General features: G+C 63.5%; 38 protein-coding genes (1 of these 38 only partly in view). 21 read left to right on the top strand and 17 right to left on the bottom strand.

Features of this window, described 5'->3' with window-relative positions; translation table 11 throughout:
• Positions 1-165: 165 nt before the first annotated feature.
• The 3 genes from AC1VNY_RS20780 to AC1VNY_RS20770 are packed head-to-tail and all read right to left on the bottom strand — an operon-like array spanning position 166 to position 4,219.
• Positions 166-2,391 (bottom strand): xanthine dehydrogenase family protein molybdopterin-binding subunit, encoded by a 2,226-nt coding sequence (locus AC1VNY_RS20780; RefSeq protein ID WP_482406586.1) that lies wholly within the window; start codon positions 2,389-2,391, stop codon positions 166-168.
• Positions 2,388-2,879: a (2Fe-2S)-binding protein gene (locus tag AC1VNY_RS20775; RefSeq protein WP_028341523.1), complete on the bottom strand. Its 492-nt coding sequence runs from the start codon at positions 2,877-2,879 to the stop codon at positions 2,388-2,390. Before AC1VNY_RS20775 ends, AC1VNY_RS20780 begins: the two co-directional genes overlap by 4 nt.
• On the bottom strand, positions 2,876-4,219 hold the full coding sequence (locus tag AC1VNY_RS20770; protein WP_482406585.1) for a cytochrome c: 1,344 nt from the start codon (positions 4,217-4,219) through the stop codon (positions 2,876-2,878). The genes AC1VNY_RS20775 and AC1VNY_RS20770 overlap by 4 nt, the downstream gene beginning before the upstream one ends.
• A 133-nt stretch (positions 4,220-4,352) precedes the next feature.
• On the opposite strand from AC1VNY_RS20770, the gene recQ reads away from it, so the two are divergent.
• The 3 genes from recQ to AC1VNY_RS20755 all read left to right on the top strand — a co-directional run bounded on the left by recQ (position 4,353) and on the right by AC1VNY_RS20755 (position 9,258).
• Entirely contained in the window at positions 4,353-6,221 is a 1,869-nt protein-coding gene (gene recQ, locus AC1VNY_RS20765) for a DNA helicase RecQ (protein WP_482406584.1), read from the top strand.
• A 266-nt stretch (positions 6,222-6,487) separates the two neighbouring features.
• Positions 6,488-8,236, top strand: coding sequence for a flavin-containing monooxygenase (locus tag AC1VNY_RS20760; RefSeq protein ID WP_482406583.1), 1,749 nt, complete (start codon positions 6,488-6,490; stop codon positions 8,234-8,236).
• Positions 8,237-8,316: 80 nt separating this feature from the next.
• The gene (locus AC1VNY_RS20755) at positions 8,317-9,258 is read left to right on the top strand and encodes a metallophosphoesterase (protein ID WP_482406582.1); all 942 of its coding nucleotides are present in this window, start codon (positions 8,317-8,319) and stop codon (positions 9,256-9,258) included.
• 163 nt (positions 9,259-9,421) lie between these two features.
• Here AC1VNY_RS20755 and AC1VNY_RS20750 read toward each other — a convergent pair whose 3' ends face one another.
• Positions 9,422-10,681, bottom strand: a complete 1,260-nt coding sequence (locus AC1VNY_RS20750) for a S1C family serine protease (protein WP_482406581.1) — start codon at positions 10,679-10,681, stop codon at positions 9,422-9,424.
• A 350-nt stretch (positions 10,682-11,031) separates the two neighbouring features.
• Between AC1VNY_RS20750 and AC1VNY_RS20745 the strand changes: the two genes are divergently transcribed.
• Complete coding sequence (locus AC1VNY_RS20745; protein WP_259245081.1) at positions 11,032-11,163, top strand: hypothetical protein; 132 nt, start codon at positions 11,032-11,034, stop codon at positions 11,161-11,163.
• A 1,551-nt stretch (positions 11,164-12,714) separates the two neighbouring features.
• Positions 12,715-13,026 carry a hypothetical protein gene (locus AC1VNY_RS20740; protein ID WP_411781747.1) on the top strand — a complete coding sequence of 104 codons (312 nt, stop codon included), beginning with the start codon at positions 12,715-12,717 and terminating at the stop codon, positions 13,024-13,026.
• 922 nt (positions 13,027-13,948) lie between these two features.
• Here the strand turns inward: AC1VNY_RS20740 and AC1VNY_RS20735 are convergent.
• Both AC1VNY_RS20735 and AC1VNY_RS20730 read right to left on the bottom strand, forming a co-directional pair.
• Positions 13,949-14,191: a hypothetical protein gene (locus tag AC1VNY_RS20735; protein ID WP_482406589.1), complete on the bottom strand. Its 243-nt coding sequence runs from the start codon at positions 14,189-14,191 to the stop codon at positions 13,949-13,951.
• A gap of 807 nt (positions 14,192-14,998) precedes the next feature.
• Entirely contained in the window at positions 14,999-16,012 is a 1,014-nt protein-coding gene (locus AC1VNY_RS20730; protein WP_028341533.1) for a 1-aminocyclopropane-1-carboxylate deaminase, read from the bottom strand.
• 161 nt (positions 16,013-16,173) lie between these two features.
• Here AC1VNY_RS20730 and AC1VNY_RS20725 point away from each other — a divergent pair, with 161 nt between their 5' ends.
• Both AC1VNY_RS20725 and AC1VNY_RS20720 read left to right on the top strand, forming a co-directional pair.
• The gene (locus tag AC1VNY_RS20725) at positions 16,174-16,638 is read left to right on the top strand and encodes an Lrp/AsnC family transcriptional regulator (protein ID WP_482406580.1); all 465 of its coding nucleotides are present in this window, start codon (positions 16,174-16,176) and stop codon (positions 16,636-16,638) included.
• 172 nt (positions 16,639-16,810) lie between these two features.
• Positions 16,811-17,983, top strand: coding sequence for an Ig-like domain-containing protein (locus AC1VNY_RS20720; protein ID WP_482406579.1), 1,173 nt, complete (start codon positions 16,811-16,813; stop codon positions 17,981-17,983).
• A 33-nt stretch (positions 17,984-18,016) separates the two neighbouring features.
• Here the strand turns inward: AC1VNY_RS20720 and AC1VNY_RS20715 are convergent, their stop codons facing one another.
• Positions 18,017-18,397 (bottom strand): c-type cytochrome, encoded by a 381-nt coding sequence (locus AC1VNY_RS20715; protein ID WP_482406578.1) that lies wholly within the window; start codon positions 18,395-18,397, stop codon positions 18,017-18,019.
• Here AC1VNY_RS20715 and AC1VNY_RS20710 point away from each other — a divergent pair.
• Positions 18,381-19,352 (top strand): NAD-dependent protein deacetylase, encoded by a 972-nt coding sequence (locus AC1VNY_RS20710; protein ID WP_482406577.1) that lies wholly within the window; start codon positions 18,381-18,383, stop codon positions 19,350-19,352. The two genes, AC1VNY_RS20715 and AC1VNY_RS20710, sit on opposite strands and share 17 nt — an antisense overlap.
• Before the next feature lie 24 nt (positions 19,353-19,376).
• Here AC1VNY_RS20710 and AC1VNY_RS20705 read toward each other — a convergent pair whose 3' ends face one another.
• The 8 genes from AC1VNY_RS20705 to dctA form a co-directional block, all read right to left on the bottom strand.
• On the bottom strand, positions 19,377-19,673 hold the full coding sequence (locus AC1VNY_RS20705; RefSeq protein ID WP_016842303.1) for a hypothetical protein: 297 nt from the start codon (positions 19,671-19,673) through the stop codon (positions 19,377-19,379).
• The gene (minE, locus tag AC1VNY_RS20700; RefSeq protein ID WP_026192121.1) at positions 19,670-19,948 is read right to left on the bottom strand and encodes a cell division topological specificity factor MinE; all 279 of its coding nucleotides are present in this window, start codon (positions 19,946-19,948) and stop codon (positions 19,670-19,672) included. The genes AC1VNY_RS20705 and minE overlap by 4 nt, the downstream gene beginning before the upstream one ends.
• Entirely contained in the window at positions 19,948-20,763 is an 816-nt protein-coding gene (gene minD / locus AC1VNY_RS20695) for a septum site-determining protein MinD (RefSeq protein ID WP_016842305.1), read from the bottom strand. The genes minE and minD overlap by 1 nt, the downstream gene beginning before the upstream one ends.
• 21 nt (positions 20,764-20,784) lie before the next feature.
• Complete coding sequence (gene minC, locus AC1VNY_RS20690; RefSeq protein ID WP_482406576.1) at positions 20,785-21,501, bottom strand: septum site-determining protein MinC; 717 nt, start codon at positions 21,499-21,501, stop codon at positions 20,785-20,787.
• Between the two features lie 205 nt (positions 21,502-21,706).
• Positions 21,707-21,970 (bottom strand): hypothetical protein, encoded by a 264-nt coding sequence (locus AC1VNY_RS20685; RefSeq protein ID WP_482406575.1) that lies wholly within the window; start codon positions 21,968-21,970, stop codon positions 21,707-21,709.
• Between the two features lie 18 nt (positions 21,971-21,988).
• On the bottom strand, positions 21,989-22,966 hold the full coding sequence (locus AC1VNY_RS20680; protein WP_482406588.1) for a tripartite tricarboxylate transporter substrate-binding protein: 978 nt from the start codon (positions 22,964-22,966) through the stop codon (positions 21,989-21,991).
• A gap of 89 nt (positions 22,967-23,055) precedes the next feature.
• On the bottom strand, positions 23,056-23,985 hold the full coding sequence (locus AC1VNY_RS20675) for a LysR substrate-binding domain-containing protein (protein ID WP_411781756.1): 930 nt from the start codon (positions 23,983-23,985) through the stop codon (positions 23,056-23,058).
• Between the two features lie 24 nt (positions 23,986-24,009).
• A complete protein-coding gene (dctA, locus tag AC1VNY_RS20670) occupies positions 24,010-25,326 on the bottom strand; it encodes a C4-dicarboxylate transporter DctA (protein WP_482406574.1) in 1,317 nt (438 codons plus the stop codon).
• Between the two features lie 314 nt (positions 25,327-25,640).
• On the opposite strand from dctA, the gene AC1VNY_RS20665 reads away from it, so the two are divergent.
• The 4 genes from AC1VNY_RS20665 (at position 25,641) to AC1VNY_RS20650 (ending at position 28,576) form a co-directional block, all read left to right on the top strand.
• Positions 25,641-26,783, top strand: a complete 1,143-nt coding sequence (locus AC1VNY_RS20665; RefSeq protein ID WP_482406573.1) for an FAD-dependent monooxygenase — start codon at positions 25,641-25,643, stop codon at positions 26,781-26,783.
• 22 nt (positions 26,784-26,805) lie between these two features.
• Positions 26,806-27,204 carry a carboxymuconolactone decarboxylase family protein gene (locus AC1VNY_RS20660; RefSeq protein WP_028341542.1) on the top strand — a complete coding sequence of 133 codons (399 nt, stop codon included), beginning with the start codon at positions 26,806-26,808 and terminating at the stop codon, positions 27,202-27,204.
• Positions 27,194-28,045: an alpha/beta fold hydrolase gene (locus AC1VNY_RS20655; RefSeq protein ID WP_482406572.1), complete on the top strand. Its 852-nt coding sequence runs from the start codon at positions 27,194-27,196 to the stop codon at positions 28,043-28,045. The genes AC1VNY_RS20660 and AC1VNY_RS20655 overlap by 11 nt, the downstream gene beginning before the upstream one ends.
• A 120-nt stretch (positions 28,046-28,165) precedes the next feature.
• Positions 28,166-28,576, top strand: a complete 411-nt coding sequence (locus AC1VNY_RS20650) for a hypothetical protein (protein WP_482406571.1) — start codon at positions 28,166-28,168, stop codon at positions 28,574-28,576.
• 209 nt (positions 28,577-28,785) lie between these two features.
• Here the strand turns inward: AC1VNY_RS20650 and AC1VNY_RS20645 are convergent, their stop codons facing one another.
• Positions 28,786-29,052, bottom strand: coding sequence for a hypothetical protein (locus AC1VNY_RS20645; protein WP_482406570.1), 267 nt, complete (start codon positions 29,050-29,052; stop codon positions 28,786-28,788).
• Positions 29,053-29,567: 515 nt separating this feature from the next.
• Between AC1VNY_RS20645 and AC1VNY_RS20640 the strand changes: the two genes are divergently transcribed.
• Positions 29,568-29,804 (top strand): DUF6894 family protein, encoded by a 237-nt coding sequence (locus AC1VNY_RS20640; protein ID WP_461192761.1) that lies wholly within the window; start codon positions 29,568-29,570, stop codon positions 29,802-29,804.
• Positions 29,805-30,432: 628 nt separating this feature from the next.
• Positions 30,433-30,843, top strand: a complete 411-nt coding sequence (locus tag AC1VNY_RS20635; protein WP_482406569.1) for a VanZ family protein — start codon at positions 30,433-30,435, stop codon at positions 30,841-30,843.
• A 48-nt stretch (positions 30,844-30,891) separates the two neighbouring features.
• Here the strand turns inward: AC1VNY_RS20635 and AC1VNY_RS20630 are convergent, their stop codons facing one another.
• Positions 30,892-31,548, bottom strand: coding sequence for a LuxR C-terminal-related transcriptional regulator (locus tag AC1VNY_RS20630; protein WP_482406568.1), 657 nt, complete (start codon positions 31,546-31,548; stop codon positions 30,892-30,894).
• A 462-nt stretch (positions 31,549-32,010) separates the two neighbouring features.
• On the opposite strand from AC1VNY_RS20630, the gene AC1VNY_RS20625 reads away from it, so the two are divergent.
• The 7 genes from AC1VNY_RS20625 to AC1VNY_RS20595 form a co-directional block, all read left to right on the top strand.
• Positions 32,011-32,931, top strand: coding sequence for a LuxR C-terminal-related transcriptional regulator (locus tag AC1VNY_RS20625; RefSeq protein WP_482406567.1), 921 nt, complete (start codon positions 32,011-32,013; stop codon positions 32,929-32,931).
• A 95-nt stretch (positions 32,932-33,026) separates the two neighbouring features.
• Positions 33,027-34,037, top strand: a complete 1,011-nt coding sequence (gene galE, locus AC1VNY_RS20620) for a UDP-glucose 4-epimerase GalE (RefSeq protein ID WP_482406566.1) — start codon at positions 33,027-33,029, stop codon at positions 34,035-34,037.
• Between the two features lie 369 nt (positions 34,038-34,406).
• On the top strand, positions 34,407-37,022 hold the full coding sequence (locus AC1VNY_RS20615; protein WP_482406565.1) for an AMP-binding protein: 2,616 nt from the start codon (positions 34,407-34,409) through the stop codon (positions 37,020-37,022).
• Positions 37,023-37,415: 393 nt separating this feature from the next.
• Entirely contained in the window at positions 37,416-38,579 is a 1,164-nt protein-coding gene (locus AC1VNY_RS20610) for a GNAT family N-acetyltransferase (protein ID WP_482406564.1), read from the top strand.
• A 321-nt stretch (positions 38,580-38,900) separates the two neighbouring features.
• Positions 38,901-39,743 carry a 4'-phosphopantetheinyl transferase family protein gene (locus tag AC1VNY_RS20605; RefSeq protein WP_482406563.1) on the top strand — a complete coding sequence of 281 codons (843 nt, stop codon included), beginning with the start codon at positions 38,901-38,903 and terminating at the stop codon, positions 39,741-39,743.
• A 47-nt stretch (positions 39,744-39,790) separates the two neighbouring features.
• Positions 39,791-40,831: a thioesterase domain-containing protein gene (locus AC1VNY_RS20600; RefSeq protein WP_482406562.1), complete on the top strand. Its 1,041-nt coding sequence runs from the start codon at positions 39,791-39,793 to the stop codon at positions 40,829-40,831.
• 41 nt (positions 40,832-40,872) lie between these two features.
• On the top strand, positions 40,873-41,549 hold the beginning of the coding sequence (locus AC1VNY_RS20595; RefSeq protein WP_482406561.1) for a non-ribosomal peptide synthetase. It continues 1,339 nt past the right edge of the window; 677 of the gene's 2,016 nt are visible here — the first part of the coding sequence; its start codon is at positions 40,873-40,875; the stop codon falls past the right edge of the window.

Raw genomic sequence — 41,549 nt, 5'->3', positions numbered from 1 at the left:
GGGTTGGGGAGGGGGTATCACCGCGAGTCACATCGAGGAAAGAGCCCCCACCCGCATCGCATCTTCGATGCGATGCGACCTAAGAGCGAGCTTCGCTCGTCTCGACCCCGCAAGCGGGAGAGGTGCAACGAGTTTGCGGTGAGATCAATCCAAATCAGTTTCATTTCACGTATCGATCGCGTCCTTGATCCGCTTGCGGCTGAGCGGCAGGTCGCGCAGCCGCTTGCCGGTTGCATGCGCGATGGCATTGGCGAGCGAGGCGGCGGCCGGCCCCTGCCCGGTCTCGCCGCTGCCGAGGAACGGCTGGCCGGGGCGGTTGATGATGTGGACGGCGATACTGTCGGGCACCGCATTGAAGCGCAGGATCGGGTAGGTCTGCCAGTCGATGCTGGTGATCCTTGTCTCATCGAAGGTGACGCTTTCATAGAGCGTCCAGCTCGTCGACTGCACGATCGCGCCCTCGATCTGGTTGGTGATGCCGTCCGGATTGACGACCTGGCCGGCGTCGACGGCGGCGACCGCGCGCACCAGCCGGGCCCGCCCGGTTTCGCGATCGACCTCGACCTCGGATGCGATGGCGCAATAGGCGGCAAGATTCTTGTAGCGCGCGAACGCGAAGCCGTAGCCGCGATTTCGCGGCGGCTGCTGCCCGCGCGTCCAGCCGAATTCCTCCGCGGCCTTCTCGACCACCGCGCGGCCGCGCTGGTCGTCGAGATGCCTGAGGCGAAACTCGACCGGATCGGCACCGGCGAGAGCGGCCAGTTCATCCATGAAGCTCTCGGTCGAGAACACGTTGTGATAGCCGCCGAGCGCGCGCATCGCGGAGATCCGCAGCGGCATCGCGGGGATGAAATGATGCATCACATGCGCGTTCGGAAAATTGTAGATCGGGATCGCGTTGCGATCGCCGCCACCTTCCGGCAGCGGCAACGGCTTTGGTGCGGGCACCGCGAATGATCGCGTCATGTGCTGGGCCGCAAGCAGCGCGCCGGCGCCGCCCGGCCGCATCGAATGGGTGTTGCTCCACACCGCAAAATTCCAGTCGGCGATCTTGCCGTCGGCCGTCAGCGACGCGCTCAATTTCGTCACCATCGCCGGACCATACGGCTCCCAGCCGTGCTCCTGCTCGCGCATCCACTGCACCCGAATTGGGCGGCCTGGCAGCGCCCGGGCGATCAGCGCGGCGTCGGCCGCGGCATCGTCGGCGCCGTTGTGGCCATAGCAGCCGGAGCCTTCGACATGGATCAGGCGGACGCTGGCGGGCGTCATACCGAGCATCTCGGCGATCGCCTGCCGGTCGGGATAGACGCCCTGCGTGTGCGTCCACACCGTCATCGCGCCATCGATGAATTGCGCGACCGCGCAGGACGGCCCGATCGAACCGTGCGACTGGTAAGGCCGCGTGTAGGTCGCTTCGAGCGACCGCGCGCCGCTCACCGTGGGATCGCTACGCTGGAAGATCGCGAAATCCTGTGAAGGCAGCGCAGTCAGCACCTTGGCCAGATCGTGCTGGTTCGGCAGCTTCGCGCTCTCCCGCCACTTCGCCGCGGCGGCCAGCGCGTGCATGGCCTTGACCGTCGAAAATTCCTTCTCCGCCACCACGGCCAGGAAGTTGCCGTCGCGCACGATTTGAATCACGCCGGGCATTTTCTCGATCGCGGCCGTGTCGCATTCCACGAGCTGCGCGCCGTAGCTCGGCGGGCGCACCACGCGCGCATGCACCATGCCGGGAAGCCGCATGTCCTGCACATAGGCGGCGCCGCCCGTGACCTTGGCGGGAATGTCGACGCGCGGCACCGGCTGGCCCATCACCTTGAAGCTCGCCGGATCCTTCAGGCTCGATGTCGGTTGCGCCTGGACGTGCAACATGTCCGCGGCAACAAGCTCGCCATAGCCCAGACGCCGGCCATCTGGAGCGACGACGGCGGCATTCTCGGTTCGCAAGCCGTCCGGCGGCAAGTCGAAGCGCTTTGCCGCCTCGGCCACCAGCAACATGCGCGCCTGCGCTGCGGCATGCAGGATCGCCGTGCCGCTGTCCTGCATCGAATGGCTGCCGGACGTGTAACCCTCGTTCGCCGTGAGTTTGGTGTCGGCGGTGATCACCTTCAGCGCATCGAAGGGAATATCGAGCTGCTCGGCCGCGATCTGCTGGAACGCGGTGCGGAATCCCTGGCCGAGTTCGGCCTTGCCCGTAAAGGCTGTGACCTGGCCATTGGCATCGATACGGATCCAGGAATCCAGATTGGGCGATTTCGCCAGGCTGCCCGGCAACTCCGGGCTCTGCGCAGCCTTCTGCTCCTGCGCCACCGCATGGCGCAGCGAGAAGCTGACGATCAGCGCGCCGCCACCGGCCAGCACGCTGCGGCGATCGAGAACCACCGGCGCGGTCATCGGACGCTCCTGTCGTTTGCGGCGTCGGCCGTATCCATCAACCTGGCGGCGCGGTGCACTGCGCGCAGGATGCGCATATGGGTGCCGCAGCGGCAGAGATTCGGCTCCAGCTCGGCGCGGATCTGCGCATCCGACGGCTTCGGGTTGCGCATCAGCAGTGCCTGCGCGCGCATCATCATCCCGGCGATGCAGTAGCCGCACTGCGCCGCCTGCTCCTCCATGAAGGCGCGCTGGATCGGCGCCGGCGCGGCCACGGTGCCGAGCCCTTCGAGCGTCGTCACCTGCTTGCCCTCGACCAGGACCAGCGGCGTGACGCAAGACAGCACCGCCTTGCCGTCGACGATCACCGTGCAGGAGCCGCATTGCCCGAGACCGCAGCCGAACTTGGCGGCATTGAGCGCCAGATCATTGCGCAGCACATAAAGCAGCGGCGTATCCGGTTCCGCATCGACCTGATGATCCCGGCCATTGACCTTCAATGTCATCATGGCTTGCCTCGCTGTCTGGATTCCGATGGCGTGTCGCGCGCCGCAAGCGACGCGGCCCGCACAGCCCGCGCATCGCGCGCCGCCTTGTCGAGATTGGCCCACGCCGGCCGCTTGCCGAATCGGGCGCGCAGATAGGCCGTGAGCGCGACCATCTGCGCATCATCGATGCTGGCCGCGAAGCCCGGCATGATCGGGCTGCGCTCGCCTTCGACGGCGCCAACGCCCGACAACACGATATTGAGGAGGTTGCGCGGGTCGGGGCTTGCGATCGCCGTGCTGAGCGCGAGATTAACGCCGCCATAGGGCAGCGCGCGGTTGCCCTCATGGCAGGCGGCGCACGCCGCGGAATAGATCGCCGCGCCGGCCGCATGGGCCTGTGCCGCATCATCCGAAGACGATTGCGCCACGACGTCGGCTGGCCGTTTGCGATCCGGCGCCGGCGCGCCCGAGATATCGGCCATGTACACCGCGATGGCCCGCACGTCGCTGTCGGGCACCGTCGCCAGATTGCCGACCACTTCAGCCATCGGCCCGCGCGCGGTGCCATGATCGGCCTGCCAGCCGTGACGCAGATAGGCGTAGAGCGCGTCGGCGGTCCACGGCACCGGGGCGTGCGAGGTGTCGTTCAGCGCGTAGGCGTGCCAATTGTCGACCTCGCCGCCGGAGAACTGCGCATTGACGCGCTCGGCGCCAAGCGCGTTGCGCGGCGTATGGCAGGCGCCGCAATGCGCGAGCCCCTCCACCAGATAGGCGCCGCGGTTCCAATCCGCGCCCTTCGCCGGGTCCTGAGGGACATCGCCGCTGCGCAGATACAGCAGCTTCCACCCTGCGATCAGCGGTCGATAGTTGAGCGGAAACGACAGCTGATTCGCCGGTGGCGACGCGTGGACCGGCTGTCGCGTCATCAGGAACGCATAAAGCGCCCGGTCGTCCGCATCCGAGACGTTGGTGAAATGGTCATAGGGAAAGGTCGGGTAGAGATGCTGGCCATCGCGCGCCACGCCCGAGCGCATCGCGCGGACGAACGCCTCCTCCGGCCAGCGCCCGATGCCGGTTTCGGCATCCGGCGTGATGTTGGATGAGAAGACGATGCCGAACGGCGTTGGAACCGGGAGCCCGCCGGCATAAGTCGCGCCGCCCTGCACGGTATGGCAGGTGTTGCAGTTGCCGATCGCGGCGAGTTCGCGGCCGCGTTTGACCACATCGGGGTCGAAGGTATCGGCCCGCGGCGGCGCAATGGCGGCAATTTGCGGCCACCAGGCGACCGCGATGCCCACTGCCGCGCCCGCGACCAGCACGATCGCGGCAATGCCTGTGATGATCCGCAGCTGACCAGTCATGCTGAATTGAGTTTGTTGTTGGGACGTGTATTAACACCTTTCGTTCCGGTATCGTTCGGCCAGAAGACCTCGATCACCGCCTGTTGACCCCAAGGAAATCCTGGGAAATCCCGAAGGGATCGCGCAAGGGATCATGACCGCCCAGCCAGCCCTCGATCGCGCCTCCGCCCCGTCTCGCGATGCGCTGTCCGTGCTCAGTTCCGTGTTCGGCCTGTCGGGCTTCCGCGGCGCGCAGGAAAAGATCATCCGCCACGTCACCGATGGCGGCAACTGCCTGGTGCTGATGCCGACCGGCGGCGGCAAGTCGCTGTGCTACCAATTGCCGTCGCTGCTGCGCGACGGCTGCGGCATCGTGGTATCGCCTTTGATCGCGCTGATGCGCGACCAGGTCGCGGGCCTCACTGAAGCCGGCGTCAACGCCGCGGTGCTGAATTCGACGCTGTCCTATGAGGAAGCCTCCGAGGTCGAGCGGCGGCTGCTCGCCGGCGATCTCGACCTGCTTTATGTGGCGCCCGAGCGGCTGCTGACGCCGCGCTGCCTCAATCTGCTCGGCCAGGCGCAGATCGCGCTGTTTGCGATCGACGAGGCGCATTGCGTCTCGCAATGGGGCCATGACTTCCGCCCGGAATATATCGGCCTGTCGGCACTCGCCGAGCGCTTCCCGAAAGTGCCGCGCATCGCGCTGACCGCGACCGCAGACGCGGTGACCCGAAGGGAGATCGCCGAGCGACTGCAGCTGACCGACGCACCGCAATACGTCGCGAGCTTCGACCGGCCCAATATCCGCTACGAGATCGTCGACAAGCAGAATGCGACCACGCAGCTGAAGAACTTCATCAAGGAGCGGCATGCCGGCGACGCCGGCGTGGTCTATTGCCTGTCCCGCGCCAAGGTCGAGGATGTCGCGGCGGCGCTCAGCGAGGCCGGCATTGCGGCGCTGCCCTATCATGCCGGTCTCGATGCCGGCGTGCGCGCCCGGCATCAGGACCGCTTCCTCAACGAGGACGGGCTCGTGATCGTCGCCACGATCGCCTTCGGCATGGGGATCGACAAGCCCGACGTGCGCTTCGTCGCGCATCTCGATTTGCCAAAGAGCATCGAAGCCTACTACCAGGAGACCGGGCGTGCCGGCCGCGACGGCAAGCCGTCGGCGGCATGGATGGCCTACGGCCTGTCCGACATCGTGCAGCAACGCCGCATGATCGATGAATCGACCGGCTCCGACGCCTTCAAGCGCGTCTCGGTCGGCAAGCTCGACGCCCTGGTTGCGCTGGCTGAAACGGTGCATTGCCGCCGGCAGCGCCTGCTCGGGTATTTCGGCGAGACCCGCGCGGAGGAAAGCTGCGGCAATTGCGACAACTGCCTGACGCCCCCGCGCGTCCGCGACGGCAAGGTGCTTGCACAAAAGCTGCTGTCCTGCGTCTACCGCACCGGACAACGTTTCGGCGCCATGCACCTGATCGACGTGCTGGTCGGGCGGCTGACCGAACGGGTCAAGCAGTTCAACCACGACCAGCTGTCGGTGTTCGGCATCGGCCGCGAGCTCAACGAGAAGCAATGGCGCGCGGTGCTGCGCCAGCTGGTGGCGATGGGCCATCTGCGCGCCGACAGCGATGCGTTCGGCGCGCTTGTTCTGACCGACAGCGCCCGCGGCGTGCTGAAGGGCGAGACCGCGGTGATGTTGCGCGAGCAGCCGGAAGGCGCGCGCAACCGCGCAGTCCGCGGCAAGTCGCGCCGCGGCGAGCTTGTGCCCGCGGCCGACAGCCCGGGTGGCGTCGCAAATCCCGCCCTGCATGCGGCGCTACGCGCCTGGCGCTCGGACGTCGCGCGCCAGCGCGGCGTGCCGGCCTATGTCGTTCTGCACGATTCCACCATCGACGGCATCGCCGCGATGCGGCCGGACACGCTGGGCGAGCTGCGCAACATCGCAGGGATCGGCGACAAGAAGCTCGAGCACTACGGCGACGAGCTGATCCGCATCGTGAAATCCACCGACGGCTGAGCGGCACGCCGGATCTCAAACCGGTCCAAGCGCGCTTGTTTGACTGCGATCACACGCTGCCCGGGGAGCAGCGCATCTCTATGCAATCCCTGGCTGCGTCGACCGAGCCTGCTCCGGATACCGTAACCCTTCGCCTCGCGGCATAGGAGCCATACCCGACGGGGCAACGCCTGCGCTTGCGGTCCGCGCTGCCCTCGCCCTAATCTTTGCTCACTGCGTCCAACGAGGCGCGGACACGGCATAACGATATAGGGAAGAGACGGCCCATGGCTCAGGAGAGCACCGCGCGCAAGGCTGCGCGCCCTGCCGAAACCGGAACGTTCGATGCCGTGGTGATCGGCGCCGGGTTCGCCGGCATGTACATGCTGCATCGGCTGCGCGGACTCGGCTTCACCGCGCGGGTCTATGAAGCCGGCGGCGGCGTCGGCGGCACCTGGTACTGGAATCGCTATCCCGGCGCGCGTTGCGACGTCGAGAGCCTGCAATATTCCTTCTCGTTCTCCGAGGAACTCGATCAGGACTGGAGCTGGTCGGAGAAGTATTCTCCGCAGCCCGAAATTCTCGCCTACGCCAATCACGTCGCCGATCGCTTCGATCTGCGCAGCCAGATCGTGTTCGACACCCGCGTCACCGCGGCGACCTTCGACGAGCAGGCAGGCACATGGCTGATCGAGACCGACCGCGGCGACAGGGTCACCGCAAAGTTCTGCATCATGGCGGTCGGCTGCCTGTCGGCGCCGAACCGGCCGGCTTTCCCAGGCATGGCGGATTTCAGCGGGCCGATCTATCACACCGGCGAATGGCCGCATGAGGGCGTCGACTTCACCGGCCTGCGCGTCGGCGTGATCGGCACCGGCTCGTCGGCGATCCAGTCGATCCCGATCATCGCGCAGCAGGCCTCCGAGCTCACCGTGTTCCAGCGCACCGCGACGTGGTCGGTGCCAGCGTGGAACGAGCGGCTGTCGGCGGAATATCTGAGGGAAGCCAAGGCGCATTATCCCGAGCTGCGCGCCAAGGCCCGTGCGCGCCCGACCGGCTTCTATTTCCAGTTCAACGCCCAGCCCGCCTTGCAGGCGAGCGAGCGGGAGCGCGAGCGGCAATACGAAGAAGCCTGGCAGCGCGGCGGCCTGCCCTTCCTCGGCGCCTTCGGCGATCTCCTGTTCGAGAAGGCCGCCAACGACACCATCGCCGATTTCGCGCGCGAGAAGATCCGCGGCATCGTCAAGGATCCCGCCACCGCCGAGCTGCTGTGCCCGCGAAACGTGTTCGGCTGCAAGCGGCTCTGCGTCGACACCAATTATTTCGAGACCTACAATCTGCCGCATGTGAAGCTGGTCGACGTGTCGACGACGCCGATCGATCGCTTCACGACCGAAGGCATTATCGTCGACGGCACCGAATACAAGTTCGATGCGATCGTCTCCGCCACCGGCTTTGCAGCCATGACCGGCTCGTTCGACAAGATCGCGATCACCGGCCGCGGCGGGCAGACGCTGGCCGAGAAATGGCGGGCGGGCCCGCGCGCCTATCTCGGCCTTGCCTCCGAGGGCTTTCCGAACCTGTTCATGATCACCGGGCCCGGCAGCCCCTCGGTGCTCGCCAGCATGATCCAGGCGATCGAGCAGCATGTCGACTGGCTGGCGGATTGCATCAGTCATATGCGCGACATCGGCGCCGGCACGATCGAGGCGGTCCGCGACGACGAGGACGCCTGGGTCGCTCATGTCAACGATGTCTCCACGGTCTCGCTGCGCTCGACCTGCAGCTCCTGGTATGTCGGCGCCAACATCCCGGGCCGTCCCCGCGTGTTCATGCCCTACATCGGCGGCTTCCCGATCTATGTGCAGAAGTGCAATGAGGTGATGAACTCGGGTTACGACGGCTTCGTGCTGCGGGGCGGGCACAACGGCAATGCACCGCCGCAGGTGCGCTTCACCGAGCGCTGGCAAGTGCCGCTCGACATCGAGGTGATCTCGCCGGCCGCGGTCGCCGCGAAGCGGGTTCCCGTGGTCTGAGCCACCACGGTATCCTCCGCCGGATTGCGCATGATAGTGTCGCGTCGGCCCGCGCTTCAAACCGCGGGCCGACGGGGAACATGGCCGACACGGCATTGCAGGGATTGATCGAGCGGATCGGCGCCGACCATGTGGTGCGCCGGCTTGGGATCGAGGCCGCGCACGAGAAGCAGCTGTTCGGCCAGGGCACGCTGGTGTTCAACGTCGAGAACTGGAAGCTGGCGCCGCGGATCATCGAGACCGCGCTCAGGGTGACCGGCCTCCACGGCCGCGCGCGGCGCAACGCCGATAGGGTCGAGGTACGGCGCAATCTGGTGACGTCGGCGCGGCTGCCGGCGGCCTTCGACGGCTTCACCATCCTGCATCTCAGCGATCTCCACGCCGACATCAGCCAAGACGCGATGCGGCATCTGGCTGACATCGTGCGCGATATCGCCTGCGATATCTGCGTTCTCACCGGCGACTACCGCGGCAAGACGTACGGGCCGTTTGAAACGAGCCTCGCGCTGATGCGGGATCTGTGCGCGCGGCTCAAGCTGCCGCGGTACGGCATCCTCGGCAATCATGACAGCATCCGCATGACGCCGGCGCTGGAGGCGATGGGGATCAGGATGCTGTTCAATGAGCAGGAGCCGATCACGCGCGATGGCGCGGCGATCCACCTCGCCGGGATCGACGACGCGCATTTCTATCGCACCGACGATATTGCAAAGGCTGCCGCGGCGATCCCGCGCGATGCGTTCTCGATCCTGCTGGCGCATACGCCGGAATCCTATCGCCCGGCGGCGGCGGCCGGCTTCGACCTGATGCTGAGCGGCCATACCCATGGCGGCCAGCTCTGCCTGCCCGGCGGCATCGCGATCAAGCTGGAGGCGCGGCTGCCGCGCCGGATGGGCAGCGGCGCCTGGCGCTTCGGCGCGCTTGCCGGCTACACATCGGCCGGCGCCGGCACCAGCCTCGCGCCGGTGCGGCTGAACTGCCCGGCCGAGATCACGGTGCATACGCTGCGGCGGCTCGGTTGAGCTCACCCCGCCCGTACGCCGCAGGCGCCCATTGCCAAAATATCGAAAACAACCCCATGCAAAGTAGCCGGAGGCTGCCCGGACGTCGCAGGGAAAGACGCGTGGCCGGTACCCAGATGCAGTCGCCCTGCCGTAAGGACGGCAAGAAGGCGTAGCGGAGGTCTCAGTTTCCCCGTTTCGCGTTCGCGCTCTGCTCGTTCACCGTGCAGGTGATCAGCAGCGTGTAGCCGCGCGCAGTCTTGGCAATCTCGGCGGTCTCCTTCTTCATCTCCTCGCGCCACTCGGCGGTCCGGTACGCCACCGCGCTGTTGTCGAGAAAGTCACGCAGCGCGCCGGTCTTGATCGCGAAGTTGATGTTCTCCGGGATGGTCCCCGTCGCCCGCGCCATCCTGACCGCGTCGAGCTTGGCAGCCACGACACCGACCACCGCGCCGGTGAGGTCGAACAGCGGACCGCCGCTGTTGCCGGGCTGCACCGCGGCGCTGATCTGCAGATGACGGGTATCGTTGAGGATGCCGCTCAACGAAGAGACAATGCCCGTGGTGACGGTGAAATCGGATGTCAGCAATCCGTGATAGGGATAACCGATCGCCACCACGCCGTTGCCGACCAGGATGGGGTTTTGCCTGAGGCTGACGACGTCCTTGAACGGGGTCGGCGCCTGCAGCAACGCGAGATCATTGGTCTCGTCGTCGGACACCAGGCGCAGCTTGACCGGCGCCTCGCCGCTCAGGTTGCCCGTGATCTCGCTGCAGCCGCCGACGACATGGTGATTGGTGACGACGTGGCCGCTGCTGCTGACCACAAAGCCGGTCCCCGTCCCCGATCTCGCCTGTTTCTGCGTGGGCCCCGGAGCCGCCTGCTGCGGCGGCGCAGCCGCCGGCTTTGTCGCGACCGCGAACTCACCGGCATTGGCAACGCCGTTCTTCTTCACCGAGACGACGCAGTTGAGCAGTGCCGGCAGCAGCTGCGCAGTCTGATTGAGGTTGAACTGAAACAATTGTCCCTGCGCGAAGGCCGTCATCTGGCGCGCCTTGCGAAACTGGTTGATCAGCGCCGAGTTCACCGGCATCTCGACGTTGACGAGCTGCGTGCCGAGCGGCAGGCCGTAGACGTTGAACGCCGGCTGGCCGTCAAAGGTCAGCGCGAGCGGAAAGGCCTCGCCCGCCGTCAGGCGCCAGCTCTCATGGGCAAAACCAAGGCGCCAGCTGCCATTCTCGGCGATCGACACCATGAAGAAGATGCCGCTCTGATACGTGGTGCCCGCCGAGCAATGGGTGAACGCGCCATTCTTGTCGTTGGTGAAGGCGCCACCCTTCCAGTTGCCGACGCTGATCGAACCGTAGGGGCCGCGGGCGCTCGACGGAGTTGCAGACGCAAACAGCCATGCGACCGCAACGACCGCCCAGACCGCAACTCTCATGACGCACACTCCCCAGCCACAACCCATCATAGGAAGCGAAGAAATTCATCCGCAAGTGGAGCACGGCTTGGACTTTGGTCAAGCAGCCACTCAAGCCCGCCGCGGATGAGGCCATCGCCACACCCTCAGGTTACAGAACCTATGTTCCTATTTTGTTCTTATGTCAATCGGGGGTGCTGTCCGTATTTAAGCCCCCGTGTCCTGAGTTGATTTTCGGAGTGTCCCAATTCGGATTAAGCGAATGGAAACCAGGGGACCGGGATGATCCGGATAGGTCCATCAAGAGTTCTTTAAAGTGGCCCTGCGACGATCCTCAGCATTGGCTGAATGAGCTTGAGGATTGCCCATTCATGAAAGGGCTGTTCATTGCAATAAGCGTCATCGCCGGCCTTTTCATCGGCGATCAACACTTCAACCACGGTCAATACACGGACGCCGTGCAGCGCATGGTGGCTCAGATGAGGCATTCTTTCGGAATATAAGGCCGCCTCAATTGAACGGAGTGCCAGTCGCTGTTAGTGCGATTTATATGCCGTGATGATTTGGGCGAATTCGTCGTCATCATCGACGGTCACTAAACCGATGACCATCCAGCCTGCGCACAAGCCGAGAACCATCAACGCCATCTTTAGCCACGGTCTCATAAAAGCTAATATGCTCCGAGAACCAGCTATTTTCCACCCCACCGGTCGTTTGGTGCTCTCGTATTAGGCCCCAGTGGGCCATTGGATGTTCTGGCCCATCAATTTCATGGCCGCCATCTGTTCTTGATTTAGCTCAGCGAGCGGAACAACGGCGGCATCCGGGGATTCACCGTGGGTGAACCGAGTTTCCTTGGCCTGATCTTGATTTGAGCGCTAAAGTGCGCACGCTCGCTCGAAACACCTTTGAGAGGAGAGTCATGAAGTCAATTTTCAGAATTGCTTTGGCCTTAGCTATTTTTGCCGGCTCCACCGCGACCTACGCGCAGACCCCAACCACACAGAAGGCCGCGACCGGCCAAAAGGGCGCCGCTAAAAACGCGAAACGAACTTCCATGCATGATGGCTGCCATAGCAGGGCGGCCCAAATGTCGGGAAAGCCTTGCCATTAACGTAAAGGAGGCCGCCTCAGTTGGTGGCCTCTTCCTCGTCCTGTTCGGCCAAAATCTCTTTGTCGAGTTCGAGTTTCTTAATCAGCCCGTTCGATTTCCTTGACGCCGATCTGTCCGGTCACGAGCAAGCAGAAACTGGCATCCTTCGCCAAGAGCCCTGTTGTTAGTTCGCGTTCGCCATCAGCATGACCTCCCCTTGACCTGCTGGCGCCGCTTGGAGAGGGGACGCGGACGATGGGCGCTGCGACGCAGCCCCATCCATTTCGCTCTCTTCCCCGGCCACGCCCGGCCTCAACCTCGTCGATCACAAGTCGCCCGGCGATCTCATCACGTAAAAAGAAACAGCCCCAGCACCCTTGGAGGATAATGCTGGGGCCGTTCTCATTGCTGTCGCCGAGCCGCCGCTGTCGGTAATCGGGCTAGCCCCTCTGGGCCTCAAAAATTGTCCTTAATAAAACTGCTCTGCCCAGTGACGCGAATGATCCAATCAAAGCGTGAGCCAGTCAATTAACTTGGGTAAATCAAAGGTAAAGAAATCGTCCGGATGCTTAACGGGCCGGGCCGGGTGTCCTAATTTCCGGCTGCGAGCGTCCTAACTAGGACAGCACCTCAATTGGGGTCCTGTCCGTATTTAAACCCCGTGTCCTAAGTTGGATTTCGGAGTATCATAATTCGGATTAGGCGACGGAAACCGCAACTCGGTTCAATGTTCTCGGTAGGACAGCCGAGACGACCATCCGATGTTCTGGCCCCATCAAGGTCCATGGGACACCATTCGTTCTTGATTTAAGTCAATGAGCAGAACAGAGGGGCATCCGGGGTTCTCCGTGGGTGAACGGAGTTCCAGCCAGCCTGGGCGCCGCTATCGTCTCCCGTAGCATTCCGCATGGAATAAGCCCGCCATCGCAGGGGTTGGAAGCTGAGGGAGGTCGAGCAAGCCATGGAAAGCGAAAGCACGCCTTCAAGGCCGGGTGAAGCCGCATGGGAGGCGTTGACATTCGATGAGCCGGTCAACGTCGCGCTAGCCATCTGGGCGGCGCTATTGGTGGCCCACGTCATCGCGGCGTCGGTGTATTATTGGCGGGAGCAGCGCAGCCCGGAATGGTTGGCCGCTCTTGCGGTTTTGGCATACTTGCCGATCTTGGTGCCGATCATCTGTCTTGGCCTTGTCTTTAAATATCTGATCCGGCCGCTGATCGGAAAAATAAGACTGTTTCGGCGAAGGTCCGATATCAAAGGCGTCGTTGAGTAAGGCCACCTCAGTCACGGCCTCAGTCACGGCCTCAGTCATCGCGTCCTATCTCCAGACAAATCGCTACGAAGGCGCTCAGGCTCGCCACTTCCGCAGAAACACGGCCCCAGTGCCGGGGGCACTGAGGCTATGGCAAGGTGCGCTTACGCGAACAGAAGCCACGCTATGCTGGCAAGAAGCCCGATGAACGACATTGCCAAAACGCTGGCGAAGGCAATCTCCACACCGTCTATCCGCTCAGAATGCAATCGCATCAAACCGCCCTCCGGCGAAAAGGGATCGAAATTCTTTAACCGATTGCAGGTGTCCTGGTTCCTTGCAGCGAGTGTCCTAGCCAGGACAGCACCTCAACCCGGACACTTCCCGTTCGCGGCGAAGGCAAAGAAGCTAGATCACCACGCCGCAGCCGTGAGCCCGAGCGTGGCTCACTGCGCGCCGCTCCTCTCCTCCAGGTCGGCGGCCTAAAGAAACGGCCCAGCGAGGGAATGCCTACGGCGCCAGGCCGCGCTGAGCGCCCTCAGCCCATTTGGCCCTGTTGGCGATCACCGCGAGCCGGTTATTAACCCCGGCTTCGGTCCGGCGCATATGATCCGCTATCAGCCGATGATCCAACCCAGATTCATGCAACGCAACCAACAAGCGCTCTTCGATCTCAGTCCAGCTCTTGCATCGGTTCGCACGCATCCGACATGGCCTGCCTTGGAGCTCAAACAAACGGCCCCAGCACTCGGGCAAGGAGGCTGAGGCCGAGGGGCGCCCGTGGGGTAGGGAAAGATTCTGGACACCCCCGCGTGAGCTAGAACCTCGATGGCACGGAAGGGCATTTGCATATGTGAATGAGTGTCCTGATTTCCCCAGACGAGTGTCCTAGCTGGGACAGCACCTCAACCCGGACACTTCCCGTTCGCTGCGAAGGGCGGGGCTATTGCGGCTCCCCAACCGAGGAGCGCGCCGGCGGATTTGGTTCGCTGAACCAGTACCAGGATGCGAGGGCATGGACGCCGACGCCGATCAGGAAGATGCCGGCGTAGAGTTCGACTGCGTGATTCATCGCCAGCAGGCGGCCATGCGGCGCGGCATCCTGGCCCTGGTAGACCCAGAACCAGTGCCCCACGGCGACGATGCCAACGCCGAGCGCGGCGGCGGCTCGGCCGAATGCATTCATCCTCACGCGATGGTCTCCCAACTCGCCCGGCCCGGTAAAAATACCGGGCGAAGCTGACGCGGACCTGACATGGGACATGGAACGTAGCCCGGATGGAGCGCAGCGAGTTCCGGGAGAGTCCTCGAACGGCACGAGCCCCCGATTGCGCTTCGCTCCATCCGGGCTACGGCTCTTCTTCTTCCCCCTGAAAGGGGGAAGGTCGGGATGGGGGTCAGCCGCAGGCGATGCTGCAAGGGGAGAGAGCAGATCCCACCCGCTTTGCTCTGGCGAGCAAAGCGATCTCCCCTTTTCAAGGGGAGGTGAGAATGCGTAGCCCGGATGGAGCGCGGCGAAATCCGGGATAATCCCCGAACGGCACGGGGCCCCGGATTAAGCTTCGCTCCATCCGGGCTACGATTCTTCTCCTTCCCCCTGAAAGGGGGAAGGTCGGGATGGGGGTCAGCCGCAGGCGACGCTGCAAGGGGAGAGAGCAGATCCCCACCCGCTTTGCTCTGGCGAGCAAAGCGACCTCCCCTTTTCAAGGGGAGGTGAGAATGCGTGGCCCGGATGGAGCGCGGCGAAATCCGGGATTATCCCCGAACGGCACGGGCCCCGGATTGCGCGGAGCCTGTCATCGGGCGCGCGTTCGCGCGACCCGTTGGCTGCTCCGGGCTACGGCTCTTCTCCTTCCCCCTGAAAGGGGGAAGGTCGGGATGGGGGTCAGCCGCAGGCGACGCTGCAAGCGGACAAAGCAGATCCCCACCCGCTTTGCTCTGCGCGCAAAGCGACCTCCCCTTTTCAAGGGGAGGTGAGAATGCGTGGCCCGCCTCAGCCGTTCCTGAACGCGTAGGCGTAGCCGTTGAGCGCCGGCGCGCCGCCGAGATGGGCGTAGAGCACCTTCGATCCGGCCGGGAAATAGCCCTTCTGCACCAGGTCGATCATGCCCTGCATCGACTTCCCCTCATAGACGGGGTCGGTGATCATGCCTTCGAGCCGCGCGCTGAGGCGGATCGCCTCCTTCGTCTCCTCCGACGGCACGCCGTAAGCCGGATAGGCATAGTCCTCGATCAGCACGACATCGTCCTCGACAATGTCGCGACCGAGCTCGACCAGCTTTGCGGTGTTCTGCGCGATCGACAGCACCTGCGCCTTGGTCTGCGCGGGCGTGAACGAGCCGTCGATGCCGATCACGTTGCGCGCGCGCCCGTCGGCGGCGAAGCCGACCAGCATGCCGGCGTGGGTCGAGCCGGTCACCGTGCAGACGACGATGTAATCGAACTTGACGCCGAGCTGGCGCTCCTGCGCGCGCACCTCTTCGGCGAAGCCGACATAGCCGAGCCCGCCATATTTGTGCACGGAAGCACCGGCCGGAATCGCGTAGGGCTTGCCGCCCGCCGCCTTCACTTCCTCGATCGCCTGCTCCCAGCTCTTGCGGATGCCGATGTCGAAGCCTTCGTCGACCAGCCGCACATCCGCGCCCATGACGCGCGAGAGCAGGATGTTGCCGACGCGATCATAGACCGCGTCCTCATGCGGCACCCAGCTTTCCTGCACCAGCCGGCACTTCATGCCGATCTTGGCCGCGACGGCCGCGACCATGCGGGTGTGGTTCGACTGCACGCCGCCGATCGAGACCAGCGTGTCGGCGTTGGAGGCGATCGCGTCGGGGATGATGTATTCGAGCTTGCGCAGCTTGTTGCCGCCGAAGGCCAGCCCGGAATTGCAATCCTCGCGCTTGGCATAGAGCTCGACCTTGCCGCCGAGATGCTTTGACAGCCGATCGAGCTTCTCGATGGCGGTCGGCCCGAATGTGAGCGGATAGCGCGCGAACTTCTCCAGCATGCTGGCATCCTCTTTGGTGGTCTGGAACGGCGGCCACAGCTATCACCCCGGGCGCGAAAGGTGCTCTCTAACTCGGCTTGAGGAATGACCGGAAATTGCTGGATTTACCCCAGATGATATGTTTTCTCTCACAAAACTGCTCAATCACGAGAGATTCTTTCATGCCCGCGCGACTCGACCGCATCGACCTCAAGATGTTGAGATTGCTGCAGAAGAACGGCCGGCTCAGCAATGCCGAGCTGGCCGAACAGGTCGGCGTCAGCCCCGCCACCTGCCATCGCCGGACGCAGGCGCTGTTCGACGAGGGGTATCTCAGCGGCGTCCGCGCCATGGTGGCGCCGCGCAAGCTCGGCAAGGGCACGCTGGTCATGGTCGGCGTCGTGCTCGACCGCTCGACGCCGGAAAGCTTTGCGAGCTTCGAGCAGGCGGTGGCGAAGCTCAAATGCGTGCTCGACTGCCACCTCGTCGCCGGCGATTTCGACTACTTCCTCAAGATCCGCGCCGGCGACGTCGACGACTTCAAGCGCATCCATGGCGATCAACTGATCGCGCTGCCCGGCGTGCGGCAGACCCGCACCTTCTTCGTCATGAAGGAGGTGGTGGACAATGCGGCGCTGGAGTTTTGAACGTGATCCCGGCACGGGCCGGGCGCCGTGAGCCGCCAGGGCCTGCCCGAGAGAAGTAATCCCTTCATCCGACTTGATGGCCGGCGCAAACCGGCGCAGTCTCTCACTAAATCCCCGCGGGGGGCGGGGTCGCGCGCGGATGCGCGGGGGACATCATCCGCGGATGACAATCATGAACGCCACGGCGATCCGACTGGTCATTCCGTTGCTGGCACTTGCAGCCGGCGGCACGGCGGCGCTCGTCTTCGGCATCCGCCAAACCCAGCAAATCCTGGGCGGGAACACGCCTTTGATGGCGACGGCTCCATCCGCACCGGCCGCTCCCGCGCGAAACCAAGACGCGCGAAACCAGGACAAGACTGCGCTGGCAAAGGCGCAAACCGAGACCGCTGCCCTGGCCGAAGCGCTGGCGGGGCCGCCGCCAGCACCAGGCGGCGACGCGGTGCCGGAGTTCGACGTCGTCAACATCGAACCGACCGGCGAGACCGTTGTCGCCGGCCGGGCGCACCCGGGCACGACGGTGGAACTGCTGCGTAATGGCGAGGTGCATGATCGCGTCGTGGCGGACAAGTCCGGCCAGTTCGTCATGGTCCCGCGCCCGCTTCCGCCGGGAAACTATGACCTGACCCTGCGCATGACGCGCGACGGCAAGCAGGTGACCTCCACGCAAAGCGTGGCTGTGGCGCTCGAGGCTACGACAAGGGAGCGGCCGATGGTGGCGCTGATGGCACCGGACAAACCGGTCCGCGTGCTGTCGCAGCCTGCCGCTACGGCGCCGGCGGCCGGGAAAGTAGCCATCGAGGCCGTCGAGACCGAACGGGACGGCAAGCTCCATGTGAGCGGTCAGGCAGCTCCCGGCGCGACCGTCAGGCTCTATCTCAACGGCAGTTTGATCACGTCCGCGACAGCCGACGAGGCGGGGCACCTCTCGGTCACGATCAACAAGGGCGTGACCGCCGGCAACTATCAGGTGCGGCTCGACGACGTCGACCCCACCTCCGGCAAGGTCCGCGCGCGTGCCGAGGTGCCGTTCAACGTTCCGGACACGATGACGACCGCATCGATCCCGGCATCGCAAGCCTCGTCCGCCCGTGCGGATATGGCCAAACCGCAACTCGCCGCGGCGGCAACCACCACCGCATCTGATGTGAAGTCCCCCTCCGCTGTGATCGTGCCGAAGATCACGACGACCACCGTCGCCCGCGGCGACAGCCTGTGGCGGATCAGCCAGCGCGCATTCGGCGCCGGACAACGCTACGCCGTGATCTATCGGGCCAACTCGCAGCAGATCCGCAATCCCAATTTGATCTATCCCGGCCAGGTCTTCGTCGTGCCGGCAAGGTGAGACCGGCCTTCCGTCAACGGTCACTTGCAACGGTCACTTGCCGGGGGATTTCAGGAACGCCACGATCCTGGCGCGATCCTCCGCCGAGCGCACGCCGGTATACGGCTTCATGCCGTTGCCCGACACCACGGCCTCGGGATCCTCGATGAAGCGCAGCAGCGTGCTCTCATCCCAGACGATGTCGGATGATTTCATCGCCTCCGAATAAGGAAAGCTCGCAACCGATCCCGCCTTGCGGCCGACGACATTGTGCAGGTTCGGGCCGACGCGATTGTCGCCGTCCTTGACCGTGTGGCAGGTGCGGCAGGCATTGTTGAACGCCTGCTCGCCGGACACGCCCGCATCCTGACCATGGGACGGCGACAGCGCCAGCGACATCAGCCCGCAAACGACGACGATGAATCCCGGCCGCATCGATCACTCCGTCGGCAATTGCGCCAGACAAACAGGCGCGCAGCACCACGCCACGGGTGCCATGCGGTCAACGCAGAGGCCGCGTGAAAGGTCCGCTCGCGGCAGGCCCCACATCTGGCGCAGGCGCGCGCGCCGCACTAGATGTGCTGCCATGCAACACCCCGCCCTGCAGGATTTCGTCGCCGGCCACCAGCGCCTGTTTGTCCTGACCGGGGCCGGCTGCAGCACCAATTCCGGTATTCCCGACTATCGCGACAGCGACGGCAACTGGAAGCGGACGCGCCCGGTCACCATCCAGGCGTTTCTGGGCGAGGCGGCGACGCGGCAGCGCTATTGGGCGCGCAGCATGGTGGGCTGGCGACGGTTCGGCCGCGCCGCGCCGAATGGCGCGCATCGCGCACTGGCCAAGCTCGAACAGCAGGGACGCTGCGAGCTGCTGCTGACCCAGAATGTCGACCGCCTGCACCAGGCCGCCGGCAGCCAGCGCGTGATCGACCTGCACGGCCGATTGGACGTGGTGCGCTGCCTCGGCTGCGGCGCGACGATGCCGCGCGAACAATTCCAGGACGAGCTCGCGCGACTGAACCCCGCCTGGCTCACGCTCGATGCCGCCGACGCACCGGACGGCGACGCCGATCTCGAGCAGGATTTTTCGTCGTTCGTGGTGCCGGCCTGCGAGGCCTGCGGCGGCGTGCTGAAGCCCGATGTGGTGTTCTTCGGCGAGAACGTGCCGCGCGATACGGTCGCGTCGGCGCAGGCGCATCTCGAGCAGGCCGACGCCGTGCTGGTGGTCGGCTCCTCGCTGATGGTCTATTCCGGCTTTCGTTTCGTCCGGATGGCAGAGCAGCGCGGCCTGCCGATTGCCGCCGTCAATCTCGGCCGCACCCGCGCCGACGAGCTGCTCACCCTCAAGATCGAGGATAGTTGCGAGACGGCGCTGTCCTTTTTGCTGTAGGTCAGCGCCCGTTCGCCTATGTCCTCATGCGCGGTGGCGCGGCGCCTTGGCCATCGGCATGTTGGCGTTCCAGTGCGTCCAGCTGACGCTGGCGAGGCTGCCGAGGTCGGTCGCCAACGGACGACGGGTGCGGCGCTCGTACTCGGCGATGCAGCGGCCCGACTCGCCGATCTTGCGCTGCAACTCGTCGATCGTCATCTGCGTCGCGCGGCCGCAATTGGCCTTGCCGAGCTGATCGGCCTCGATCGCCTTCAAGGCCGCACGCAGCTTCTTGAGCTGCGCGCGCTGCCAGGCAATGTGACTATCGCTGTCTGCCGTCATGTGGCCGCCACCATCTTTGATCGTTGCACGCCATTGGGAACCTCGATGTCGACCTCGAGCATCGAGACAAACTTGCCGCGGTCCATCCGGACCACGACCTTGTCGGGGTCGACGTCGATATGCTTGGAAACCACGCTCAGGATTTCCGAGCGAAGTGTCTCCAGGAGATCCGGCGCGCCGGTCCGGCCACGCTCATGCGAAAGCAGGATCTGAAGCCGCTCCCGCGCGACAGGCGCCGATGCAGCACGGCCGCCGAACAGCCGCATTACGTTCATCATGCCGCCCTCCGTCGCAGTAGCCGATCCATCAGCCCCTTGCGTTGAACCGGCACGGTCATCTCCACCGCCTCGCCCATCAGGCGGCGTACCGCGTCGGTATAGGCCCGCGCCGGCGCGCTGCTTGCTGCGTTCAGCGTGACCGGGCAACCGACATTGGAAGCGCGCAGCACGTCCTGGCTTTCCGGGACGATGCCGAGCAGCGGCGTGGCAAGGATTTCCAGGATATCGTCGATCGACAGCATCTCGCCGCGCGCCGCGCGGCCGGCATCATAACGGGTGACCAGAAGATGCTTCTCGACGCGCTCGCCGCGCTCGGCGCGGACCGTCTTGGAATCGAGCATGCCGATGATGCGGTCGGAGTCGCGCACCGACGACACTTCCGGATTGGTGACGATGACGGCTTCGTCGGCGTAGCGCATCGCGAGCGTCGCGCCGCGCTCGATGCCGGCCGGGCTGTCGCACAGGATCCAGTCGAACTTGGTCTTGAGGTCGGCGATCACGCGCTTGACGCCCTCTTCGCTCAGCGCGTCCTTGTCGCGGGTCTGCGACGCCGGCAGCAGCCAGAGATTCTCCAGCCGCTTGTCGCGGATCAGCGCCTGCGGCAGCTTGGCGACGCCCTGCACCACGTTGATGAGGTCGAACACCACTCGCCGCTCCGCGCCCATCACCAGATCGAGGTTGCGCAGGCCGACGTCGAAATCGATGACGACGACGTTCTGACCCATTTGCGCGAGCGCCGCGCCGAGCGCGGCGGTTGAGGTCGTTTTGCCGACCCCGCCCTTCCCAGACGTCACGACCAATACCTTGGCCATTCTCTCTCTCCTTGTGGTCGGTCAGTTCAATGGTGTGATGCGCAGCATTTCGCCCTCGAGCCACGCCTGGGCGGGCCGGTTGCGCAAGCTGTCGGCGATGTCGTCCGCAGTCTGGTAGTAGCCGTCGATCGCGAGCAGCTCGGCCTCGATCCTCTGGCAGAAGATGCGAGCCGCCGAATTGCCGTTGATGCCGGCCATCGCGCGGCCGCGCAGCGTGCCGTAGACATGGATCGAGCCGCCGGCGACGATCTCGGCGCCGGAGCCGACCGAGCCGAGCACGGTGACGTCGCCCTCGGCAAACACGATCGACTGGCCGGAACGAACCGGGCTCTCCAGCAGCAGCGACGGCAACTTGGTCTTGTCCTTGTCCTTGTTTTTTTCCTGCACCTGCGGCTTCTGCGGCTCGACATGGGTGATCGCGCAGGCCCGGCCGCCGGTCAGAAGCGGCGGCATGTTGGCGCCGAGCTTCGATTCGTCGACGCCCTCGATCCCGAGGATGCGGATGTTGCGCTCAGCGAGGCTGCCAATCAGATGCGCGATCGCGGTCTGGCTGAGGTCGACCGCCGAGAGGTCGAGCACGATCGGCTTTCCGGTGAAGAAGCCCGGCGACTTCGCCAGCGTCGCGTCGATCTCGGCCAGCCAGGACACGACAGGCACGACCGGCGAGAAAACGAACGCAACGTAGGAACGGCCGCGCATGCGGACCTGCTGACGTGCGACCTGTTGAGTTGCGTCCATCGCCCCTGACTCGGTTGTCTTGTCGAATGGTTAACAATCGGACCGCATGGTTAATCAAAGGTTAACACGGTCAGGGTTTTCACCGATTTGGACAGCACTCGCCCCGGGACCTCGAAACGCGCTTCGGCGTTTGAACAGGTGGAATTGGGGGAGATGCGGCCGCGTTTTTGAGCTGGATCAATTTTCTTCGCGCCAGACGGGGCTATCATTCCGGCAAGCGTTTACAGACCACGTCATGACCCACTCCAGCTGGATTGAGATCCTGCGGTGCCCGAAATGCCGACGCACGGGCCACGCTGAGCTGTCCGAGGTCGCCCCGCTTCGCAACCGAATTGTGCGGGTCTCGGAGGAATTCGAAGTTCGCCCCGACGAGCGCGGCGACGATTTCCAGTGCCGGGCTTGCAAGCTGCCAGCCCTGCCATGACAGATGGCTTGGCGCGCAGCTGGCCATCACGTCAGAAAACGTCATCGAATCAAATAATTGCAGCTATTCCGCCTTGATATTCGCCGATTTGACGATCGGCCACCACTTCTCGACCTCGGCAGCCTGATGGCTGCGCAGCGCGTCGGGGCCCTGTCGGTCGGGCGGCGGGATCTCCTGGCCGAGCTCGGCGAAGCGTTGCCGGACGGCAGGCTCGGCAAGCGCAGATATCACCGCATTCGACAGGATCGACACGACGTCAGCGGGCGTGCCTTTCGGCGCCCAGATGCCGTGCCAATAGGCGATATAGAGACCCGGCAATCCGGCTTCATCGACCGTCGGAATCTCCGGCGCCGATGCAAGCCGCGACGATTGGGTCACCGCAAAAGCCTTCACGGTCCCGCTCTTTACCTGCGGCAGTGAGTTCGAGGCCTGATCGAACATGATGTCGATATGTCCGGCCATCAGATCGTTCAGCGCGGGACCGGCGCCGCGATACGGCACGAAGGAGAAGTTCGCGCCGGTCAGCTGCTGGAAGAACACGCCGGCGACATGCGCGCCGGATCCCGGGCCCGCGGTGCCCGCCGTCGCCTTGCCGCCATTGGCCTTGAGCCAGCCGATCAGCTCCTTCAGATTCTGCGCCGGCAGATCGGGCCGGCCGATGATGAGCTGCGGCCCGCTTGCGATCAGCGCAATCGGCGCGAATTCGCGCACGTCATATTGCAGCTGGTAGATCGCGCCGTTCAGGCAATGCGTGCCCCAATGCCCGATCGTGATCGTGGTGCCGTCCGGTGTCGCACGCGACGCGCGCAGGCCTGCGACGGTGCCGGAGGCGCCGGTGACATTCTCGATGATGACGGGATGGCCGAGCGTGCCGCGCATATATTCGGCAAGGATCCGCGCCAGCACATCGGTCGGCCCGCCGGCGGCGAACGGCACGATCATGGTGACCGGGCGCGCGATGGTCTCCGCGCCGACACCGATCGACGCAAGCGGCAGCGTCGCCGCGCCGAGTGCAAGCTGCAGGAATGGCCGGCGAGACATATTGGGCATCTGCGTTCCCCCCTCACCTGTCATAGAGCCGGCATCGTCGCGCGGTCCAGCCTGAAGACGCGACGTCCGCCGTTCGCTTGCTAGAAGCTCCAGCCCTTCGATGTGGCCCAGTCCAGCATGAATTGCTCGGTCTCGCGCCCGGCATCGGCGAGCCATGCGGTGAAGTCGGCGATGGCCCCGGCGCTTTCATTGTCGGCGAGATAGAACGAGCGGTATTCGCGCTTGCGCAGGCCGAGGTCGCCGAACGGCAGGCAGAGCTGGCCGGCCATCAGCTCGTCGATCACGAGAAACAGCGGAAACAGCCCGATGCCGATGCGCTCGATTGTCGCCTGCAGGGCGAAGAACATCTGCTCGAACCGCAGCGTCTCCTGATCCGCGCTCATCTCGCCGCCGGCCTGGGCGAGCCAGCGCGGCCAGTCATAGGGCTCGGTCAAATAGGTGATGAGGGTATGATGCCGCAAATCATCGGGGGTGGCGAGCCGCCCGCGGCTCAAGAGATCGACATGGCAGACCGGTGCGATCAGCTCGGTCATGAAGTGCTGCGACATCCAGCCGACCGGCTCGCCGACATTGCCGCGGATCGCGACGTCGAATGAACGGTCGTTGACGTTGAGCGGTCCGATCGAGGTCAATAGCCGCAATTCGACATCGGCGCGCATGCGCTGGAACGAGGCGATACGGCGGATCAGCCAGCGCATCGCGAAGGTCGGCGGCGCGCTGACGCGCAGCACCGACGGCGAGCCGTACGCCTTCATGTCCATCGAGGCGAGCGCCAGCCGATCGAGGATGGCCGTGACCTCGCGGTAGTAGATCTGCCCGGCGGCGGTCAGCGTCAGTTGCGAGGGGGCACGGCGAAACAGCTTGACGCCGAACCAGTCCTCGAGGAGCGCGACCTGGCGGCTGACGGCGCCGTGGGTGACGAGCAGCTCTTCGGCGGCCTTGGTGAAGCTGACGTGCCGCGCGGCCGCCTCGAATGTTCGCACCGCGTTGAGCGGTGGCAACTTTCTCATGGTCGTGTCGCGTCTCCGGATGCATCAGGAAGATAGCGTGGCGGCGTCCGGATTGTCGAGGGCGCGGACGAATTGGGTGCGGTCGAGGTCTCCTTCCCAGCGCGCCACCACCACGGTCGCCACCGCGGTGCCGATGAAGTTGGTCAGCGCACGCGCTTCCGACATGAAGCGATCGATGCCGAGCAAGAGCGCGATGCTTGCTACGGGAACATGGCCGATCGAGCCCAGCGTCGCGGCGAGCACGATGAAGCCGCTGCCCGGCACGGCAGCCGCGCCCTTCGACGTCAAGAGGCAGACCACCACGAGGCCGATCTGCTGGACCAGCGACATCGGCGTGTCGGTGGCCTGGGCGAGAAACACGGCGGCCATGGTCAGATAGATGCACGTGCCGTCGAGATTGAAGGTGTAGCCGGTCGGGATCACGAGGCCGACGGTCGATTCCGCGCAGCCGGCCGCCTTCATCTTGTCGATGAAGCGCGGCATCACCGATTCCGAGCCTGACAGGCCGAGCACCAGCAGCAGCTCCTCGCGGAGATAGCGGATCAGCTTGAAGATGCTGAAGCCGGCAAGGCGCGACACGACGCCGAGCCCGACGATCACGAACAGCACGCAGGTGAGATAGAACACCAGCATGAAGTGCGACAGCGCGACGATCGAGCCGACGCCGTATTTGCCGATGGTGAAGGCCATGGCGCCGAATGCGCCGATCGGCGCGATCCGCATGATCATGCCGATCAGGATGAAGAGGATCTTCGACAGCTTCTCGATCGCCACGAGCACCGGCTTGCCGCCCTCGCCATAGCGTTGCAGGGCGATGCCGAACAGCACGGCGAAGAACAGCACCTGCAGCGTGTCGCCGCTGGTGAATGCGCCGCCCACGGTCGACGGAATGACGTTCATCAGGAAGCCGACCACGGTCTGGTCGTGCGACTGCGTCACGTAGGAGGCGACAAGGCGGGAATCCAGCGTATCAGGCGAGACATGCATGCCGACGCCAGGGCGCGCCAGGTTGATGACAACAAGGCCGAGGATCAGCGCCGCGGTCGTGGCGATCTCGAAATAAACCAGGGTCTTGACGCCGATCCGTCCGGCCTTGCGCATGTCGCCGAGGCTCGCAATGCCGTGCACCACGGTGAGGAAAACGATCGGCGCGATCGCCATCTTGATCATCTTGATCAGGGCGTCGCCGAGCGGCTTCAGCGCCGCGCCGATATCGGGCCAGAGATAGCCGACCAGCACGCCGAGCGCGATGCCGATCAGCACCTGGACATAAAGACGCGCATGCCAGGGCGCAGCGACGGCGTCGAAACGGGCGGCGGCGTCATTGGTGATCGTGGACATGGGCGTCGATCCTCTGATGTCTTTGATGTTGGCCGCGCAGCAGGCATCGTCGGCAGACGCATCGCTGCAGCAGCGGCGGAACGTTGGCGGGCGATTGGCCGAAGCGCAAACGAGTTAAGCTCAGGCAGCGTGACCTCAGCTCACAGGCCGACGGCCGTCTCGATCGGCGATGGCGGCGCGAGGCGCGAATGAGGCCATCCCGCGTGAGCCCACCTCACGCTCCGTCAGCATTACTCGTTTGCGGGCGCCGCCGGCTTTGGCCGACAAAAGCGGAGAGGCCGGTCGTCAACCGGCGCAAGCTGTGAGGAACCACAATGAGCAGACTTTCGGTGGCGGTGATCGGCGCCGGCATGGGCGGGCTTGCCTCCGCCGCGGCGCTGACCCGCGCAGGGATTGATGTGACGGTGTACGAGCAGGCCCAGCGCTTCACCCGGCTCGGCGCCGGCATCCAGATCGGCTGCAACGCCATGAAGGTGATGCGGGCGTGGGACCTCGAGCCGGTGCTGCGCCGCGAGGCGTTCTATCCGCGGTCCTGGAACAACAAGGAGCACGACACCGGCGAGGTGCGCTTCGACATGGTGTTCGGCCCGGCTGCCGAGGAGCGCTATGGCGCGCCTTATCTGCTCGGGCATCGCGGCGATCTGCACGCGGCGCTCGCCAGCGCCGTGCCGGAGAAGCTGGTTCGTCTCGACCACAAGCTGACCGCGATCGAACAGCGCGCGGACCGCGCGGTGGCGCTGACCTTCGCCAACGGCCACAGCACGACGGTCGACGCCGTGGTCGCGGCCGATGGCGTGCATTCCCTGGTCAAGGAACGACTGTTCGGCCGTGATGAGCCGAACTTCACCGGCCGCATCGCCTATCGCACGGTGTTCCCGGCATCGCTGCTCAACGGGTATCCGATCGACGACTGCACCAAATGGTGGGGACCCGATCGTCACATTGTCATCTACTACGTCAAGCCCGACCGCAGCGAAGTCTATTTTGTGACCAGTCAGCCGGAGCCTGGATTTACCGTGGAATCCTGGTCGGCCACCGGCGACGTCAACGAATTGCGCAAGGCCTTCGAAGGCTTCCATCCGCAGGTCCGCAAGGTGCTGGAGGCGTGCCCGTCAGTGCACAAATGGGCGCTGGTCGACCGCGATCCGCTGCCGCGCTGGAGCGACGGCAACATCACCTTGCTCGGCGACGCCTGCCATCCGATGACGCCGTACATGGCGCAGGGCGCGGCGATGGCGATCGAGGACGCCGCGGTGCTGTCGCGCTGCCTCAAGGGCGTCGATCGCGACGGCGTTTCCGACGCCTTCCGACGCTTCGAGGCGACGCGCAAGCCGAGAACCTCGCGCGTACAGGCGAGCTCGCGCACCAACACCTGGCTCAAGAACCCGACCGATCCGGACTGGGTCTACGGCCATGACGCCTGGACCGCGCCGCTCGCCGAGCCGGCGCTGGCCTGATCACAATCAACAGGAGACAATGATGACCGACGCAAATCCCCGCGGCGAGAAGTTCGAGCGCGGCCTGCAGACCCGCCGCACCGTGCTCGGCGACGCCTATGTCGAGCGATCGCTGAAGGCGGCCGACGATTTCAACTGGCCGATCCAGAAGCTCGCGACCGAATATTGCTGGGACGAGATCTGGAATCGCCCCGACCTCGACAAGCGCAGCCGCAGCCTGCTCAACCTCGGCATGATCGCGGCGCTCAACCGGCCGCATGAGCTCAAGGTGCATATCCGCGGCGCGCTCAACAACGGACTGAGCAAGGCCGAGTTGCGCGAGGTGTTCCTGCAGATCGCGGTCTATTGCGGCATGCCGGCCGGGCTCGACAGCTTCCGCATCGCCAAGGACGTGTTCGCGGAGATGGGCCTTGTCGACTGAACCGGCCGCGATCGAGATTGCTGCCTGGCAGGGCTTTGTCCGGCACGACGTACAGGGCAAGGCCGGGCGACTCAGCGTCCGCAGCGGCGGCCCCGAGCGCGGGACGCCGGTGCTGCTCTGCCATTCGATCCTGACCAGCAGCGCGATCTGGCATCGCCAGGCACTCGCGCTCGCTGCGCGCGGCCATCGCGTCCTCGCGCTCGACAGCAGGGGTCACGGACAATCGGAGGCGCCGCGCGGTCCCTACGCCATGGATGATCTGGTGGCGGACGCGGTCGCGGCGCTCGATCACTTCGGTATCGTGCGGGCGCACGTGATCGGCGTCTCCCAGGGCGGCATGACGGCGTTCGGTCTCGGCGTGCGCCATCCCGACCGCCTCCTCAGCCTCGGTGTGATCGCTGCACGCGCCGATGCACCGCCACCATTCGCCGCCGCGTGGGACGACCGCATTACGCTGGTGCGCGAACAAGGCATTGCGGCGCTGGCGGCGCCGACCGCCGAGCGCTGGTTCGGACCCGCCTTTCTTGCGGCGCATCCGGCTGTCGCCGCGACGCTGCTCGACTGCATCAACCAGACCGATCCCGAAGGCTTCATCGGCTGCGCGCGCGCAATCCAGTCCCTCGCCTATCTCGACGGCGTCAGGCAGCTGCAGGTGCCGCTGACAATGATCGCGGGCGCAAACGACCAGCTGCTGGTGCAGCCGATGACGGAGCTTGCGACGCTGCTGGGTTGCCGGCTGGCGATCATTCCCGGCGCCGGGCATCTGCCTCAGGTCGATCACCCGGACGAGGTCGACGCCGCAATCAAACTGCACCTGCGCGAGTTTGGGGCAGTGGCGTGAGGCGTGTCATCCGCCCGCGAACGCCGCTCCAATAATTATTGGCGGTGTAAGATGCTTCACATGCAACTCACAAGCGATGAGGTTGAATCGTGCGGACGACCTGTGCAGGAGGAGAACTCTATGTCCACGTATGTGACAGGCTTCACAAGAGACGCCAAATCCCAGAACGTTGTCGAGTTCGCGTCTGACCTGGCCCCGGACACCTGGATATCGATACCGCGGGGCCTGATCGAGAATATCAAGGAATTGCCCGGCAAGGCGGCACAAGGCGCTTACGTCAGGGTGGGCATCAAGCTCGCGGAGCCGACCTCGCCTGAGGGAAAAGTCTTTGCAGCACTGACCGACGGGCTCAGCATCGCGATCGTCTCGCTTTCGCGGAAGGTCGCCCCCGCCCTGGACAGCACCGGCAAGGCAACGCGCGCGAGCGACTCATGCATCCGCTGTCTCGAGGCCTGCAAGCTGATCGTCCTTCCTCCGGACGACCCATTTGCTCAGATTACTTGCATGTTGGGGTGCGCGGATTGCCCATGAGCTCCTGAAAGGGAGGCTGGGCTACCCGATCGGCATCTGCGCGGGTTCAACCAATCGACATGGCGCTTGCCGTCCGCCGCAAGGCACCACTTGGCGGCGGCGAGCGGCACGAGCTTGCGTTGGACGCAACCGGGCACGCGATGTATTTGCTCTACGCCCGAGGAAGGCCCGCGACTTCGTCGCGGGCCTTCGGGAGTTGGCTATGCCAATCAGTGGACCGAACGGTCGGTGCGGGCAGCGGCCCGCGCGGTCGTCATCTTGTTGCGGGGCGTCAGAACGCTGAGCTGATGCGGCGTCGACGACGTCGTCGCAACGGGCGCCTGCTCACGGGCGTTGGCGGCGCCAATGACGCCGGCCTGCACCGCCGAGATCGGCAGGCCCGCGGCCTCATAGGTCGGAAGCTCCGCGGCGGACACGGCGGTTGCACTCGCGATCGCGAGAGCGGCGGCAATGGTGGAGAGGGAAATCTTGATCACGAAAGGCTCCTCAATGGCACGTGAGAAGCAGAGTTAGTCAGCTATTATTGCAATGCAATATCATTATTGCCGCACCGCACAAATAATTGATCGTCGGCGCGCCAAGCGGGCACCAGCGGCCGTCGTGAACCGCTGCTCGTTGGCTTCGGATGTCAGGGATTGCCGCTTGCTTCCTTGACCGTCCGAGAGAGATCTCGGCGCGTCCAAGCCTGTCCTGGGCATCCACGTCTTCGTTTCCACGTGACGAAAAGACGTGGATGGCCGGGACAAGCCCGGCCATGACGGCGCGGAAGAATAGGTTCATTCCAAATGCGATTGCCCTGCTATCGACCCGATGCGGCGCTCGACCTTCCGAACCGTTGATGATGCAGGTCCACGTCGGGGTACTCAACAATGATGATCCGGCCCTCCTAGAATAGCGGCTTGCCGTCCGCCTCCCCATGGTGCGATGACACCATCCTGATGCGTAGAGCTCGGCGCAGTCGTCGGAATGTTCGCCTCGTCCGGAGACACCAATGCCGCGGTATTTTTTTCATCTCCACGGAGGCCATTCAGTGCTCGATGATGTCGGCTTGGATCTTCCCGACATTTTCGCCGCACGGACGACGGCGATTGAACTGAGCGGCGAGATACTCAAGCACGACGTGACGGAGCCATTCTTGCGTCATCTTCGCTGGCATGTCGAAATCAGCGACAGCCCCGAGCCGGGCGGCCAGTCACTGTTCGTCCTTCGGTTTTCCATTGCGGCATGAATAGCAGCGAACGCAGCGCTCGCCTGGGGCGCCTCGTGGCCATTTTAAAACTTCGCGATCGAGCGAAGCGTGCAAGCTTGATGTCCAGGAGAAGTACTCTGAAAGCCCCGGAGACACGCTGCGCGAAAGCTGCAATTCCCGTCCATTGTGGACGGACCAATCGCCGGCCTGCTTTGGCTCGCAGAAACCAATCACCACGACATCATGGAGAAGAAGCTTTCTGCCGATCCGCTTTCAAACATCACCGCATGGTGTCTCGAATTTGTTTTCGCGCCTAGACCTGACCTTGGAGGTCCCGCATGACAGCAAGACACATCTGGTACGTCTCCTTCGTTGATCAACGCGATGCTCCGCCCGACAGGCACGCACGAAGGACTGCGACATTCGTATCCGAACAGGATGCGAAGCAGTTCACAAGGAAACTGGCGGAGGACCGGCGCATCGAGAGACTTTCGGCCGGAACGATCAACCCGTACCGGCCAAAACAGGTCATCGGATCCAGGGAAATTGGCCAGTGGCTTGGCAAGACTTAGCCCACCATGGCGATCCGCAATTAGGCTTGACCCCATCGTGGAACGACGATCCATCTTTTAAAACGGCCGCGCCTGAAGAGTGATTGCGAATGCGAATGATGAAACCAACCTACTCCGTTCTTGCTGACCCACAAGGGATGACGCAAACCGTATTCCGATGTCTGGCATGGGGATTAGTCCTGGGCCTCTTCATCGTCACCGATACACCGCTGGCATTCCGTCCGCACACGTTGGTATCGGCGAACATTGATCGTTTTGCAGCTCTGTTCATTATCGGGGTCGCCTTTTCGTTCGCCTATCCGAAGCGCGTGCTGCCGATACTGCTCGTCCTGCTAGCTATGGTCGTCGGCTTCGAACTCATCCAAAGACTGCTCCCCGACAGACACGGATACGTGAGGGACATGCTCGTCAAAGGCGCCGGCTGCTGTGCAGGCGTTTTCATCGCAACTGCCTTGAGACGCTCGTTCTCTGTATTCTCCAAGCGTACAGGCAGCCCGTTGATCTAGCGGGAATGATCATCTCGCGCGAAGCTCGACGAAAAAATGCCGTCGCCGCTATTCGGCGGATGGAACGCCGGTCGGCCCGGAATATGAGACGGCCAGCGTAGCAAGGACGGTTCTGTTGCTGATCTCGAGCTTGCGGAAGATGTGGTGCAGATGGACCTTGATGGTACCGTCGGCCACCTTCAGACGGCGGCCAATCTCCTTGTTCGACAGGCCCTCCGACACCAAACGCATGATCTGACGCTCGCGGTCCGTCAGCACCGCAAGATATTTCTCCGGGATCGTCGTTTGCGCATAAGGGATGGCTTCTTCGTACGAGGGCGGAGGTAACGTCTTCTGGCCGTCGGCGACTTGCCGCAACGTCTGCAAGAGAGTTTCAGGCTCCTCCTCGCTCAGAAGAACACCGCAAGCTCCCGCTGCTGCGAGCATGGTGAGATCGCGATCCTCAACCGAGGCGGCAAGAAACACGAGCCGTACACCGAGCGCCCCGGAATTTGCGACCTCAAGCATGGCCTGCCCAAAAATGTCGGGCATCGACATGTCCAGAATGGCGATGTCCGGCGCAAGGCTCTGCATTGCCTTGAAGCAGCTCGCAATGTCATTGCAGCGAGCAACAACTTTGAAATCACGCTCTGCTTCGAGCAGGCAGTTCAGACCCAATAAAACGACAGGATATCTACTGGCAATTACAACACGACTGAAATGCATTTCCGATCAACCCTCAGTCCCCCTCCAGTTCAGATCGGCGCCCATGTCATTAATAAGTTACTCTAATATGAGACATGCTAGTAAGGTTTTGTTGTCGCTTGGTCCCGTGAATTTACTGCCTGGAGCGCGAGAACGAACGTGGTTTCACAACGTATAATCGCGGCGGCACCCTGACGCACCCCAAGCGAGCGCCCGTCGACCAGGACCGGGAGATCGCCCTCGTCAGGTTGGCGGCCCCAAATGCCTATAACCAACGGTATATAGGGATATTGGGGATTAGCATCTAACATTCTTAAATATTTTGAGAGTGGGTTAAGCGCTTTTCGTCCTGGGTTTGTTCCATCGACCAAATCTGAGGAAGCTTGTTTTTACGTCGTTCTTTTTAGCTGGGCGGGCCACCGAAAATGAACCGGGTTCAACCGTTCAACCGCTTGTATCATTGTAGCGTCCGGGAGAGTTTCCATGAGACGGCGATATCCTTTTGCCATTGCGCTGGTTGGTGAAAATAGTCTTCGCAAAGAAGGCCTTGCAAGAATTCTAAATTCGGAGAATTTTGTCCTAGCCTCAATTGACGATGCCGACGATTGGCCGAGCGACGAGGCGCTTCAGAACGTCCCCGCCAGTCAGGCATTGTTCCTCATTGTTCATAGCGGCGATGATTTTCGCTCGACAGTCGAGCAGATCGAATCGTTCAAGCGCCGCTGCACGGATGCACGTGTGGCAGTTGTCGCGGATCACTTTCACCTGAGTGATCTGGTTGCCGCATTCCGAGCCGGTGCCACCGGATATTTCATCGACGTGATGAACTGCGACGCGTTCATCAAATCCATCGAACTCGTCATGATGGGTGGGACGGTATTCCCGCCGGCATTCTTGACGTCCGCCCTCGATACCGAGAAACGCGAGGTGGACGATGCTCCCGTAGCCAACGATGACGATCGCGCCGTCGCAACGGCAGATGACACGCTGGCTCAGCAACTTTCGCCGCGGGAAGTTTCAATTGTGCAGTGCCTAATTGAAGGCGATTCCAACAAGTGCATTGCGCGCAAGATCAAGATTGCCGAAGCCACGGTGAAGGTTCACATCAAGGCGATCCTTCGTAAGATCCGGGTTCAAAACAGAACGCAGGCAGCAATCTGGGGATTGAACCATCGATCTGCGGCTTGGTCGAGAAGCAGCGGTTCGGCGCATCAGGTCGTCGACGTAACCGAGCGGCTGCTCCCGCCTGGCCGAGAAATTTCCAAGATCGCGAGAGCGGGCCGGCCGACGCCACTTGGCGCGATCGACCATGCGGAGAACTACTTTGAAGCCTCCCTCGCCAACGGCCATACCCGCAAGGACATGAGCTCAAAAGCCGACGGGGCGATCCGACTGCGAAAATAGCCGAGACTCGTCCGGTCTGGCGCATCGGCATCACCGCGCGGGATGATTTCCCGCGCGGCGAGCATTGACCATGCAGACGCAAAACGGAAGCGGAAATGATCTTGTTGACCGGCGGTGCCGGCTATATCGGGTCCCATATCGCTGTCGCGCTACTCGACGCCGGGCTCGATGTCGTCGCGGTCGACAATCTTTCCAACAGCAACAGCGCCTCGCTCGAACGGATACGAGCCATCTGCGGACGATCGGTCATTTTCCGGCATGCCGATATCCGCAATGAAGAGGCGATCTACCAGATCCTGCGCGCCCACGACGTGACCGCGGTCATTCATCTCGCAGGCCTCAAGGCGGTGGGCGAGTCCAGCGCTCAACCGATGACCTATTACGACAACAACGTCGTGGGAACGATGCGGCTCGTGTCCGCCATGACGCGAGCAGCCGTCAAGACGCTGGTCTTTAGTTCATCCGCAACCGTTTACGGGACACCCGCGTACCTGCCGCTGGACGAGAAGCATCCTGTCGCACCGATCAATCCGTACGGCCGCACAAAATACTTCATCGAAGAAATCCTGAAGGATCTTCATGGGTCCGACAAGGATTGGCGGATTGCCATCTTGCGCTACTTCAATCCGGTTGGCGCCCACGAAAGCGGACTCATCGGAGAAGATCCTCTAGATGTGCCGAACAATCTGCTGCCGATTGTCGCACAAGTGGCGATCGGACGGCGTCCGAAGGTGCATGTTTGGGGAAACGACTATGATACTCCGGACGGCACCGGGATCCGTGACTACATTCACGTTGTCGACCTTGCATCCGGACATCTGAGCGCCCTGAGCCAACTGAGGCAGCCCGGCCTTCTGACTGTCAATCTCGGAACAGGAAGCGGCAGCAGCGTCATGGACGTGATCCAGACATTCAAGGAAGTGAGTGGCCGGCCAGTTCCGTATGTGATCGACCAACGCAGGGTCGGCGACGTCGCGATCTGCTATGCCGATCCAGCTCTCGCGAAGAACCTGTTGGGCTGGACATCAAAGCGAACCCTGACACAGATGTGTGCCGACCATTGGCATTTCCAGATGAAGAACCCGAATGGCTATCGCGGCGCCTAGTCGGCGAGAGCCGTCTGCGTCTTGCGCGGTCATGACGATGACCTTGCGGCTGCCAGGACCACACCATCTCGCCGGCTGATCCGGCGGGACCCAAACCGCTGTTCTCTGCTCACGCAGGCAAACGAAATCGAGGTGCCTTTGGCGCCATATGGTTCGATGAGGATTTCATCAGCGATTTCAAGTAGCGCCGCTGCCTGATTTAGCTAAGTCACCACCCAACAATGCTCGCAATCGGCAAGATGGCAGGATGACGCACCGAGTATTGGCTAATCCTCAATTGCTGCCTTCACTTGCTGTACAGCAAGGCGTCTTCGGGAGCGGCGCGCTATGGTTGTGCGAGCCGACTTACGTTGCTCAAGGTGGGACGGAATGCTTCTGGACAACGAGACGCCTGCCGCCACCATGTGTTCCGAGAGCTTCCGCGCTCGCGACCGTGGGGAGCCGGAAGCCCGACTCACGATAGGCCAGGTCATCGGTCGAACTGCCAGTCGGTTTCCGAACCAGCCGGCGATCGTCTCGAGCGCTTTCGAGCCTCTGACATACAGCGGTCTTGAACGCCAGTTGAACGCGTTCCGCCGGCGGATGCGCTTGGCCGGTTTCGATTGCAATGCCCGGATCGGGGTCTTGATGCCGAACGGCCCGGAGGCGGTTCTCGCCATCGTGGCGGTCGCCTGCTGTACCGTCGCGGTGCCCCTCGACCCACGCCTCTCCCAGCCTGAGATCGAGCAGCGACTCGACATGCTGAACCTGAGCGCCCTCGTCGTGCTGCAGGGCAGTGCCCCTGAAGCTCGCCAGGCCGCAGCCCGCAGAACGCTTGCCATTATAGAAGCCGCGCCGGTCGGACAGGGGCAGCTTGGGCTCGAGATCGACGTGCAGGTTTCCGGCTCCCCTGCCATCGACGCCGAGCCGGATCCGCGCTCTCCCGCCTTCATCCTGCAGACGTCGGGCACGACCGCGCAGCCGAAGCTCATTCCGTTCAGTCATGACAATATGCTGGCGGCGGCCGAACGCCTTCGGGCCTGGTTCGGCCTCACGTCCCGGGACCGATGCCTGAGCGTGTCGCCCCCGTACTATTCTCATGGGCTGAAAGTGACGGTCTTCACGCCGTTGCTGACGGGAGGCAGCATTGCCATCCCGGCGAACAATGCGATCGTCGCACTCGATGAGTGGTTCGATGTCCTGCGGCCGACCTGGTACTCGGCAGGCCCGACGCTTCACGCCACGGTGCTGGACAAGGCGCAGAGCCTCAAGAATGCACGGGCTGCGCACACTCTGCGGTTCGCCATGTCAGGCGGCGCCCCGCTGCCGAGGACCGTGCAGGAAGGCCTGCAACACGCTCTGGGCGTGCCGGTGCTGGAGCATTACGGCTCCAGCGAGGCGGCGCAGATCGCCGCCAACCAGCTGCCGCCCGGTCCGAACAGGCCGGGCACCTGCGGGAGACCCTGGCCCGATACGGTGGCGATCGTTGGTGAGGATGGACATCCCCTGGCGGCCGGCGAGCACGGAGAGATCTGGATTCGTGGACCGACCGTGACGTCGGGCTATCTCGATGCGCCGGAACTCAATCAAGCCGCTTTCACGAAGGGTTGGTTTCACACCGGCGATATCGGCAGCCTCGACGAAGACGGCTTCCTTTCGCTGCACGGCCGCCTGAGCGAGCTGATCAATCGCGGCGGCGAGAAAATTTCTCCCGCCGAGATCGAAGCCGCGCTATTGCGACATTCGGCCATCGCGGAAGCCGCGGCCTTCGCGATCTCACATCCGCGCCTGGGCGAGGACGTCGCAGTCGCCATCGTCCCTCATCGCGGCGCGCAGCCGACCGCTGCCGAGCTTCGCTCGTTCCTGCAACGCGAGTTGGCCTCGTTCAAGATTCCGAGACGCATTCTGACGCTCGACCATCTGCCAAAGGGGGTGACGGGAAAGGTTCAGCGGCGACGTCTGCGCGAGCTGGCCGACCGGCCACGGGGTCATCTGGCGCCGATGCCGGCGCCCGTCGCGAACGGGCCGTTGAATCTGGAAGCCGAGTTGCTGACGCTCTGGCGCAGGCTGCTCAAGAACCAGGCCGTGACCGTTGACAGCGATTTTTTTGCCAGCGGCGGAGACTCCCTTCTCGCGATGGAGATGCTGCTCGAGGTCGAGCGGCTCGTCGGCTATCCCGTGCCGGAAACCATCATGTTCGGGGCGGAAACCATCCGGCAATTTGCCGCAAGGGTTTCCGCACCAATGGACACGTGGGCGACGGCGTTCTTCCAGCCCCATGCGTGCGGCACGCGGTCTCCGCTGTACTTTTTTAACGGCGACCTTGTCAGCGGCCACGCGAGTGTGCGGCGGCTAGTAGAACTTCTGGGGCCGGATTATCCGATCATCTCGATCAACCCCCACGGTCTTCATGGGGAGCCGATTCCGGTTTCGATCGAGGCAATGGCCGCCGACCGCCTGCCGTTCATCCTGGCAAGGCAAGCGAGCGGTCCCTTTCTTCTGGGTGGCAAGTGCAATGGCGCCATGGTGGCGTTCGAAGTGGCCCGCCAGCTGATGGCAGCCGGCCACACGGTTGATTTGGTCACGATGGTGGACCCGCCGACTGTCAGTGCCCGTCCGATGCCACGGGCGATCCTGGGGCTGCTGAAGCCGCTGGTTTCCCCTTATCTTTTGCGTTGGACCTTCGAGCAAATGGTGAGACTGGAGCGATACGTGAAGCTCCCCGCGAACGGACAGACTGCGAGCGCCAAGGTCGAGATTCCCGCGGCGTTGTGGGACGCTCATTCAATCGCAATGGCGCAGTATTGTCCGGCACCGCTCGAGGTCCCTGTGGCCTTTTACGCGGCCGACCACGATGGCCGAGCATGGCGGCATCTCAGCTCTCAACTGGAATTGATACAGGTGCCTGGCGGACATCCAGGTTGCCTGTTGATCGGTGCGGAACTGCTCGTGGATCACCTGCGGCGGAGATTTGAAAAACTCGCCTCGGGATCGAGCGCCACGTGACAAACCGGACGTCAGCCATGGCAGGCCCTGGTGAGCGGGTGGGGGATCAAGGCCGTCGGACGCCGAAGGCTGGAGCGCGCTGCACCAACCCTGAGCCCGGTCGATCACAGCTTCACCTCGGCACAGTTGCTCGGCCGGCACAAGAGGCTAGCGTGGGTACTCAGGAAGGGTCCGCACCTCGATCAAATTCCGGATATAGTTCGCATTATCGGCCTCCGCCGAGGCAACGGTCGGAGACGCCCAATCACGACGTGTCCGTCAGAGGGATGCCTGTGTGTGACCAGCCACCCGTCATCGGATCTTGCATCGGATCTTGCGCGAGCGTTGCAGCTTGGTCCTTCGGTCTTTCCGTCGCGGCGCGCGTTCGGTCCTCTGGCGTTGGAACGGGAAAGCATGCCTGAGACGGTTACCGATGTCAGCCTGGATGCCCTGGAGAGCATTGCGTGGCTTGAGACCTCATGGAAGGAGCTCGAAGCGCGAGTGACTCACTCGTTCTTCCTGTCCTGGCTCTGGATCGGCACCTGGCTCCGGCACATCCCGAAGGGCGCGCAACCACACGTCCTCGTGGCCCGGTCATCAGGCAAGATCGTTGGCCTGGCGATTATTTGCCGGCGGAGAACGTGGAGTCTCGGGCCGCATGCACGGACGCGCTGGCTGCTCAATGAAACGGGAGATACCCGTTTCGACCGATTGTTCATCGAGTACAACGGCATTCTTGCAGAGCAATCCGATGCCATCATGTCGGCGGGTCTCAATGCGTTGACGTCCCGCCTGCGCCGCTCGGATCAGTTGGTGCTCTCCGGAATTGATCCGGACCTTGAGGCGACTGCCAGTCGCGCCGCAGGCCGGGCCGGGCTCGTGACCGAGGTGAAACAGGCTGATGCGGCACTGTGGGTCGATTTTACCCCAGTCCGCCAGCGCGAGGGCGATTATCGCGCCACATTGGGCCGCAGCACGCGCCAGGCCGTGAGCCGTGCCATGCGGCTGTATGCCGAACGCGGCCCCGTTGAACTCCGCATCATGGAAACGACGACGGAGGCCCTCGCCGCATTCGATTTGCTGAGCGACTTTCATCGGTCGCGATGGGGACGCAGGGGAGCCTTCGCCAATCCCGGCTTCCGTCCGTTTCACGAGGATCTCATTGCCCGCGGCGTTCCCACGGGGGCCGTTCGCATCTCACGGACGATGGTGGGGAACGAGACAATTGGGGTGGTGTACAATTTCGTGCACGACGGCCGTGTCCTGAACTACCAGAGCGGCTTTCTCTATGAGAGCGACAGCCGGCTCAAGCCCGGGCTCGTCAGCCATGTGCTGGCTATTGAGGACAGCATTGCACGCGGGGAAAGCGGCTACGACTTCCTGGCTGGTGGCGGCGGGCACAAGTCCCATCTGGCCAATCGGGAGCAAGCCATGACGTGGATCGCTGTAGGCAAAGACAGTCCGGAGCGCCACATCGAGGCCAAGCTGCGCAGCGCCAAGCGGATGCTGCGAACCATTGCGACAAATCTTCCGAAAAAGACCGCGGCTCTGTATTCCGTATTCGGGACTAGTTCCTAGTCGATCGGTTTGGGCTTTTTGGCGAGAACCAACGTCTGGGTTGGCGATGTGGCCATTGTCGGTGCTGCGCCTTTTTGGCTGCCGGCCGGGGCAGGCGCTTACGCCTGGACTGCATCCATTGACCGTTTAGCGGCCCAATTCCCCTAGGAATATTCCCCGCTACCGCTTTGGCGGAAGGACGCCGCGCTTTGCCGCCGGGTCACTCAACTCAAGCAGTCCGATCCGGGGCGCCGGATGGGAACTGGCAAAAAATGGGTAATTACGATGGTCCATTGAGCCACGGCGGTGCGCGACTAAAATTTCGATCAGCAGTCCGCTCGAATGCCCATCGCAAGACCCGTTCGCAATCTACCGGCGGCAATCCGGATCGAGGCCAATAGAAAGCAAGTTGTGATGGCTTTTCGCATAGGTGCCTGTGAACAGAGCGCGTGGGAAAATAGTCGTTCCTTTGACGGGCAAGGCTATCGCAAACTTGAACGCGGGGCTCGCGGAGCCGGCCCCGCCCCCTTGAGCTTTTCGGACAAAGCCGTTGAGCTGAGACGAGGGATCATCACGCCGGTTCTCGAGAATGATGGTTGGGAGGTCCTGGCATTCATGCTCCATGTGGAGCAGGACGTCATCCGGGAGCTAAGTGTTTGCCTCAACGAAGAGGAACATCGGCGCGCCGGGGGATTGAGATTGGAGCGAGACCGCCGCCGCTTCATCGTCAGCCGCGGGCAGCTGCGCCACGTCCTCGCGTCCAGACTGGGAATTTCGCCTGCGGAGATCGAGCTGGAATATGGACGGCTGGGCAAACCCCACCTCTCCCGCCACATGCCCGCCCGCGACTTGCGCTTCAGCGTCTCACGATCCGGCGAAGTCGCGGTCATCGCCCTCTCGATCAGGCAGGAGGTCGGGGTCGACATCGAGGCAGTTCTCCCTGTGCCCGAAGCGGACGAGATCGCAGCGCTCTGCCTTTCCACCTCCGAGTACGAATCCTACGCCGCCCTCGATCCGGAAGACCGGCTGGAGGGCTTCCTGCAGCGCTGGACCCGGCTGGAGGCTGTCTCCAAGGCGCTGGGGTGCGGCCTGGGACAGCCCATTTGCTGGGATGAGAAGGATTGGGCTGTCCGAAGCTTCGGACCGCAACCTGGATATGTCGGGAGCGTGGTCGTCCGGAAATGAACTGTCATCCGGGATCGAAGATACCGCGATGGCGCACGGAACAGGAAATGTCAGCTTCATCCATGAAAAGCCCGATGTCAGCGCCGGTGATGCAGTTTTCTGAGCTGCTCGCAGACCTCGCGGTCAAGGACATCAAGGTCTGGGTCGAGGGCGACCGGCTGCGCTGCAACGCCCCGGCCGGCGCGCTGACGGCGGAGCTTCGCGATCAGTTGCAGGGTCGGAAGGGCGAGATCATCGCGTTTCTGAACATGGCCACGGCCGCCGCCACGCAACCGCCTGCAATCGTTCCGTTGCAGTCTAGCGGCACACGCACGCCCATTTATGCCGTACCCGGTCATGTCGGGGCACCGTCCTCATTCCTGGACCTCGCGAAGAACCTCGGCGGCGATCAACCGTTCTACGCGCTTCAACCGCCTGGCTTCGACGGGCAGAGCGAGCCGATGGACCGCGTCGAAGATATCGCCGAGTACTTCGCCCGCCAGATCGTCGAATATCAGCCGACCGGTCCGTACATCATCGCCGGCTATTGCTCCGGCGCTTCAACGGCTTTCGAACTGGCGCAAATCCTGCGACAACGCAAATCGGAGGTCTCATGCGTTGCGCTGTTTGGCCCGCTTCACCCCACCACCTATGGGGAATGGCCGCGCCGGCTGTATTTCCTTGCCCGGGGCAAGGCGGAATCGTTCCTGCATGAGACAGCGAAGCTGCCGACATTCAGCGCCCGTCTTCGATATTTCGGCAGTCGCCTCCGCGAGCACTTGCGCGCCTTCGTCCCCCTCGTTGGCAAGAGCAAGGAGCCTGTCGCGACAGATCCGGTGTTGGCGAGCAGGGCTCTACTCAAATCCACGGCGATCGCGGCCTTTCAGCGGTACGCTCCCACTGCGTATTCGGGTCGGGTTTGCATATTCCTTCCCAACAAGGCCTGGCTGCGATCGGGCGCCGCGCCCCACCGATGGCTACCAGTAGTGCCGCATGCCGAATTTTACTTCGGGCCCGATGACTGCAACGAAGCCACGATGCTGATGGAACCTGACGCACCTGCCATCGCAGACCTCTATCGCCAGGCAACCCAAAAGCAGAACGATTGACGTGATTTGATTTTTTCGTTTTCCCGACGGGAGCGTATTTCATGAACGAAGTCCTACCTATCGCGCCGGACGGCGTCGCGCTTCCCCTGCTGAAGGATTCCGATCATCAGGCGCTGGTTGTCGATTACAACGCCACGGCAGCACGCTATCCGTCGGACAGGACGATCATCGATCTCTTCCGCGACCAGGCGACGCGCAATCCTGACGCCGAAGCGATCCGCTTTGGCAATGCAACGCTGACCTACCGGCAGCTCGACGAACGCTCCAACCAGATGGCCGCGCATTTGGGCTCGACCGGCGTGGGCCCGGGTCGGATCGCCGTTGTTTTCATGGAGCACTCCATTGAAGTCGTCGTTGCGATCCTGGGCGTCCTGAAGTCCGGCGCAGCCTATGTGCCGGTCGATGCGGCAACGCCGAAGGGGCGTATCGCAACAATCCTGCAGGACATTTCCAACGGGACCGACGGGCGGGCGCCCGTGGCGATCACTCAGTCTCGCCTGCGTTCCGGCATTCCCCCGAACCTTGCCGACATTTTCGTGCTCGACGCCGATTTCGATTCGATCATGAATCAGCCGGCCTCGCCCCGGCCGTCCGCTGCCACGCCGGACGGCGCCGCCTATATCATCTTCACCTCCGGCTCGACCGGCACGCCCAAGGGCGTCGAGATCGAGCACCGGAGCCTGGTGAACTACATCTGGTGGGCCGCCCAGGTGTACAG

The sequence above is a fragment of the Bradyrhizobium ferriligni genome (assembly GCF_056837965.1).
The sequence above is the reverse complement of the archived record's forward strand: the minus strand, read 5'-3'. Positions and strand labels throughout refer to the sequence as shown.

Coding starts and splice junctions, on each gene's coding strand:
- minE (WP_026192121.1), bottom strand. CDS start 19,948: ATGAACGTAATGCGGCTGTTCGGCGGCCGTGCTGCATCGGCGCCTGTC.
- AC1VNY_RS20725 (WP_482406580.1), top strand. CDS start 16,174: ATGCCCGCGCGACTCGACCGCATCGACCTCAAGATGTTGAGATTGCTG.
- AC1VNY_RS20720 (WP_482406579.1), top strand. CDS start 16,811: ATGAACGCCACGGCGATCCGACTGGTCATTCCGTTGCTGGCACTTGCA.
- AC1VNY_RS20770 (WP_482406585.1), bottom strand. CDS start 4,219: ATGACTGGTCAGCTGCGGATCATCACAGGCATTGCCGCGATCGTGCTG.
- AC1VNY_RS20635 (WP_482406569.1), top strand. CDS start 30,433: ATGATGAAACCAACCTACTCCGTTCTTGCTGACCCACAAGGGATGACG.
- minC (WP_482406576.1), bottom strand. CDS start 21,501: ATGGACGCAACTCAACAGGTCGCACGTCAGCAGGTCCGCATGCGCGGC.
- dctA (WP_482406574.1), bottom strand. CDS start 25,326: ATGTCCACGATCACCAATGACGCCGCCGCCCGTTTCGACGCCGTCGCT.
- AC1VNY_RS20745 (WP_259245081.1), top strand. CDS start 11,032: ATGAAAGGGCTGTTCATTGCAATAAGCGTCATCGCCGGCCTTTTCATC.
- AC1VNY_RS20615 (WP_482406565.1), top strand. CDS start 34,407: ATGCTTCTGGACAACGAGACGCCTGCCGCCACCATGTGTTCCGAGAGC.
- AC1VNY_RS20660 (WP_028341542.1), top strand. CDS start 26,806: ATGACCGACGCAAATCCCCGCGGCGAGAAGTTCGAGCGCGGCCTGCAG.
- AC1VNY_RS20740 (WP_411781747.1), top strand. CDS start 12,715: ATGGAAAGCGAAAGCACGCCTTCAAGGCCGGGTGAAGCCGCATGGGAG.
- AC1VNY_RS20630 (WP_482406568.1), bottom strand. CDS start 31,548: ATGCATTTCAGTCGTGTTGTAATTGCCAGTAGATATCCTGTCGTTTTA.
- AC1VNY_RS20650 (WP_482406571.1), top strand. CDS start 28,166: ATGTCCACGTATGTGACAGGCTTCACAAGAGACGCCAAATCCCAGAAC.
- recQ (WP_482406584.1), top strand. CDS start 4,353: ATGACCGCCCAGCCAGCCCTCGATCGCGCCTCCGCCCCGTCTCGCGAT.
- AC1VNY_RS20605 (WP_482406563.1), top strand. CDS start 38,901: ATGCCCATCGCAAGACCCGTTCGCAATCTACCGGCGGCAATCCGGATC.
- AC1VNY_RS20680 (WP_482406588.1), bottom strand. CDS start 22,966: ATGTCTCGCCGGCCATTCCTGCAGCTTGCACTCGGCGCGGCGACGCTG.
- AC1VNY_RS20685 (WP_482406575.1), bottom strand. CDS start 21,970: ATGACGTTTTCTGACGTGATGGCCAGCTGCGCGCCAAGCCATCTGTCA.
- AC1VNY_RS20600 (WP_482406562.1), top strand. CDS start 39,791: ATGTCAGCTTCATCCATGAAAAGCCCGATGTCAGCGCCGGTGATGCAG.
- minD (WP_016842305.1), bottom strand. CDS start 20,763: ATGGCCAAGGTATTGGTCGTGACGTCTGGGAAGGGCGGGGTCGGCAAA.
- AC1VNY_RS20775 (WP_028341523.1), bottom strand. CDS start 2,879: ATGATGACATTGAAGGTCAATGGCCGGGATCATCAGGTCGATGCGGAA.
- AC1VNY_RS20625 (WP_482406567.1), top strand. CDS start 32,011: ATGAGACGGCGATATCCTTTTGCCATTGCGCTGGTTGGTGAAAATAGT.
- AC1VNY_RS20675 (WP_411781756.1), bottom strand. CDS start 23,985: ATGAGAAAGTTGCCACCGCTCAACGCGGTGCGAACATTCGAGGCGGCC.
- AC1VNY_RS20705 (WP_016842303.1), bottom strand. CDS start 19,673: ATGACGGCAGACAGCGATAGTCACATTGCCTGGCAGCGCGCGCAGCTC.
- AC1VNY_RS20665 (WP_482406573.1), top strand. CDS start 25,641: ATGAGCAGACTTTCGGTGGCGGTGATCGGCGCCGGCATGGGCGGGCTT.
- AC1VNY_RS20640 (WP_461192761.1), top strand. CDS start 29,568: ATGCCGCGGTATTTTTTTCATCTCCACGGAGGCCATTCAGTGCTCGAT.
- AC1VNY_RS20760 (WP_482406583.1), top strand. CDS start 6,488: ATGGCTCAGGAGAGCACCGCGCGCAAGGCTGCGCGCCCTGCCGAAACC.
- AC1VNY_RS20735 (WP_482406589.1), bottom strand. CDS start 14,191: ATGAATGCATTCGGCCGAGCCGCCGCCGCGCTCGGCGTTGGCATCGTC.
- AC1VNY_RS20610 (WP_482406564.1), top strand. CDS start 37,416: ATGCCTGAGACGGTTACCGATGTCAGCCTGGATGCCCTGGAGAGCATT.
- AC1VNY_RS20750 (WP_482406581.1), bottom strand. CDS start 10,681: ATGAGAGTTGCGGTCTGGGCGGTCGTTGCGGTCGCATGGCTGTTTGCG.
- galE (WP_482406566.1), top strand. CDS start 33,027: ATGATCTTGTTGACCGGCGGTGCCGGCTATATCGGGTCCCATATCGCT.
- AC1VNY_RS20715 (WP_482406578.1), bottom strand. CDS start 18,397: ATGCGGCCGGGATTCATCGTCGTCGTTTGCGGGCTGATGTCGCTGGCG.
- AC1VNY_RS20730 (WP_028341533.1), bottom strand. CDS start 16,012: ATGCTGGAGAAGTTCGCGCGCTATCCGCTCACATTCGGGCCGACCGCC.
- AC1VNY_RS20755 (WP_482406582.1), top strand. CDS start 8,317: ATGGCCGACACGGCATTGCAGGGATTGATCGAGCGGATCGGCGCCGAC.
- AC1VNY_RS20710 (WP_482406577.1), top strand. CDS start 18,381: ATGAATCCCGGCCGCATCGATCACTCCGTCGGCAATTGCGCCAGACAA.
- AC1VNY_RS20780 (WP_482406586.1), bottom strand. CDS start 2,391: ATGACCGCGCCGGTGGTTCTCGATCGCCGCAGCGTGCTGGCCGGTGGC.